52 protein-coding genes (2 of these 52 running past the window's edge) are annotated in these 56,883 nt (G+C 71.1%); 36 read left to right on the plus strand and 16 right to left on the minus strand.

Annotation, left to right across the window (positions count from 1 at the left end; genetic code table 11):
* The 3 genes in view from pgsB to PGH47_RS25560 are tightly spaced (at most 48 nt apart) and all read left to right on the plus strand, a layout consistent with a single transcriptional unit that may run on beyond the window.
* On the plus strand, window positions 1-108 hold the end of the coding sequence (gene pgsB, locus PGH47_RS25550; RefSeq protein ID WP_271665357.1) for a poly-gamma-glutamate synthase PgsB. 1,584 nt of this gene lie to the left of the window's left edge; only the last 108 of its 1,692 coding nucleotides appear in the window; its start codon lies beyond the left edge, outside the window; its stop codon occupies window positions 106-108.
* A gap of 48 nt (window positions 109-156) precedes the next feature.
* Window positions 157-639, plus strand: a complete 483-nt coding sequence (locus PGH47_RS25555; protein ID WP_030950648.1) for a poly-gamma-glutamate biosynthesis protein PgsC/CapC — start codon at window positions 157-159, stop codon at window positions 637-639.
* 17 nt (window positions 640-656) lie between these two features.
* A complete protein-coding gene (locus tag PGH47_RS25560) occupies window positions 657-1,730 on the plus strand; it encodes a C40 family peptidase (protein ID WP_271665358.1) in 1,074 nt (357 codons plus the stop codon).
* Between the two features lie 39 nt (window positions 1,731-1,769).
* Here PGH47_RS25560 and PGH47_RS25565 read toward each other — a convergent pair whose 3' ends face one another.
* A complete protein-coding gene (locus tag PGH47_RS25565) occupies window positions 1,770-2,654 on the minus strand; it encodes a hypothetical protein (protein WP_126903464.1) in 885 nt (294 codons plus the stop codon).
* Window positions 2,655-2,727: 73 nt separating this feature from the next.
* On the opposite strand from PGH47_RS25565, the gene PGH47_RS25570 reads away from it, so the two are divergent.
* The 4 genes from PGH47_RS25570 (at window position 2,728) to glmM (ending at window position 6,792) form a co-directional block, all read left to right on the plus strand.
* Window positions 2,728-3,984 carry a glycosyltransferase family 87 protein gene (locus PGH47_RS25570; RefSeq protein WP_271665359.1) on the plus strand — a complete coding sequence of 419 codons (1,257 nt, stop codon included), beginning with the start codon at window positions 2,728-2,730 and terminating at the stop codon, window positions 3,982-3,984.
* Window positions 3,985-4,190: 206 nt separating this feature from the next.
* Entirely contained in the window at window positions 4,191-4,634 is a 444-nt protein-coding gene (gene rplM / locus PGH47_RS25575; RefSeq protein ID WP_030950652.1) for a 50S ribosomal protein L13, read from the plus strand.
* Between the two features lie 42 nt (window positions 4,635-4,676).
* Window positions 4,677-5,198, plus strand: a complete 522-nt coding sequence (gene rpsI, locus PGH47_RS25580; protein ID WP_030950653.1) for a 30S ribosomal protein S9 — start codon at window positions 4,677-4,679, stop codon at window positions 5,196-5,198.
* 235 nt (window positions 5,199-5,433) lie between these two features.
* Entirely contained in the window at window positions 5,434-6,792 is a 1,359-nt protein-coding gene (gene glmM / locus PGH47_RS25585) for a phosphoglucosamine mutase (RefSeq protein WP_271665360.1), read from the plus strand.
* Window positions 6,793-6,892: 100 nt separating this feature from the next.
* Here glmM and PGH47_RS25590 read toward each other — a convergent pair whose 3' ends face one another.
* Together PGH47_RS25590 and coaA are read right to left on the minus strand one after the other, a co-directional pair.
* Window positions 6,893-7,831: a DUF389 domain-containing protein gene (locus tag PGH47_RS25590; protein WP_271665361.1), complete on the minus strand. Its 939-nt coding sequence runs from the start codon at window positions 7,829-7,831 to the stop codon at window positions 6,893-6,895.
* Between the two features lie 16 nt (window positions 7,832-7,847).
* Window positions 7,848-8,816, minus strand: a complete 969-nt coding sequence (gene coaA, locus PGH47_RS25595) for a type I pantothenate kinase (RefSeq protein WP_167537719.1) — start codon at window positions 8,814-8,816, stop codon at window positions 7,848-7,850.
* Between the two features lie 181 nt (window positions 8,817-8,997).
* Here coaA and PGH47_RS25600 point away from each other — a divergent pair, with 181 nt between their 5' ends.
* The 3 genes from PGH47_RS25600 (at window position 8,998) to glmS (ending at window position 12,872) form a co-directional block, all read left to right on the plus strand.
* Complete coding sequence (locus PGH47_RS25600) at window positions 8,998-10,077, plus strand: ATP-binding cassette domain-containing protein (protein WP_271665362.1); 1,080 nt, start codon at window positions 8,998-9,000, stop codon at window positions 10,075-10,077.
* Window positions 10,074-10,889, plus strand: a complete 816-nt coding sequence (locus PGH47_RS25605) for an ABC transporter permease (protein ID WP_271665363.1) — start codon at window positions 10,074-10,076, stop codon at window positions 10,887-10,889. Before PGH47_RS25600 ends, PGH47_RS25605 begins: the two co-directional genes overlap by 4 nt.
* 135 nt (window positions 10,890-11,024) lie before the next feature.
* Window positions 11,025-12,872 carry a glutamine--fructose-6-phosphate transaminase (isomerizing) gene (gene glmS / locus PGH47_RS25610; protein ID WP_271665364.1) on the plus strand — a complete coding sequence of 616 codons (1,848 nt, stop codon included), beginning with the start codon at window positions 11,025-11,027 and terminating at the stop codon, window positions 12,870-12,872.
* A 34-nt stretch (window positions 12,873-12,906) separates the two neighbouring features.
* Here the strand turns inward: glmS and PGH47_RS25615 are convergent, their stop codons facing one another.
* The 4 genes from PGH47_RS25615 to PGH47_RS25630 form a co-directional block, all read right to left on the minus strand.
* The gene (locus PGH47_RS25615; protein WP_271665365.1) at window positions 12,907-13,674 is read right to left on the minus strand and encodes a DUF6193 family natural product biosynthesis protein; all 768 of its coding nucleotides are present in this window, start codon (window positions 13,672-13,674) and stop codon (window positions 12,907-12,909) included.
* A gap of 9 nt (window positions 13,675-13,683) precedes the next feature.
* Window positions 13,684-14,880: an FAD-dependent monooxygenase gene (locus PGH47_RS25620; RefSeq protein ID WP_271665366.1), complete on the minus strand. Its 1,197-nt coding sequence runs from the start codon at window positions 14,878-14,880 to the stop codon at window positions 13,684-13,686.
* Window positions 14,881-15,077: 197 nt separating this feature from the next.
* Entirely contained in the window at window positions 15,078-16,514 is a 1,437-nt protein-coding gene (locus PGH47_RS25625; RefSeq protein ID WP_271665367.1) for an NAD(P)H-hydrate dehydratase, read from the minus strand.
* 411 nt (window positions 16,515-16,925) lie between these two features.
* Window positions 16,926-17,297 (minus strand): holo-ACP synthase, encoded by a 372-nt coding sequence (locus PGH47_RS25630; RefSeq protein ID WP_093748897.1) that lies wholly within the window; start codon window positions 17,295-17,297, stop codon window positions 16,926-16,928.
* A gap of 99 nt (window positions 17,298-17,396) precedes the next feature.
* On the opposite strand from PGH47_RS25630, the gene PGH47_RS25635 reads away from it, so the two are divergent.
* The 5 genes from PGH47_RS25635 to PGH47_RS25655 all read left to right on the plus strand — a co-directional run bounded on the left by PGH47_RS25635 (window position 17,397) and on the right by PGH47_RS25655 (window position 21,779).
* Window positions 17,397-18,308, plus strand: coding sequence for a L,D-transpeptidase family protein (locus tag PGH47_RS25635; RefSeq protein WP_271665368.1), 912 nt, complete (start codon window positions 17,397-17,399; stop codon window positions 18,306-18,308).
* 56 nt (window positions 18,309-18,364) lie between these two features.
* A complete protein-coding gene (gene alr, locus PGH47_RS25640) occupies window positions 18,365-19,531 on the plus strand; it encodes an alanine racemase (RefSeq protein ID WP_271665369.1) in 1,167 nt (388 codons plus the stop codon).
* Between the two features lie 163 nt (window positions 19,532-19,694).
* Window positions 19,695-20,936: an alpha/beta fold hydrolase gene (locus PGH47_RS25645; RefSeq protein WP_271665370.1), complete on the plus strand. Its 1,242-nt coding sequence runs from the start codon at window positions 19,695-19,697 to the stop codon at window positions 20,934-20,936.
* Window positions 20,902-21,414: a tRNA (adenosine(37)-N6)-threonylcarbamoyltransferase complex ATPase subunit type 1 TsaE gene (gene tsaE / locus PGH47_RS25650; RefSeq protein WP_271665371.1), complete on the plus strand. Its 513-nt coding sequence runs from the start codon at window positions 20,902-20,904 to the stop codon at window positions 21,412-21,414. Before PGH47_RS25645 ends, tsaE begins: the two co-directional genes overlap by 35 nt.
* Before the next feature lie 176 nt (window positions 21,415-21,590).
* Window positions 21,591-21,779, plus strand: a complete 189-nt coding sequence (locus PGH47_RS25655; protein ID WP_271665372.1) for a hypothetical protein — start codon at window positions 21,591-21,593, stop codon at window positions 21,777-21,779.
* Window positions 21,780-21,783: 4 nt separating this feature from the next.
* Here the strand turns inward: PGH47_RS25655 and PGH47_RS25660 are convergent, their stop codons facing one another.
* On the minus strand, window positions 21,784-22,338 hold the full coding sequence (locus PGH47_RS25660; protein ID WP_271665373.1) for a hypothetical protein: 555 nt from the start codon (window positions 22,336-22,338) through the stop codon (window positions 21,784-21,786).
* 217 nt (window positions 22,339-22,555) lie between these two features.
* Here PGH47_RS25660 and tsaB point away from each other — a divergent pair, with 217 nt between their 5' ends.
* From tsaB to PGH47_RS25680, 4 genes are read left to right on the plus strand one after another with little or no spacing between them, the layout of a single operon-like run.
* Window positions 22,556-23,212 (plus strand): tRNA (adenosine(37)-N6)-threonylcarbamoyltransferase complex dimerization subunit type 1 TsaB, encoded by a 657-nt coding sequence (gene tsaB, locus PGH47_RS25665; RefSeq protein ID WP_271665374.1) that lies wholly within the window; start codon window positions 22,556-22,558, stop codon window positions 23,210-23,212.
* Window positions 23,209-23,736, plus strand: coding sequence for a ribosomal protein S18-alanine N-acetyltransferase (rimI, locus tag PGH47_RS25670; RefSeq protein WP_371127627.1), 528 nt, complete (start codon window positions 23,209-23,211; stop codon window positions 23,734-23,736). The genes tsaB and rimI overlap by 4 nt, the downstream gene beginning before the upstream one ends.
* Complete coding sequence (gene tsaD, locus PGH47_RS25675; RefSeq protein WP_030952202.1) at window positions 23,729-24,859, plus strand: tRNA (adenosine(37)-N6)-threonylcarbamoyltransferase complex transferase subunit TsaD; 1,131 nt, start codon at window positions 23,729-23,731, stop codon at window positions 24,857-24,859. Before rimI ends, tsaD begins: the two co-directional genes overlap by 8 nt.
* On the plus strand, window positions 24,856-25,119 hold the full coding sequence (locus tag PGH47_RS25680; RefSeq protein WP_271665375.1) for a hypothetical protein: 264 nt from the start codon (window positions 24,856-24,858) through the stop codon (window positions 25,117-25,119). Before tsaD ends, PGH47_RS25680 begins: the two co-directional genes overlap by 4 nt.
* 36 nt (window positions 25,120-25,155) lie before the next feature.
* On the opposite strand, the gene PGH47_RS25685 is transcribed toward PGH47_RS25680, so the two are convergent.
* The gene (locus tag PGH47_RS25685; protein ID WP_271665376.1) at window positions 25,156-27,474 is read right to left on the minus strand and encodes a glycoside hydrolase family 3 N-terminal domain-containing protein; all 2,319 of its coding nucleotides are present in this window, start codon (window positions 27,472-27,474) and stop codon (window positions 25,156-25,158) included.
* A 121-nt stretch (window positions 27,475-27,595) separates the two neighbouring features.
* Here PGH47_RS25685 and PGH47_RS25690 point away from each other — a divergent pair, with 121 nt between their 5' ends.
* The 4 genes from PGH47_RS25690 to PGH47_RS25705 all read left to right on the plus strand — a co-directional run bounded on the left by PGH47_RS25690 (window position 27,596) and on the right by PGH47_RS25705 (window position 31,856).
* Window positions 27,596-28,714, plus strand: coding sequence for a LacI family DNA-binding transcriptional regulator (locus PGH47_RS25690; protein ID WP_271665377.1), 1,119 nt, complete (start codon window positions 27,596-27,598; stop codon window positions 28,712-28,714).
* Window positions 28,715-28,947: 233 nt separating this feature from the next.
* Window positions 28,948-30,012 carry an LCP family protein gene (locus PGH47_RS25695; protein ID WP_271665378.1) on the plus strand — a complete coding sequence of 355 codons (1,065 nt, stop codon included), beginning with the start codon at window positions 28,948-28,950 and terminating at the stop codon, window positions 30,010-30,012.
* 109 nt (window positions 30,013-30,121) lie between these two features.
* The gene (locus PGH47_RS25700; protein WP_030952213.1) at window positions 30,122-30,478 is read left to right on the plus strand and encodes a YciI family protein; all 357 of its coding nucleotides are present in this window, start codon (window positions 30,122-30,124) and stop codon (window positions 30,476-30,478) included.
* A gap of 46 nt (window positions 30,479-30,524) precedes the next feature.
* On the plus strand, window positions 30,525-31,856 hold the full coding sequence (locus PGH47_RS25705; protein WP_271665379.1) for an RNA polymerase sigma factor: 1,332 nt from the start codon (window positions 30,525-30,527) through the stop codon (window positions 31,854-31,856).
* Here the strand turns inward: PGH47_RS25705 and PGH47_RS25710 are convergent, their stop codons facing one another.
* A complete protein-coding gene (locus PGH47_RS25710) occupies window positions 31,857-33,029 on the minus strand; it encodes a class I SAM-dependent methyltransferase (protein ID WP_271665380.1) in 1,173 nt (390 codons plus the stop codon). It abuts the gene before it with no gap.
* A gap of 471 nt (window positions 33,030-33,500) precedes the next feature.
* Between PGH47_RS25710 and PGH47_RS25715 the strand changes: the two genes are divergently transcribed.
* From PGH47_RS25715 to groL, 4 genes are all read left to right on the plus strand, one after another.
* Entirely contained in the window at window positions 33,501-34,553 is a 1,053-nt protein-coding gene (locus PGH47_RS25715) for a polysaccharide deacetylase family protein (RefSeq protein ID WP_443048532.1), read from the plus strand.
* Window positions 34,550-35,380 carry a polysaccharide deacetylase family protein gene (locus PGH47_RS25720; RefSeq protein WP_271665382.1) on the plus strand — a complete coding sequence of 277 codons (831 nt, stop codon included), beginning with the start codon at window positions 34,550-34,552 and terminating at the stop codon, window positions 35,378-35,380. Before PGH47_RS25715 ends, PGH47_RS25720 begins: the two co-directional genes overlap by 4 nt.
* A gap of 206 nt (window positions 35,381-35,586) precedes the next feature.
* On the plus strand, window positions 35,587-35,895 hold the full coding sequence (gene groES / locus PGH47_RS25725; protein ID WP_003998759.1) for a co-chaperone GroES: 309 nt from the start codon (window positions 35,587-35,589) through the stop codon (window positions 35,893-35,895).
* A gap of 121 nt (window positions 35,896-36,016) precedes the next feature.
* Window positions 36,017-37,645 carry a chaperonin GroEL gene (gene groL / locus PGH47_RS25730; RefSeq protein ID WP_271665383.1) on the plus strand — a complete coding sequence of 543 codons (1,629 nt, stop codon included), beginning with the start codon at window positions 36,017-36,019 and terminating at the stop codon, window positions 37,643-37,645.
* 96 nt (window positions 37,646-37,741) lie between these two features.
* Here the strand turns inward: groL and PGH47_RS25735 are convergent, their stop codons facing one another.
* Window positions 37,742-38,434 carry an ester cyclase gene (locus PGH47_RS25735; RefSeq protein WP_271665384.1) on the minus strand — a complete coding sequence of 231 codons (693 nt, stop codon included), beginning with the start codon at window positions 38,432-38,434 and terminating at the stop codon, window positions 37,742-37,744.
* A 147-nt stretch (window positions 38,435-38,581) separates the two neighbouring features.
* Here PGH47_RS25735 and PGH47_RS25740 point away from each other — a divergent pair, with 147 nt between their 5' ends.
* The gene (locus tag PGH47_RS25740; protein ID WP_271665385.1) at window positions 38,582-41,953 is read left to right on the plus strand and encodes a hypothetical protein; all 3,372 of its coding nucleotides are present in this window, start codon (window positions 38,582-38,584) and stop codon (window positions 41,951-41,953) included.
* Window positions 41,954-41,981: 28 nt separating this feature from the next.
* Here PGH47_RS25740 and PGH47_RS25745 read toward each other — a convergent pair whose 3' ends face one another.
* Window positions 41,982-42,755, minus strand: a complete 774-nt coding sequence (locus tag PGH47_RS25745; protein ID WP_107904024.1) for an SDR family NAD(P)-dependent oxidoreductase — start codon at window positions 42,753-42,755, stop codon at window positions 41,982-41,984.
* Window positions 42,756-42,901: 146 nt separating this feature from the next.
* Window positions 42,902-43,570: an MOSC domain-containing protein gene (locus tag PGH47_RS25750; protein WP_271665386.1), complete on the minus strand. Its 669-nt coding sequence runs from the start codon at window positions 43,568-43,570 to the stop codon at window positions 42,902-42,904.
* A 79-nt stretch (window positions 43,571-43,649) separates the two neighbouring features.
* Between PGH47_RS25750 and PGH47_RS25755 the strand changes: the two genes are divergently transcribed.
* Window positions 43,650-44,546 (plus strand): LysR family transcriptional regulator, encoded by an 897-nt coding sequence (locus tag PGH47_RS25755; RefSeq protein WP_030946240.1) that lies wholly within the window; start codon window positions 43,650-43,652, stop codon window positions 44,544-44,546.
* A 71-nt stretch (window positions 44,547-44,617) separates the two neighbouring features.
* Here the strand turns inward: PGH47_RS25755 and PGH47_RS25760 are convergent, their stop codons facing one another.
* The gene (locus PGH47_RS25760; RefSeq protein WP_030946242.1) at window positions 44,618-44,947 is read right to left on the minus strand and encodes a WhiB family transcriptional regulator; all 330 of its coding nucleotides are present in this window, start codon (window positions 44,945-44,947) and stop codon (window positions 44,618-44,620) included.
* Window positions 44,948-45,327: 380 nt separating this feature from the next.
* On the opposite strand from PGH47_RS25760, the gene PGH47_RS25765 reads away from it, so the two are divergent.
* The 4 genes from PGH47_RS25765 (at window position 45,328) to PGH47_RS25780 (ending at window position 49,722) form a co-directional block, all read left to right on the plus strand.
* Window positions 45,328-45,939: a response regulator transcription factor gene (locus PGH47_RS25765; RefSeq protein ID WP_003948568.1), complete on the plus strand. Its 612-nt coding sequence runs from the start codon at window positions 45,328-45,330 to the stop codon at window positions 45,937-45,939.
* Between the two features lie 306 nt (window positions 45,940-46,245).
* The gene (locus tag PGH47_RS25770; protein ID WP_030946246.1) at window positions 46,246-46,833 is read left to right on the plus strand and encodes a sigma-70 family RNA polymerase sigma factor; all 588 of its coding nucleotides are present in this window, start codon (window positions 46,246-46,248) and stop codon (window positions 46,831-46,833) included.
* Window positions 46,834-46,987: 154 nt separating this feature from the next.
* Complete coding sequence (guaB, locus tag PGH47_RS25775; RefSeq protein ID WP_030946249.1) at window positions 46,988-48,493, plus strand: IMP dehydrogenase; 1,506 nt, start codon at window positions 46,988-46,990, stop codon at window positions 48,491-48,493.
* Between the two features lie 104 nt (window positions 48,494-48,597).
* Complete coding sequence (locus PGH47_RS25780) at window positions 48,598-49,722, plus strand: GuaB3 family IMP dehydrogenase-related protein (RefSeq protein ID WP_271665387.1); 1,125 nt, start codon at window positions 48,598-48,600, stop codon at window positions 49,720-49,722.
* Window positions 49,723-49,830: 108 nt separating this feature from the next.
* On the opposite strand, the gene PGH47_RS25785 is transcribed toward PGH47_RS25780, so the two are convergent.
* A complete protein-coding gene (locus PGH47_RS25785) occupies window positions 49,831-51,039 on the minus strand; it encodes a nucleotide sugar dehydrogenase (protein WP_271665388.1) in 1,209 nt (402 codons plus the stop codon).
* A gap of 263 nt (window positions 51,040-51,302) precedes the next feature.
* Here PGH47_RS25785 and PGH47_RS25790 point away from each other — a divergent pair, with 263 nt between their 5' ends.
* Window positions 51,303-53,009, plus strand: a complete 1,707-nt coding sequence (locus tag PGH47_RS25790) for a glycerol-3-phosphate dehydrogenase/oxidase (RefSeq protein WP_271665389.1) — start codon at window positions 51,303-51,305, stop codon at window positions 53,007-53,009.
* Between the two features lie 77 nt (window positions 53,010-53,086).
* Here the strand turns inward: PGH47_RS25790 and PGH47_RS25795 are convergent, their stop codons facing one another.
* Complete coding sequence (locus PGH47_RS25795) at window positions 53,087-54,172, minus strand: serine hydrolase domain-containing protein (RefSeq protein WP_271668147.1); 1,086 nt, start codon at window positions 54,170-54,172, stop codon at window positions 53,087-53,089.
* Between the two features lie 210 nt (window positions 54,173-54,382).
* On the opposite strand from PGH47_RS25795, the gene PGH47_RS25800 reads away from it, so the two are divergent.
* Window positions 54,383-56,560 carry a serine/threonine-protein kinase gene (locus PGH47_RS25800; RefSeq protein ID WP_271665390.1) on the plus strand — a complete coding sequence of 726 codons (2,178 nt, stop codon included), beginning with the start codon at window positions 54,383-54,385 and terminating at the stop codon, window positions 56,558-56,560.
* A gap of 185 nt (window positions 56,561-56,745) precedes the next feature.
* Window positions 56,746-56,883 carry the start of a protein kinase gene (locus PGH47_RS25805; protein WP_271665391.1) on the plus strand. It continues 2,868 nt past the right edge of the window, so only the first 138 of its 3,006 coding nucleotides appear in the window; the start codon lies at window positions 56,746-56,748; the stop codon falls past the right edge of the window.

Raw genomic sequence — 56,883 nt, forward strand, 5'->3', positions numbered from 1 at the left:
CAGTCGTACGGCACGGGGCAGGCACCGCAGCCGTACCCCGACGAGCACCACGACCGGCGACGCCGCCCGCCGGCCGGCGACGAGGGCGGACACGCCCCGCGTGCCTGACGCCCGCCCCGCCCCACGAACCCGCATCCCCTCGTCCGGAGAACCCCGTTGACCACCGCCGCCCTGACACCCGAGATGGCCGCCCTGGGCATCGCCATAGGCCTGTTCTTCTCGCTGCTGTGCTATCTGACGACCAACCTGTCGCCCGGCGGCATGATCACGCCCGGCTGGCTCGCGCTCACCCTCATCGAGGACCTCCAGCGCGCGGCGATGGTCGTGGGCGTCACGGCCCTCACCTACGGCGGCACCAAGATCATGCAGCGGCTGGTGATCCTCTACGGCAAGCGGCTGTTCGCCGCGGTGGTGCTGCTGGGTGTGCTGCTCCAGGCCACGGTGATGATCGTGCTCTCGCTGGAGTTCCCGCTGCTGTACGGCAACCAGACGCTCGGCTTCATCGTGCCGGGCCTGATCGCCTACCAGATGGTGCGCCAGCCCAAGGGGGCCACGCTGCTGGCCACCGGCACCGTCTCCCTCATGGCCTACATCGTCGTCGCCGCCGGCCTGCTGCTCGGCGTCATGCCGACCGTCTGAGAACCGAGGAGCAAACGATGGCAGGGAAGAAGAAGTCGAGGCCCGTCGTCACCGGCCTGGTGCTGCTGGCGCTCGTCGGTACCTCCGGCTACCTCACGCTGGAGCTGCGCAAGCAGGACGAACAGGGCGTCACCGAGGTGCGCAACGTCGGCGTCCTGGAGGGCGGCCGCAGCACCGCCGCCACGGAGAGCGGCAAGGAGACCTGGTCCCGGCTGGAGAACCCGGCGCGCTCCGTGCTGCGCGGCTCCGACGGCCAGATCAAGGCCGTCTTCACGGACGGCGCGCGCACCGCGACGCTGACCGGGCCGGCCCGCACCTTCCAGGAGCCGACCTCGACCGCGTCCAAGGTCAGCACGACCGACTGGGTGCGGCTGATGCCGGAGCGCTGGAAGAAGGGCGCGGAGTCGAAGAAGTGGTTCAAGGACTGGTACGCCGAGTACAAGGACAGCAAGGAGGACGACATCTTCGCGTTCGCCTTCCAGTACGTGGCGGGCGCACCGGTGAAGAAGGACGCGCAGGGCACCGTCTACGCCGGTGACGCGAACTTCGGTCCGCTGAACACGACCGGCGCCGAGGGCGGCGACCTGCGCCTTGAGCAGTCCGACTTCTACGACTACCTCGGTGTGCAGTACCCGTTCCGGGACGGCACCGTCGGGCAGCCGGAGAGCATGCGGGCCCGGTCGATCGACTGCTCGGGCTTCATACGCATGGTGCTGGGCTACCGGGCCCGCTACCCCCTGATGTCCTCGGACGCCTCGGGCGACGGACTGCCCCGTACCGCCAACGGCATGGCCCGCTCCAAGGCGGGCGTCGACATCCTGCCGCTGGCCGGCATCTCGGCGCAGGACCGCCCCTCCGCGATCGACCAGCTCCAGCCGGGCGACCTCGTCTTCTTCAAGCTCGACACCCGCACCGGCGATCGGCTCGACCACGTCGGGATGGTCCTCGGCCACGACACCGAAGGGCACCTGATCTTCGTGTCGAGCCGTGAGGAGGTCAACGGGCCCACCATCGGCGACGTCGGCGGTGTGTCCCGGCTCGACGGCAACGGCTACTACGCGAAGACGCTGCGCAGCGCGAAGCGCCTGTAGTCGCGGGCGGGCCCGGGGACACCGGGCCCGCTGCCGCCGCTACTCGTTGGCCGCCGCCGAGGCCTGTGCCTGGCCGCGCCTGAGGATCTGGTGGAAGGTGAACTCCTCCAGCTCGTCGCTGACCTGGAAGGCGGCGGTGTCCTTGTCCGTCATGTCCTTGCCGCTGGTGAAGCCCGTGATGGTGAAGTAGGCGTAGCGGCCGTAGGAGTTGGACGTCGACAGGCAGACCGACGAGGTGCAGAAGTCCTTGACGCCCTTGCCGGACAGCGACCGGATGATGTCCTTCTTGGTGTCCACCTGGCCCTTGACCTTGGTGGCCTGGGCCGCGGTGTCGAAGACCGCCACACCGACCGTCACCGCGATGCCGTCCTTCACGTACGAGACGCGCATGAAGCGGGTGCAGTCGCTGTTGGTGAGGATCTTCGGGAGCCCGCCCTTGGTGACCGCCGAGCAGCTCTTGGTGTCGTCCGTGGCGCCCTTCTTGTACACCTTGCCGCCGACCGTCAGCTGAGTGCCGGGGAAGAGGATCTGGGCGCCGAGCGGGGCGGTGTCCTTGCTCTTGCTGGAGATGAAGTCCTTCGGATCCAGCGGCGGCGGAGCGCTCGTCGGCGCGAACGACGGCGCGGCGCCCGACTCGCTGGGCAGGTCCGCGGTCCCCGGCAGCGAGGAGGACGGCTTGTTCGACGCGGAGTTGCTGCCGTTCGCGGACACCACCGCGACCGCCACGGCGGCACCGATCGCGACGGTGGCGAGTGCGCCACCGCCGATGAACAGCAGCCGACGCCGCTTGTTGCGGGTCTCCGAGGCCTCGGCGAGCGCGGCCCAGTCCGGAGTCTGATCTGCGCCGTCGTTCCACGGCTGCTGGGAATGCGGTTTCCAGGGATCCCACTGGGACTGGGGTCCCCCCTGCTGCCCATAGCTCATGGGCCGCATCTTAGACGGCCCCGAGGTGTGCCGGTCCGCCCCAAGAGGCGCACAGGCCCCTAGCGTTCAGTCGATGAGCGAGCGCAAAAGCGACATCTCCGGGTGGTTGGTACGACCGGCCTCGTGGCATCTGTGGGTGGTGCTCGGGGCGGTACTGGGGGCCGTCGTGGCGCGTACGGCCCGGCTGACCTCGGACGGAGGGATGGACAACGCGATCGTGGTGCGGGCGGCACGGGTGTGGCTGGCCGGCGGATCGCCGTATGACGACCCCCACTTCCTCTATCTGCCGAGCGCGGTCGTCGCGGCGGCTCCGTGGACGACGGTTCCGCGGGGTGTGCTGAGCGTGCTGGTGCCGGTGCTGGTGGCCGGATGTCTGGTGGGCGGCTGGGTCTGCGCGCTGCGGCTGCACGGGGTCGCGCCGCGCAGCCGTTTCGCGGCCCTCGGCCTGATCGGCCTGGCGGCCGGGTTCGCGCCGTTCGCGCATCTCGTGCTGCTGGGGAACTGGACGGCGACGGCGGCCCTCGCACTGCCGCTCGCGGTGCTGCTGGTGGGACGCGGGCGCTGGGTGGCCGCGGGGCTGGTGCTCGGCGCGGCGGTCGCGCTGAAGCCGCTGCTGGCGCCGATGGGGCTGCTGTTCGTGTTCGCGCGCCGGTGGCGGGCCCTGGCGTGGCTGGCCGGGGTGCCGGCGGCGGCCTCGGCCGGTGCGGCGCTGCTGCTGCCGGACCCGGCGGGTTTCCTCACCCGCACCCTCCCCTTCCTCCTGCGCGGCGACGACGGCTTCGTACGGCTCTATGAGGCGTCGCCCCTCGCGGTGCTGCCGCGGGTCGGGGTGCCGACGGCGTTCGCCGCGCTGCTCGCGTTCGGGACGGCCGCGGTGGGGGTGGGGTGCGCGTACCGCCGGTGGCGGGCCGGGGACGAGGGGCCGCTGCGGCCGGCCGAGACGGCGGCGCTGCTGATGCTCTCGGCGTTCCTGGTGTCCAGGCCGTCGTACGACCACTATCTGCTGGTCGTCGTGCCGCTGCTGCTGGCCGGGGCGCCGGCGGAGGGCTCGGTGGTCCGGGAGCCCTGGTTCTGGCTGGCGCTGGTGCCGCAGCTGCCGGGGGTGACCTGGCCGTATCTGGAGGCGGGGGAGCGGCGGGCCTTCCGGGACGCCGTGACGCTGTGCGTGCTGGCGGTGACGCTCGCCGCACACTGCCGCCGGACCGCGGGGCGCGGGAATGACCTCGGTCACTCGCCGGGGCCGGGGCGGAGGCTCGTGGCCGTGATGTCCGGGACGGGCGGATACGCTGGGGGGAGACAGCAGGGGGCGTCCCAGGGCAACCCGTTTTGACCCGGCCGTGGCGCCGCAGGTATCCTGCGTGTTCATTGTGTATTGGCTCGCTCATTCTCACGGGAGTGGCCTCTACCTAGGTTCCCTGGAGCAGTTACCAGTGGGCGGCATACGGGCAGCGTCCCCGGCATTGTCGTCCCCAGCTGCACGATCGCTTCAGTGATGCCATGTGTCAGCACCCATCCACTGAAGAAGAAGGCTGCGAAGTGCGTACGTACAGCCCTAAGCCCGGCGATGTGACTCGCCAGTGGCACGTCATTGACGCTCAGGACGTCGTCCTGGGCCGTCTCGCCACCACCGCCGCGTCCCTTCTCCGCGGCAAGCACAAGCCGATCTACGCGCCCCACGTCGACACCGGTGACTTCGTCATCATCATCAACGCCGACAAGGTGCACCTCTCCGGCAACAAGCGGACCCAGAAGATGGCGTACCGCCACTCCGGCTACCCGGGTGGTCTGCGCTCCGTCCGTTACGACGAGCTGCTCGACAAGAACCCCGAGAAGGCCATCGAGAAGGCCGTCAAGGGCATGCTCCCCAAGAACACGCTGGGCCGTCAGATGCTCTCGAAGCTGAAGGTCTACAAGGGTGACCAGCACCCGCACGGCGCGCAGCAGCCGCAGCCGTACGAGATCACCCAGGTCGCGCAGTAAGTCCGGCCACCCCCTAAGACTGAAGAGAATCTGAGGAGAATCGTGGCCGAGACCACCGTTGAGCAGCCGGTCGAAGAGACTGAGCTCGTCGACATCGACAGCTACACCACCGAGTCCGAGGTGCCCGTCGAGGGCGAGTACACCTCGGAGTCGCTCGCGTCCCGCTTCGGCGAGCCCCAGCCGGCCGCCGGCCTGGGCCGTCGCAAGAACGCCATCGCCCGCGTCCGGATCGTTCCGGGCACCGGCAAGTGGAAGATCAACGGTCGCACCCTTGAGGACTACTTCCCGAACAAGGTGCACCAGCAGGAAGTCAACGAGCCGTTCAAGGTTCTCGAGCTCGAGGGCCGTTACGACGTCATCGCCCGCATCGCCGGTGGCGGTGTCTCCGGCCAGGCCGGTGCGCTGCGTCTCGGTGTCGCCCGCGCCCTGAACGAGGCCGACGTCGACAACAACCGCGGCCCGCTGAAGAAGGCCGGCTTCCTCAAGCGCGACGACCGTGCGGTCGAGCGCAAGAAGGCCGGTCTCAAGAAGGCCCGCAAGGCCCCGCAGTACAGCAAGCGCTAAGCGCAAGCTGCCTCTGCTCGTACTCCGGTACTCCGAACGCCCCGGCGGCACGCCACAGTGCCGCCGGGGCGTTCGTCTTATCCCCGGGCTCGGGCGTATAACGGCACAAGACGTTCAAAGGCTTGTGTGATCCGATGCCCAGGCATGGAATGCCTGGAAGCGGGAGCCCCCGGTGGCACGTGGCACAGCGAGCGCCGGCTCCGCATCCGGAACTGATGTTTCCTCAGGAGGACAAGTGGGACGACTCTTCGGCACGGACGGCGTGCGTGGTGTCGCCAACGCGGATCTGACGGCCGAGATGGCTCTCGGTCTGTCCGTGGCGGCGGCGCACGTACTGGCCGAGGCGGGCACCTTCGAGGGCCACCGGCCGACTGCGGTGGTCGGACGGGACCCGCGCGCGTCCGGGGAGTTCCTGGAGGCCGCCGTGGTCGCGGGCCTCGCGAGCGCCGGTGTGGACGTCCTGCGGGTCGGCGTACTGCCGACGCCGGCGGTGGCGCACCTCACGGGCTCGCTCGGCGCCGACCTCGGCGTCATGCTCTCCGCCAGCCACAACGCCATGCCCGACAACGGCATCAAGTTCTTCGCCCGCGGCGGCCACAAGCTCGCCGACGACCTGGAGGACCGGATCGAGGCGGTGTACGAGTCGCACCGGCACGGCGAGCCGTGGGAGCGGCCGACGGGTTCCGGGGTCGGACGCGTGCGGTCCTACGACGCCGGGTTCGGCGAGTACGTCACCCACCTCCTGAACGTGCTGCCCAACCGGCTGGAGGGCCTGAAGGTCGTCCTCGACGAGGCGCACGGCGCCGCCGCGGGTGTCTCGCCGGAGGCGTTCACGCGGGCCGGGGCCGAGATCGTCACGATCGGGGCCGAGCCGGACGGGCTCAACATCAACGACGGCTGCGGATCCACCCACATGGAGAAGCTGAAGGCCGCCGTGATCGAGCACGGGGCCGACCTCGGCATCGCGCACGACGGTGACGCCGACCGCTGCCTCGCCGTGGACCACACCGGTGAGGAAGTGGACGGCGACCAGATCCTCGCCGTGCTCGCGCTCGCGATGCGGGAGCGGTCCGAGCTGCGGTCCGAGACCGTCGTCGCGACCGTGATGTCCAACCTCGGGTTCAAGCTCGCCATGGAGCGCGAGGGCATCGCGCTGGTGCAGACCGCCGTGGGTGACCGGTATGTGCTGGAGGAGATGAAGGAGCGCGGGTTCGCCCTCGGCGGCGAGCAGTCCGGGCACGTCATCATCCTCGACCACGCCACGACCGGTGACGGGACGCTGACCGGGCTGCTGCTGGCTGCGCGGGTCGCGCAGACCGGTCGTACGCTCAAGGACCTCGCGTCCGTCATGGAGCGGCTGCCGCAGGTGCTGATCAATGTGCCGGACGTGGACAGGTCGCGGGTGAAGACCTCGGGGGAGCTGGCGTCGGCGGTCACCGAGGCGGAGCGGGAACTGGGGGCGACCGGGCGGGTGTTGCTGCGGCCTTCGGGGACCGAGCCGTTGGTGCGGGTGATGGTGGAGGCCGCCGATATCGATCAGGCGCGGTCTGTCGCCGGGCGGTTGGCCGATGCGGTGAAGTCCGCGCTGGGGTAGTTGGTTGTGCCGGGTGGGGGCGGGGGTTTCTGTTCGTCGCGGGCTGACCGTCGTATGTGGTTGCTCGCGCAGTTCCCCGCGCCCCTGTCGGGGTGCTCCTCTAGGCGGCGCTGTTGTGTTGGCGTTGCTTCGACCACAGCCACTTCTGGGTGAGCAGGGTGAGGGTGCCTGCCAGGACGATGCCCAGGAGGTTGAGGAGCAGCTGCCCCGTCGAGAGCCAGGTCTGCTTGGCGTCGCCGTAGATCAGGGCCACCGACGCGTTGGCGGCGGCCGGGACCGTCGTCACCGAGATGGCGACGCCGACCAGGGCGCCGGACTTGGCGGATGTCAGGGAGAGGGTGCCGGCGGCTCCGGCGAGCACCGCCACCACGAACGAGAACCAGTCGGGGGCGTAGATGAACCCGGTGTTGGGTCGATCCGCCTCCAGTTTGGCCTCGGTGAACAGGCCGACGGCGTCCATGAAGTAGCTGAAGCCGACCGTCACCGCCATCGCCACCGCGAAGCCCACCAGCAGTGCGATCAGTGAGCGCAGCGCGAGGCGGGGCGCCCGCTGCACCACGGCCGTGCAGATGCCCGCGAGCGGGCCGAACTCCGGGCCGACCGCCATCGCTCCCACGATCAGGATCGCGTTGTCCAGCACGACACCGCAGGCCGCGATCATCGTCGCGAGGGTGATGAAGGCGAGATAGGTCACCGAGAGGGTCGACTCCTCGTGCGTCGCCTCCGTCAGGTGCTCCCACAGCACCGCGTCCGCGCCCTCGCCCGGTGCCTCCGCCTCCGCCTTGTCGGCGCGCTTGGACAGCGACAGGTCGATGTTCTCGACGGCGATGGACCCCTGCTTGTCGAGGTCCAACTCCTGGAGCCCGCTGAGGAGTTCGTCACCCGCCTCACGTGCCACGTCGCAGGTGACGACGTCCCCGGAAGGGTTGCGGGCGGCGCCCGACAGCACCACGAGGTGTGTGGCGCCGACGGTGTTCTCGATCAGGCGGACCACTTCGTCCGTCTTGTCGGACGGTGTGATCAGGCGCAGGTGCAGCATGGCGGCAGACTAGCCGTCACAGCTTTCGCAGGCTCAGCCGCTGCACCTTGTGGTCCGGTCCCTTGCGCACGACGAGGGTGGCCCGGCCGCGGGTGGGGGCGATGTTCTCCACCAGGTTGGGCTTGTTGATGGTTCGCCACATCGTGCGGGCGTAGTCGAGGGCCTCCTCCTCGGAGACCTGGGTGTACTTGCGGAAGTACGAGGACGGGTTCTGGAAGGCGGTCTCGCGCAGCCGCTTGAAGCGGTTGAGGTACCAGGTCTCGATGTCCTCGGTACGGGCGTCGACGTACACGCTGAAGTCGAAGTAATCGGCGAGGCCGACCCGGGTGCGGCCGTCCTTGCCGGGCAGGGCGGGCTGGAGGACGTTCAGGCCCTCGACGATCAGGATGTCCGGGCGGCGGACGGTGAGCCGCTGGTCCGGGACGATGTCGTAGATCAGGTGGGAGTAGACGGGTGCCGTGACCTCGTCCTTGCCCGCCTTGATGTCGGCCACGAAGCGGGTGAGGGCGCGGCGGTCGAAGGACTCGGGGAACCCCTTCCGCGACATCAGGCCGCGCGCCTGGAGCTCCTTGGTGGGCAGCAGGAAGCCGTCGGTGGTGACCAGCTCGACGCGCGGGTGCTCGGGCCAGCGGGAGAGCAGGGCCTGGAGGAGCCGGGCGACCGTGGACTTGCCGACGGCGACCGAGCCGGCGACCCCTATGACGAACGGGGTGCCGGACTGCGAGCCCTGTTCGCCGAGGAAGGTGTTCAGGGCACCGCGCAGGCCGTCGGTGGCGCCGACGTAGAGATTGAGCAGGCGGGAGAGCGGCAGGTAGATGTCACGTACCTCGTCGAGGTCGATGACATCGCCGAGACCGCGCAGCTTCTCGACCTCCTCCGCCGTGAGCGGCAGCGGGGTCTTGTCACGCAGCGCGCTCCACTCCGAGCGGGTGAGGTCGACGTAGGGAGTCGCCTCCGGCCGTTGCCGGTGGGCGCTCCGGGGCATCGAGGAGACCGGAGAGATCACAGTCCATTGTTACGGGAGTACGAACGGACGGCGGGGTGGGATCCGTCACTCGGCGGCTTCTGGGGGAAATCCGGACAAGGCGCGGAATGTCAGTGGCGTGCGTCACAGTTGTGGAAGAGGTGGGCCCGGGCCGGGGTCCACCGACCCCGAGGGGTGACCCATGACGACGTATGCGATAGAGGCGGAAGGCCTGGTCAAGCGGTTCAAGGAGACCGAGGCGCTGGCCGGGGTCGACCTGGGAGCCCGCCGGGGCTCGGTGCTCGGGCTGCTGGGCCCCAACGGCGCGGGGAAGACCACCGCGGTACGGATCTTCGCGACGCTGCTGCGGCCCGACGGGGGCAGGGCCCGGGTGGCCGGTCACGACGTGGTCCGGGAGGCCGGGGTCGTACGCGCCATGGTGGGGCTGACCGGGCAGTACGCCGCGGTCGACGAGAACCTGACCGGCACGGAGAACCTGCTGCTCATCGGACGTCTGCTGGGGCTGCCGCGCAGGGAGGCGCGGGCGCGGGCCGCCGAGCTGCTGGAGCGGTTCCAGCTGGCGGACGCGGCCGGACGGGCCACGAAGACGTACTCCGGGGGCATGCGCAGACGGCTGGACCTGGCGGCCAGCCTGGTGGGCCGGCCCAGCATCCTCTTCCTCGACGAGCCGACCACCGGCCTCGACCCCCACAGCCGCGGTGAGCTGTGGGACCTGCTGCGGGGGCTGGTCGCGGACGGTGCGACGGCCCTGCTGACCACGCAGTACCTGAACGAGGCAGATGTGCTCGCCGACGACATCGTGGTGATCGACAAGGGCCGGGTGATCGCCGAGGGCACGCCGGACCAGCTGAAGTCGCAGGTCGGCGGGCAGGTGCTGGAGCTGCGGCCGGTGCTGGCGGACGACCTCGCGCGGGTGCACGCGCTGGTCGCCGAGGCGGCGGGACCGCAGACCCAGATCGAGGGCGAGACGATCACCGCGCCGGTGAAGGATCCCCAGCTGATGCCGGCCGTCGTGCGCACGCTGGACCGTGAGGGGATAGCGGTGGGCGAGCTGGCGCTGCGGCGCTCCTCGCTGGACGAGGTGTTCCTGGCGCTGACCGGGCACCGCGCCGAGCCGGGCGGGCCGGAGGGCGACGGGGACGCGGACGGGGGCGGGGAGGCCGACGGGGACGGGGGTCGCGGGGCGGCCGACGGCGGGAGCCGCGGGGCGGCCGTCCCGGGCGGTGAGGGCGAGTGGGAGAAGGCGGTGAGCCGGTCATGACCGCCGCCGCCACGACCGTCACTGCGCCGATCACCAAGTCGGGCCGGGTGCGCCCGCTGGACGGGCTGCGGCAGACCTTCACGATGGCCTGGCGCAGTCTGGTCGCGGTCAAGCACAACCCGCTGGAGCTGGTCGACTACAGCATCACGCCGATCATGTTCGTGTTCCTCTTCACGTATGTGCTGGGCGGGCAGATGGCCGGGTCGCCGGAGGCGTATCTGAAGTACGCGCTGCCGGGGATCATCGTCCAGAACACGCTGTTCATGACGATGTACACGGCGATGGCCCTGAACACCGACCTCACCAAGGGTGTCTTCGACCGGCTGCGCAGCCTGCCGATCGCCCGTTCCGCCCCGCTCATCGGCCGTATCACCGCCGACCTCGCCAAGCACCTGTGGGCGCTGCTGCTGATGATCGGCCTCGGCCTGCTGCTCGGCTTCCGGGTCACCGGGGGAGTGGGCGGGTTCCTGCTCGGGACGCTGCTGGTGATCGTGTTCGCGGCGGCGGTGTCCTGGAGCGCGGTGCTGATCGGGATGCTCGCCGGCGACGCGGAGAAGGTGCAGGCGTTCGCCTTCACGATCATCTTCCCGATCACCTTCACCAGCAGCGCGTTCGTCATGGTGGACACCATGCCGGGGTGGCTCCAGGCGTGGAGCGACGTGAATCCGGTGACGCATCTGTCGGACGCTTTCCGGGGGTTGCTGCTGGGCGGGCCGGTGGCCGAGCCGGTGCTGTGGTCGCTGGTGTGGGCCGCGGGGATCGCCGTGGTGTTCTATCCGCTCGCCATGCGGGCGTATCGGGCGAAGACCTGAGGGTGCGTCGGCCGGGTGTGCGGGCGGTGCGGTTCCGGACGGTGTCGTTCCGGGTGTTCGTACCACCGTAGGAATTTCCGAAATCGGGCACGCTACGGCCTTTTCTGACCGGAGTTCGGCCGTAGGCTGCCGCGCATGTGCGGAATTGTGGGTTACGTGGGGTCGCAGTCGGCGCTGGACATCGTGGTGGCCGGGCTCAAGCGACTGGAGTACCGGGGCTACGACTCGGCGGGTGTCGCCGTGCTCGCGGACGGCGGGCTGGCCGGGGCCAAGAAGGCCGGGAAGCTCGCGAATCTGGAGAAGGAGCTGGCCGAGCGGCCGTTGCCGAGCGGGACCACGGGGATCGGGCACACGCGCTGGGCCACGCACGGCGGGCCGACCGACGGCAACGCCCATCCGCATCTCGACAACGCCGGGCGCGTGGCCGTGGTGCACAACGGGATCATCGAGAACTTCGCCTGTCTGCGGGCCGAGTTGGCCGAGCGTGGGCACGAGCTGGCGTCCGAGACGGACACCGAGGTCGTCGCGCATCTGCTGGCCGAGGAGTTCTCCGCCGGCGCCGATCTCGCCGAGGCCATGCGGCTCGTGTGCCGGCGGCTGGAGGGGGCGTTCACGCTGGTCGCGGTGCACGCCGACGAGCCCGACGTGGTGGTCGGGGCACGCCGGAACTCGCCGCTCGTGGTGGGCGTCGGGGAGGGCGAGGCCTTTCTCGCCTCGGACGTCACCGCGTTCATCGATCACACCCGCTCGGCGGTCGAGCTGGGGCAGGACCAGGTCGTGGAGCTGCGCCGGGACGGGGTGACCGTCACCGGGTTCGACGGACGGCCGGCGGACGTGCGGTCGTACCACGTCGACTGGGACGCCTCGGCCGCGGAGAAGGGCGGCTACGACTACTTCATGCTCAAGGAGATCGCCGAGCAGCCCAAGGCGGTCGCCGACACCCTGCTGGGGCGCATCGACGCGGCCGGCTCGCTGACGCTCGACGAGGTGCGGATCAGCGCCTCCGAACTACGCGAGGTCGACAAGGTCGTCATCGTCGCGTGCGGTACGGCCTTCCACGCCGGGCTGATCGCCAAGTACGCCATCGAGCACTGGACCCGGATCCCGTGCGAGGTGGAGCTGGCCAGCGAGTTCCGGTACCGGGATCCGATCCTCGACCAGCAGACCCTCGTCATCGCCATCTCCCAGTCCGGCGAGACCATGGACACACTCATGGCGCTGCGGCACGCCCGTGAGCAGGGCGCGAAGGTGCTGGCGATCTGCAACACCAACGGGTCGACGATTCCTCGTGAGTCGGACGCGGTGCTGTACACGCACGCCGGGCCGGAGGTCGCGGTCGCCTCGACGAAGGCGTTCCTGACGCAGCTGGTGGCCTGCTATCTGGTCGCCCTGTATCTCGGGCAGGTCCGCGGCACCAAGTGGGGCGACGAGATCCACGCCGTCATCCGGGACCTGGCGCAGATCGGCCGGCAGGTCGAACGGGTCCTTCAGACCATGGAGCCGGTACGGGAGCTGGCGCGGTCGCTCGCCCACAAGAACACGGTGCTCTTCCTCGGCCGGCACGTGGGCTACCCCGTCGCCCTCGAAGGCGCGCTGAAGCTGAAGGAACTCGCCTATATGCACGCCGAGGGCTTCGCGGCGGGGGAGTTGAAGCACGGGCCCATCGCCCTCATCGAGGACGATCTGCCGGTCGTCGTGGTCGTGCCCTCACCCCGTGGGCGCTCCGTTCTGCACGACAAGATCGTCTCCAACATGCAGGAGATCCGGGCGCGGGGTGCGCGGACCATCGTGATCGCGGAGGAGGGCGACGAGGCGGTCGTGCCGTACGCGGACCACCTGATCCGGATCCCGGCGACTCCGACCCTGCTCCAGCCCATGGTGGCCGCGGTGCCGTTGCAGGTCTTCGCGTGCGAGTTGGCGACCGCGCGGGGGAACGAGGTTGATCAGCCCCGGAACCTGGCCAAGTCGGTGACCGTGGAGTGAGCGGCAGTCCGGGGCGAGTACGCGCGGTGTGAGCTCACTGCGGCGCGGTCCGCCCGGTCTCCTCGTCGAACGCTCCCGAGGCGACCGGGCCCAGGCCGGCGGGGAGATGGCGTACTGCGGCCGCCGCCGCCTCCCGTGCCGTGGTGGTCCGGGCGAGCGGGTCCGCGCCGGTGAAGCCCTTGCTGACCAGGTACTCCTCGGGGCCCAGCGCGAGCAGGCACGGTCCCGTGATGGTCAGGTCGGGGCGCGTTGTGGCCGAGAAGCGCAGCGTCCAGTGGCTGGTGAACGGGTAGAGGGCCCGCAGCGCCGGCTCGGCGTACGCCGCCTCGACGAGCGCCCGATAGGCGGGCCAGTCCTGTTCGCCCGCCTCCGTGCGCATGTGCTGCCACTCGGATTCGGCAAGGCGTACCGGGTCGTGGTCGGGCACCTCGAAGCGGCCGGTGAGACGCACGAACGGCGCGGCAGCGCGGATGTCGCCCAGGGCCGCCCCGTTGTGCCAGGCGTGCGCGGCGCGGGCGACCTGCGCCAGATCGTCGGTGTCACCCTGGACGAGTGCCAGACCCTGGGCGGTCTCCTCGCCACGGACCGACCACCGCCGCTTGTGCACCCAGGAATTGACGAGCAGCCGCTTGCGATGCGGCAACCTGCTCTCCGTGACGGCGTAGGTCTGCGCACCGGGATCCTCGGCCGTGAAAGGGACGGACAGGCCGCCCTCGTCGGCCAGGGCCTGGAGCGCCGCCCGGAGGCTGCCTCGGGCCGCGACGTCGGGATACAGGACTTCGGGAGCAGGGTGCTTGGCCACGGTGTTCGATTATGCGCCGCGCGCGGGTCCCGGTGGGCGGTCGTCCCGTACATCCACCCTCCACGCCGGCGCCTGCGGCATGAACCTGTGCTCCGCCGCGTGCGCCGCCATACGGGCATTGCGTGCCTCGGCCTCCGGCCCGTCGGGCAGGTGGAAGTCCCTGCCCGCCCGGGCGGAGCGGGACTGCATGCCGGTGGCTGCCGGGACGCGGCGCCGGACGTAGCGGTCGAGGGCTGCGGGTACGTCGGCCGGGGTCGCGTCCGTCAGTTCGTCGCCCAGTACCGCCGCGTCCAGGATCGCCTGGGCCGCGCCCTGGGCCTGGAAGGGGACCATCGCGTGCGCGCTGTCGCCGAGCAGGGTCACGCGTCCGGCGTTCCAGCCGGTGAGGGGCGTGCGGGTGTGGATGCCGTAGCGGTACACCTGGCCCGCGCGTTCGAGGACCGTGCGGACGCGGGGGTCCCAGTCGGTGAAGGCGCGCAGCGGTTCGCCGGGTTCCGCCTTCGCCGTCCAGGACTCCTGGGTCGCAGCCCTGGTGGTGAACACGGCCACCACGTTGAGCAGTTCGCCGCGCCGCACCCAGTAGTGGACGAAGTGGCGGTCCGGGCCGAGCCAGGCGGCCAGCGGCGGGAGGCCCAGGCCGGCGACCTCGCCGGCGGGGAGCAGGGCCCGGTAGGCGGCCGTTCCCGAGAACACCGCCGCGTCCTCGCCGAAGAGCCACTGGCGGGCCGCGGAGCGGATGCCGTCCGCCGCCACCACGAGGTCCGCCTCCAGCCGCTCACCCGTCGCGGTCGTCACCCGGGCGGCCCGGTCGTCCTGGTCGATCGCGACGACCGTCGTGTCCAGCCGTACGGCCGCCGGTGGCACCGCGGCGGCCAGCGCGCCGTGCAGATCCGCCCGGTGCACCACCAGGTACGGCGCCCCGAACTCCTCCTCGGCCTCCCGGCCCAGCGCGTAACGGCAGATCTCCGAACCGTCCGACCAGGTGAGGAAGCTGATGTGCGGCGGGTGGGCGGCCGGCGCGGCGACCGCGTCCAGCACACCGAGCCGGCGTAACTCCCGTGTGGCGTTGGGCGCGAGCTGGATTCCGGCGCCGACCTCCGAGAAGCGCCGCGCCTGTTCGACCAGTGTCACGTCGACGCCCGCGCGGCGCAGGCTCAGTGCCGCCGTCAGTCCCCCGATGCCCGCGCCCACGACGATCGCCCGCATCCCACGACCTCACTCCGCCGGACCTGCCCGCCCGTGCCATGGTGCTGACGGCCAACCTCGTGGAGGGACGAGCGCGGGTCAAGGGGAGAGCGGTGGCGGCGCGTACCCGTCCGCGGGTGGGCGGGGGACGGTCGCGCAGTTCCCCGCGCCCTGGGGGGTGCAGCCCGACCCGGTCGACCAGCCCTCCGAACCTCTCCTCACCCCCGCACATCCCGCCAAGCCTCCGGAATCCCCTCCGCCACGTCATGCGCCCCCAACGGCGCCCCGTCCGCCGCGAATCTCGCCGAGAGGCCGTGGAGGTACGCCGCCACGCTCGCGGCGTCCACCGCCGGGAGGCCCGCCGCGAGCAGAGATCCGCCCAGGCCCGACAGCACGTCCCCGCTGCCGGCCGTGGCCAGCCATCCCGTGCCCGTCGGGTTCACCCGCACCGCGCCGGCGCCGCCCGCCCGGGCCACCAGCGTGGTCGAGCCCTTCAGCAGTACGGTCGCCGCATACCGCCGCGCCAACTCCCGTACCGCGGACAGCCGGGCCCCCTCGACCTCCTCGCGGGAGACCCCGAGCAGCGCCGCCGCCTCCCCGGCGTGCGGGGTCATCAGGGTCGGCGCCCCGCGGTCCCGTACCGTCCCGGCGTCCGCCAGCCGCAGCCCGTCCGCGTCCAGCAGCACCGGTACGTCGGTCGCGAGCACCTCCGCCACCGTCGCCGCGTCGTCCCCGGCGCCCGGCCCGACGACCCAGGCCTGTACGCGCCCGGCCTTCTTCGGTCCCCGGTCCGACACCAGCGTCTCGGGGAACCGCGCGATCACCGCGTCCGCCGCCGGACCGACGTACCGCACGGCCCCGGCCCCGCCCCGCAGCGCGCCCGCCACCGCCAGCACGGCCGCGCCCGGATACCTCGACGATCCCGCCGCGATGCCCACGACCCCGCGCCGGTACTTGTCGGTCGCCGCTCCCGGCAGCGGCAACAGTCGGGCCACATCGGCGTGTTGGAGCGCCTCCAGCTCCGCCGCGTCGGCCGGCAGCGCCAGTCCGATGTCCACGAGCCGCACCACACCGGCGTACTCCCGCGCCGGGTCGATCAGCAGGCCCGGCTTGTGCGTGCCGAAGGTGACGGTGAGGTCGGCGCGGATCGCCGTGCCCCGCACCTCGCCCGTGTCGGCGTCCACGCCGCTCGGCAGGTCGACGGCGACCACCGCGGCCCCGGACCTGGCCGCCGCGTCGGCCAGCGGTGCCGCGTCCGGCCGCAGCCCGCCCTTGCCGCCGATGCCGACGATGCCGTCCACGACCAGGTCCGCGCGCTCGATCAACTCCTCGGCGGCATCGAGGCCGACGGGCCGCCCGCCCGCCCGCCGCAGCGCCGCGAGGCCCCCGGCGTGCGCGCGATCCGGCGCCGGCAGCACCGCCGTCACGCCCGCTCCGCGCCGGGCCAGCCGGGCACCGGCGTACAGGGCGTCGCCGCCGTTGTCGCCGCTGCCGACCAGCAGCACGACCCGGCTGCCGTACACCCGGCCCAGCAGATCCGCGCAGGCCGCGGCCAGTCCGGCCGCCGCCCGCTGCATCAGCGCCCCGTCCGGGAGCCGCGCCATCAGCTCCCGTTCGGCCGCCCTTACCGTCTCCACGCCGTACGCAGTCCGCATACGACCGAGTCTCCCGTACGGGGCGAGGGGCGTCGCGTCCAGCGACGTAGGGCCGTGTTGCGCTCAGCTCACCGCCGTGACCGCGGTCTTCACGTGCCGTGGGCGATCCGCATGTGATCGGTCCCCCGTGCGGGGCGTGGGGCGTCGCGCCCAGCGACGTAGAGCGGTGTTGCGCTCAGCTCACCGCCGTGACCGCGGTCTTCACGTGCCGTGGGCGATCCGCATGCGATCGGTCCCCCGCGCGGGCGTGGGGCGTCGCGTCCAGCGACGTAGAGCGGTGTTGCGCTCAGCTCACCGCCGTGACCGTGGTCTTCACGTGCCGTGGGCGATCCGCATGTGATCGGTCCCCCGCGCGGGGCGTGGGGCGGCGCGTCCGACGGTGTCGTGCCGTGCCTCGCGCGGCAGGCCCGCTCAGCCCTCCGCGATCACCACGGCCGATGCCACCCCGGCGTCATGGCTCAGCGACACATGCCAGGACCGGACGCCGAGTTCGGCCGCCCGGGCCGCCACCGTGCCCGTCACCCGCAGCCGGGGCTGCCCGCTGTCCTCGACGCAGACCTCGGCGTCGGTCCAGAGCAGACCCGCCGGCGCGCCCAGCGCCTTCGCCAGGGCCTCCTTCGCGGCGAAGCGGGCGGCGAGCGAGGCGATGCCCCGGCGGCCGCCGCTCGGCAGCAGCAACTCCCGCTCCAGGAAGAGCCGTTCGGCCAACCCGGGGGTGCGCTCCAGCGCCGCCTCGAATCTGTCGATCTCGGCCACGTCGATGCCGACCCCGATGATGCTCATGCCGAGCACCCTATGGGTCCTTGCGAGATGGTCCTCGAAAGAGTGACCCAGCCGCGCGGCGCCTCCGCGCGGGCGGGGCCATCACGCTTCCCTGTGCGCATGATGAGCAGACGTATCGCACGCCGGAGTGTCGCCGTGCTTCTCGCCGGGGCGGTCATCATGCCCGTCGGCGGCGCCTCGGCGGACCCGGCGGACTCCTCGGACCCGGTGCCCCCGACGTCCGGACCGCAGGCCGCCGATCTCGTGCCCGGCATCCCCCTGACCCTGCTTCCGCTCTCGGAGATGGACACACCCGACCAGGCACTGCCGCCGAAGGTGTACAAGCCCACCCGCGCGGAGGAGGCCGTCGAGCCCAAGGACGCCCCGGAGGAGGCGTACGACCGCGTGGAGTACGTCGACCCCATGGACTCCTTCGGGGACGTGACGTGCAGCGAGGAGACGGGCCTGCGGCAGCGGGAGGTCGAGCGGTGGCTGAAGCGGCCGGTCGACGGCGAGCAGTCGAAGGGTGACTGCAAGGCCATCCGCGTCTTCCAGAAGAAGTACCGCATCAAGCCCGCCATCGGGTACGCCGGACCGGTGACCTGGGCCACCATGCAGCTGGTCGGCGCCCGCAAGAACCCCAACGCGGCCAAGAAGTGCCCGGTGCGGGCGTACCGGGTGGCCTGTGTCGACCTCGACCGGCAGATCGCCTGGGTGCAGCACGGCAAGGGCGGCGTCGTGTTCGGACCCGTGCCCATCCGCAGCGGACGTACGGGATACGGGACGCGCAACGGCTGGCACGCGGTCTACTGGCGGCACAAGAACCATGTGTCGACGCTCTACAAGAGCCCCATGCCCTACTCCCAGTTCTTCAGCGGGGGCCAGGCGTTCCACGGCGTCTACGGCAGCCTCTACACCCCCGTCGGCTCGCGGGGCTGCGTCAACATGACGCTGAAGGACTCGCGGAAGCTGTGGGGGCTGCTGAAGAAGGGCGACCGGGTCTACGTGTGGGGGCACAGGCAGGAGCAGTAGGCCATGGCTCCCGGCGCGGCGGCGATGTCGGACCCCTCTGAGACACTGGGGGCGCGATGACAGAGACAACAGCCCTGCGGACCGCGCCCCTGCGAGCCCGCGCCGAGATCGACCTGGCCGCCCTGCGGTCCAACGTGCTGAGCCTGCGCGCCCACGCACCGGGCGCGGCCCTGATGGCCGTCGTGAAATCGGACGCGTACGGCCACGGGGCCGTCCGGTGCGCCCGCGCCGCCGTCGACGCGGGCGCCACCTGGCTGGGTACGGCGACCCCCGAGGAGGCCCTCGTGCTGCGGGCCGCCGGGCTGCGCGGCATGCGGATGATGTGCTGGCTGTGGACGCCGGGCGGCCCCTGGCGGGAGGCCGTCGAGGCCGACGTCGACGTCTCCGTCAGCGGAATGTGGGCCCTTCGGGAGGTCACCGAGGCCGCCCGGCAGGCCGGCGCCCCCGCCCGTGTGCACCTCAAGGCCGACACCGGGCTCGGGCGCGGCGGCTGCCAGCCGGGCGACGACTGGGCCGAGCTGGTCCGCGAGGCCCTGCGGGCCGAGGCCGAAGGGCTCCTGAGCGTCACCGGGCTGTGGTCGCACTTCGCCTGCGCCGACGAGCCCGGGCATCCCTCGATCGCCGCCCAGCTCACCCGCTTCCGGGAGATGGTGGCGTACGCCGAGGGGCAGGGCGCGCGGCCGGAGGTGCGGCACATCGCGAACTCGCCCGCCACGCTCACCCTCCCGGACAGCCACTTCGACCTGGTGCGCACCGGCATCGCGACCTACGGCATCTCGCCCAGCCCCGAGCTGGGCAGCCCCGCCGACTTCGGGCTGCGGCCCGTGATGACGCTGTCGGCGTCCCTGGCGCTGGTCAAGCACGTGCCGGGCGGCCACGGCGTCTCCTACGGCCATCGCTACGTCACCCCCGGCGAGACCACCCTCGGCCTCGTCCCCCTGGGCTACGCCGACGGCGTCCCGCGGCACGCCTCCGGCGCCGGGCCGGTGCTGGTCGGCGGCAAGTGGCGGACGGTCGCGGGGCGGATCGCCATGGACCAGTTCGTCGTCGACCTGGGCGGGGACGAGCCCGAGCCGGGTGCGCAGGCCGTGCTGTTCGGGCCAGGTGACGGCGGTGAGCCCACCGCCGAGGACTGGGCGCAGGCGGCGGGGACCATCGCGTACGAAATCGTCACCCGGATCGGAACGCGCGTTCCGCGCGTCTATAGGAATGCGTCCATGTGATGCGGCGCTGTGATCCGGGCTATGTGATGCGTCCATCTGTGTGCGGCTAAGTGAATGAGGAACGAGACGGGTAACCCGTAGCGGGACGCATGATCGAAACACCGGCACCATCGACCACCCACGTCACAGCGGCACCACCAGACCCATCGAAGAGGAGCGGTACGTGAGCGAGAGCAGTGCGGAGGCCGTCGCGGCCGTCGCCTCCGCCACGGGGGCGGCCGCGAACTGGCGCAGGGCCACCGGCATCGCCGGTGCGGCGATAGGCGTGATCGCGGCGGGCGCCGCCGCCGGCGTCGCCATAGAGCGCATGACAGTGGGCCGCGGCATGCGGCAGAAGGCCAGACTCGCCCTCGACTCGGCGGGACCGTACGGCTCGCTGCGCGGCACACCCGGCAAGGCCTACTCCGACGACGGCACCGAGCTGTACTACGAGGTCGACGACATCGACCCCGAGGCCGCTCCCGCCCTGAGCCCGCGCCGGCGACGGCTCTTCGGGCGCAAGGCACCGGCCCCCGTCACCGTCGTCTTCAGCCACGGCTACTGCCTCAACCAGGACTCCTGGCACTTCCAGCGGGCCGCGCTGCGGGGCGTCGTGCGCACCGTGCACTGGGACCAGCGCAGCCACGGCCGTTCGGGGCGCGGCGTCGCCCAGACGCAGGAGGGCAGGCACGTCGACATCGAGCAGCTCGGGCGCGACCTGAAGGCCGTCATCGACGCGGCCGCGCCGGAAGGGCCGCTCGTGCTGGTCGGGCACTCCATGGGCGGGATGACCGTCATGGCGCTGGCCGATCAGTTCCCGGACCTGATCCGCGACCGGGTCGTCGCCACCGCGCTCGTCGGTACGTCGTCCGGGAAGCTCGGCGAGGTCAACTTCGGACTGCCCGTCGCAGGGGTGAACGCGGTGCGGCGAGTGCTGCCGGGCGTGCTCAAGGCGCTGGGGCAGCGGGCCGAGCTGGTGGAGCGCGGGCGGCGGGCCACCGCCGACCTGTTCGCCGGGATCATCAAGCGGTACTCGTTCTCGTCCCGGGACGTCGACCCGGCCGTCGCCCGGTTCGCCGAGCGGATGATCGAGGGGACGCCGATCGACGTGGTCGCGGAGTTCTACCCGGCCTTCACCGACCACGACAAGACCGAGGCGCTCGCCCTGTTCACGGACATGCCGGTGCTCGTCCTGGCCGGCGTGGGCGACCTCGTCACGCCCAGCGAGCACAGCGAGGCCATCGCCGACCATCTGCCGGAGGCCGAACTGGTGCTCGTGCCGGACGCCGGGCACCTGGTCATGCTGGAGCACCCGGAAGCGGTCACCGACCGTCTGGCCGACCTGCTCACCCGGGCGGGTGCGGTGCCGGCAGGAGCTACCGTTAGTGGCTATGGAAGCACCAGCAGCACCGCACAACGCGGGTGACCTTCAGCTGACCGTCACCGCCCCCGACCAGATGCGGGAGCTGGGCCGCCGCCTCGCCAAGCTGCTGCGCGCCGGCGACCTGGTGATGCTCAGCGGGGAGCTCGGCGCGGGCAAGACGACGCTGACGCGCGGGCTCGGCGAGGGGATGGGGGTCCGGGGAGCGGTCACGTCCCCGACCTTCGTGATCGCCCGTGTGCACCCGTCCCTCGGGGACGGTCCGCCGCTCGTCCACGTCGACGCCTACCGGCTGTCCGGCGGCCTCGACGAGATGGAGGACCTCGACCTCGACGTCTCCCTGCCCGACTCGGTGATCGTCGTGGAGTGGGGCGAGGGCAAGGTCGAGGAGCTGACCGAGGAGCGCCTCCAGGTCGTGATCCACCGGACCGTCGGCGACACGACCGACGAGGTGCGGCACGTGACCGTGACCGGGCTCGGGGAGCGTTGGGCGACGGCGGACCTGAGCGTGCTGTCGGCCTGAGCCCGCTGTCGGCGGTCTGCGCCTGCCGCCGCGGTCTGCGCCTGCTGTCGGCGATGAACATTCCGACAAGACGTCGGCAAAATATTGCGTTCGCGGTCTTGTGCGTGGTCACATGGTACCCAGTCCGTAGTTAGGTGTGCCTAACTACGTCTGCCCCCGGCCCCCAGGAGGCGTCCATGCCGGCATCGGAGAACACGGCCCAGCAGCGGCCCGAGGTGACCGCCGGGGTGTCCATGCGTGATCTGCTCGCGGCCGGCGCCGCGGCGAGACTGATCTCCACTCCGCCGCGAGAGCCCGAGGCCGGGCTGCCGCAGCAGCACGGGCGGCCGGAGCACCCGCCGCGCAGGCACCGCGAAGCGGCCTAGGGGCCTAGCGGATCACCACGACCGCGCGGCCGATCGTCGCGAAGTCCCACATCGCGTCGCCGTCCGCCCGCGACTCGCGGATACCGCCCGTCTCCAGGGCCGGGTCGGGATGCGTCGACGGGCTCCTGACGGTCGTACTGAAGCCGATGGTCACGGTGTCCACGCTGGCGAAGCGGATGACGTGCTCGATGGCGGCGCCGTCCGTGCCGGTGGCCGCGTTGGAGCGGGAGGTGACCGCGTACACGCCCGTCGGGGGGTCGACCGATCCGGGGTACACGCGGAACGTGCGCTTGACCTTGCCGCCCGCCGCGACCAGCCACACCCGGTCGTCGTCCACCGAGTACACGACCCGCTGCCCCGTACCGGATCCGTCGGGCAGCGCGTCGGGGTCCTCGCGGTCACGCGGCACCTTGGAGGCGCTCACCCCCCGCACGTCGCCGCCGCGCGGCCCCGCCAGGTCGGCCGGGACGGTGGCCGAGGCCCGGAACGCGAGGAAGCCGACCGTCGCCAGGGCAGCCGCGGTCAGCCCCGCCACGATTGAGGAGCTGCTGCCTGCCACCCTCGCTCACCTCAGCGTTCGCGTCATATGTCGTGATCCAGCCCGACCGTAGCAGCCGTCAAGCGCCCGCCCCGCGAGTGAGCCGAAGGGGCGCGCCGGTGTCGAACACGCGCTGAGCAGGCTCACGTCCGCCGGACCGGCCGAGGGCACCCCGCGGGCGAACGGGCCGGGCAACGCGGCGGCGCCCGACGGGGCGCGGGCGCCGTAGGCTGTTTGCGTGCTCTTGCTCGCTCTGGATACCGCCACCCCCGCCGTCACCGTCGCGCTGCACGACGGCACGGACGTCATCGCCTCCTCTAGCCAGGTGGACGCGCGCCGGCACGGCGAGTTGCTGCTGCCGGCCGTCGACCGGGTCCTCGCCGAGGCCGGCAAACGGCTCGACGCCGTCACCGGCATCGTCGTAGGCATCGGACCCGGCCCCTACACCGGGCTGCGCGTCGGCCTGATGACCGCCGACACCTTCGGGCTCGCCCTCGGCGTCCCCGTGCACGGCCTGTGCACACTGGACGGCCTCGCCTACGCGGCCGACATCGAGAAGGGCCCGTTCGTCGTCGCGACGGACGCCCGGCGCAAGGAGGTCTACTGGGCGCGGTACGCCGACTCCCGCACCCGGCTGACCGACCCGGCCGTCGACCGGCCCGCCGACATCGCCGACGAGATCGCCGGGCTGCCTGCCGTCGGCGCGGGCGCGCTGCTGTACCCCGACACCTTCCCCCGCGCCCACGAGCCCGAGCACGTGTCGGCGGCGGCGCTCGCCGCGCTGGCCGCCGAGAAGCTGGCGGCGGGCGAGGAACTCCCCGCGCCGCGGCCGCTGTATCTGCGCCGGCCCGACGCCCAGGTCCCCAAGAACTACAAGGTGGTCACCCCCAAGTGACCGAACCCGTGACTCCCGCCGCCGCTGCCTCCGGTCCTCCGCTGCGCGAGATGCGCTGGTGGGACATCGACCGCGTGCTGGAGCTGGAGAAGGACCTGTTCCCCGAGGACGCCTGGTCCCGGGGCATGTTCTGGTCCGAGCTGGCGCACTCGCGCGGGCCCGAGGCGACCCGGCGCTATGTCGTCGCCGAGGGACCCGACAGGGTCGTGGGCTACGCCGGTCTCGCCTCCGCCGGGGACCTCGCCGACATCCAGACCATCGCCGTCGCCCGTGACCACTGGGGCACCGGCCTCGGCGGCCGGCTCCTCACCGAACTGCTGCGCGCCGCGGGCGACTTCGAGTGCGCCGAAGTGATGCTGGAGTGCCGTGTGGACAACGTCCGCGCGCAGAAGCTCTACGAGCGCTTCGGCTTCGAGGCCATCGGCTTCCGACGCGGCTACTACCAGCCGGGGAACGTGGACGCCCTGGTGATGCGACTGACCGCCCCCGAAAACTCCGTACAAGGAACCGAGATCAATGGCTGACTCGCGCGACGTTCCCCTCGTCCTCGGCATCGAGACCTCCTGTGACGAGACCGGCGTCGGCATCGTCCGCGGCACCACCCTGCTCGCCGACGCCGTCGCCTCCAGCGTCGACGAGCACGCCCGCTTCGGCGGCGTCGTGCCGGAGGTCGCCTCACGGGCGCACCTGGAGGCGATGGTGCCGACCATCGACCGTGCGCTGAAGGAGGCCGGGGTGAGCGCCCGCGACCTCGACGGCATCGCGGTGACCGCCGGTCCGGGCCTGGCGGGCGCGCTGCTCGTCGGTGTCTCGGCGGCGAAGGCGTACGCCTACGCGCTGGGCAAGCCGCTCTACGGCGTCAACCACCTGGCCTCCCACATCTGCGTGGACCAGCTCGAACACGGCGCGCTTCCGGAGCCGACGATGGCGCTGCTGGTGTCCGGCGGCCACTCCTCGCTGCTGCTCTCGACCGACATCACCTCGGACGTACGGCCGCTGGGCGCGACCATCGACGACGCGGCCGGCGAGGCCTTCGACAAGATCGCGCGCGTGCTGAACCTCGGCTTCCCCGGCGGGCCGGTCATCGACCGCTACGCCCGCGAGGGCGACCCGAACGCGATCGCCTTCCCGCGCGGACTGACGGGCCCGCGCGACCCGGCGTACGACTTCTCGTTCTCGGGCCTGAAGACGGCGGTCGCCCGCTGGATCGAGGCCAAGCGGGCGGCGGGGGAGGAGGTGCCGGTGCGTGACGTCTCGGCGTCCTTCCAGGAGGCGGTCGTCGACGTGCTGACCCGAAAGGCCGTACGGGCCTGCAAGGACGAGGGCGTCGACCACCTGATGATCGGCGGTGGCGTGGCCGCCAACTCCCGGCTGCGGGCGTTGGCGCAGGAGCGGTGCGAGGCGGCCGGCATCCGGCTCCGGGTGCCGCGGCCGAAGCTGTGCACCGACAACGGCGCGATGGTGGCGGCACTGGGCGCGGAGATGGTGGCCCGCAACCGGTCGGCGTCGAGCTGGGACCTGTCGGCGGACTCCTCCCTGCCGGTGACGGACCCGCACGTGCCGGGAAACTTCACGGACGAGGCCCACGGCCACACCCATGACCACGACCACGTGCACGAGGTCAGCAAGGAGAACCTGTACTCGTGACGGTCGCGCTGATGTGGGAGGCACGAGCGGTCCCCGGCCGGGGCGCGGAACTGCTCGGGTGGGCCCGGGGGCAGGAGCTGGCCGTACGCCCCCTGCGCCGGGAGACCTTCCAGGCTCCCGGGGACCGCGTCCTCGTCATCACCTGGTGGGATGCCTCCCTCGACACGGACCTGCCCGAACTTCCCGAGCCGGAGGGGGAGTTGGTGACTCGGGCGGTGCATCGGTGGAGGTTCGAGTCGGTGGGGATCGAGGGCCCCTGACCGGAGCCAAGGCGCGGCCCCGCTCCGGCGTCCCCGTCAAGCCGGCGCCGACACCTCCGCCTCGCACCGCAACCGCCGGTCCAACCCCAACTCCCGTACAGGGCCGGTCAGTTGGAGTCGCGCCGTATACCGTACGTCCGCGCTCGACGCCCCCACCCGCAGCTCCAGCTCCCCCGGTTCGACCACCCTGCGTCCCGAGCGGTCGGTGAAGGACGACAGGTCGGTGTGGAAGTGGAACGTGACTCGGCGGGACTCGCCCGGCTCCAGGTTCACCCGCTGGTATCCGATCAGTCGGACATCCGGGCGGGTGACCGAGGCCACCGGGTCGTGCAGGTAGAGCTGGATGACGTCCGCGCCCGCTCGGGCTCCCGTGTTGCGGACCGTGAGTGAGAGGTCGTACGTGCCGTCCGTGGGGACCTCCGGGGGGGTGCCCTGGAAGTCGTCCCAGGTGAACGTCGTGTACGAGTGGCCGTGGCCGAAGGCGTGCAGTGGTGTCGGGTCCAGGTTGCTGACCTCTCCCGCCAGGCCCAGCGGGGGCTGGAGGTACGTCCACGGCTGGCCCCCGGGGTCCCGTGGCACGCTCACCGGCAGTCGGCCCGAAGGGTTCACGCGGCCCGACAGGGCTCCTGCCACTGCCGGGCCGCCCTCCTCCCCGGGGAAGAAGGCCTGCACGACCGCTCCCAGTCGGCCCGCCCAGCGGCCCAGGGCGTAGGGCCGGCCGGTCAGCAGGACCAGGACCACCGGGACGCCGGTCGCCACCAGCGCGTCCAGCAACTCGGCCTGCACGCCGGGCAGTCGTAGGTCCGTGACGTCGCAGCCCTCGCCCGAGGTGCCGCGCCCGAACAGGCCCGCCCGGTCGCCCAGCACCGCCAGGCACACGTCCGCCTCCGACGCCCGTGCGACCGCCTCCTCGAAGCCGGCCGTGTCCGGGTCGGTGACCCCGCAGCCCTCCGCGAACGTCACCTTGGCGTGGGGGAGTTCGGTGCGCAGGGCCTCCAGGAGCGTCGGGATCTCGATGCCCATCGGCACCTCGGGGTGGTGCGTGAGGACGTGGGACGGGAAGGAGTAGCAGCCGAGCATGGCCAGGGCGTCCGCCGCGCGCGGGCCCACCACCGCCACGCGGGCGTCCGGCGGCAGCGGCAGCACGCCGTCCGGGTTGTCCAGGAGCACCACCGACTCCTCGGCCACCCGGCGGGCCAACGCCCGGTTGCCGGGGGAGTCCAGGTCGAGGCGCGACGAAGCCGGCTCCGGCGTCCAGTCCTCGTCCAGCAGTCCCAGCTCGCACTTCTGGAGCAGCACCCGCCGTGCCGCCCGGTCCACGAGTTCCTCCGGGACCTCGCCGGCCAGGACGGCTTCGACGAGCGGCTGTCCGTAGCACTTCACCGTCGGGAGTTCCACGTCGATGCCCGCCGCCAGCGCCGCGTGCGCCGCCCGGGCCGGGCTGCCCGCCACCCGGTGCAGCGTCTGAAGGAAGCCGATGCCGAAGTAGTCGGCGACCACCGTGCCCGTGAAGCCCCATTCCGAGCGCAGGAGTTCGGTCAGCAGCCCCGGGTCCGCCGACGCCGGCACCCCGTCCGTCTCGTTGTACGCCGCCATCACCGACCGCGCCCCGCCCTCCCGCAGTGCCATCTCGAACGGAGGGAGGGTGACGTCGGCGAGTTCGCGCACGCCCGCCCGCACCGGGGCGAGATTGCGCGCGCCCGCCGACGACGCGTACCCGGCGAAGTGCTTGAGCGTCGCGATGACGCCGGCCGACTCCAGACCCCGGACATAGGCCGTGCCGATCGTGCCGGTCAGATACGGGTCCTCGCCGATGGTCTCCTCGACCCGGCCCCAGCGCGGATCGCGTACGACGTCCAGGACCGGCGCCAGGCCCTGGTGGACACCGGCCGAGCGCAGGTCATGGCCGATGCGCCGGGCCATCTCCTCGACGAGCGGGGGGTCGAAGGTGGCTCCCCAGGCGAGCGGGACCGGGTACGCCGTGGCCCGCCAGGCCGTGAAGCCGGCCAGGCACTCCTCGTGCGCCACCGCGGGAATGCCGAAGCGGCCCGCGCCGGCGATACGGCGCTGGGCGCGGGCCAGTGCCTGCGCGCCGAGCGCCGGGCCCACGGGCGCGGTGCCGAAGGAGCGGGTGAGCTGGCCGAGGCCGTGCGTGATCAGCTCGTCCCATTCGTCGGCGGTGCGGTCGGTGGCCATGTCGTGCTGGTGCGGGGCGACACCGTCGCCGTCCGTGGCGGCGCCCACCCAGACGCCGTAGAGCTGGGCGGTCTTCTCCTGAAGGGTCATCCGGGAGAGGAGATCGTCGACGCGGGCGGCGGCGGACAGGGCGGGGTCGCGCCAGGGGGCGGTGGTCATGAAACTCCTGTCGGGGCGATGGCCCACTCGCGAATGTTTCGTTATTCACCTCGAATGTTCCGGAACCTAGGTGCGGCGAGAAGGGTTCGTCAAGAGGTCGCGCAGGGATACGATCGCCGCCATGACAGCCCGTGAGCCCGCTGAAACCCGGACGACAGAGTCGGAAAGCCGGTCGACAACGTCCAAAACCCGGACGACCACGACGACGGCACCGACCGCCGGCCGGTCCGCGCAGACCGCGACGCTCGCCGAGATCGCCCGCGAGGCAGGCGTGTCCGCGCCGACTGTTTCGAAGGTCCTCAACGGACGCGCCGACGTCGCCCCGGCCACCCGAACCCGCGTCGAGGAGCTGCTGCGCGCCCACGGCTACCGGCGCCGGCGGGCCGAGGCCAGCCGCTCGCCGCTGATCGACCTGGTCTTCCACGAGCTGGAGAGCGCGTGGGCGATGGAGGTCATCCGGGGCGTGGAGAACGTCGCCCGCGACGCCGGGCTGAGCGTGGTGCTGAGCGAGAGCGCCGGGCGGCTGACGCCGGGCCGGACCTGGGCCGACCAGGTCGCCGCACGGCGCCCGCACGGCGTGATCCTCGTGCTGTCCGGCCTCGACGAGTCCCAGCGCGCCCTGCTCACCAGCCGCTCGATCCCGTTCGTGGTGATGGACCCGGCGGGCGACCCCGGGGCCGACGTGCCGTCCATCGGTGCCACCAACTGGCAGGGCGGGCTCGCCGCCACCCGGCACCTCGTCGACCTCGGCCACCGCAGGATCGGCGCGATCACCGGGCCGTCCCGGATGATGTGCAGCCGCGCCCGTCTCGACGGCTACCGCGCCGCCCTGGAGACGGCCGGGCTGCCGGTCGAGCAGGACCTGATCCGGCCCGGCGACTTCCACCACGAGACCGGCTACCGGCAGGGCCTTGAGCTGCTGCGCCGCCCGGACCGGCCGACCGCCGTCTTCGCCGGCAACGACCTCCAGGCGCTCGGACTGTACGAGGCCGCGCGCGAGCTGGGGCTGCGCATCCCGGAGGACCTCAGCGTCGTCGGCTTCGACGATCTGCCGGTCGCCCGCTGGGTCGGGCCGCCGCTGACGACCGTACGGCAGCCGCTGACGGAGATGGCCGAGGCGGCGGCGAAGCTGGTGCTCGACCTCGCGCGCGAGGAGGGGGCGCCGGCGACGCGGGTGGAGCTGGCGACCAGCCTGGTGGTGCGCAGCAGTACGGGGGAGCCGCCCGCGGGCCGGCAGTAGCGGCCTGTTGCCGCGTCGACGGTTGTTCCGCGGTGCCTCGTCCGCGACCCCGAAGTCAGTCGGTCGTGTGGACGAAACTTTCGACAACGGGCCGGTTTCCGGCGGTGGTTCAGAGGCGTTCGGTGTCAACGGGTCCTGGGTCGGGGCCGGTTCGGCCGGGAAGTCTGAGAATTTCCGAAGAAAAGGCGGTCTGGCATCCCTGCCCGTAATAATTCGGACGTACGTTCCTGCCTATGACGGGACTTGGCGCGAACGGACGGGAAGCGGACGAGGACGACGGCAGACACCCGGGCCGGCGGTCGACAGCACTCAAGACCGTCGGCCTCCTCCTCGCCGGCATCCTGACCCTGGGCGTCGCCGCGGCGGGCTGGGTCTACTGGCACCTCAACGACAACATCAAGAGCGTCGACATCGACAGCGCGCTCGGCGACAACCGCCCGCCCAGGGCGATGACGACGCCGGCGCCCTCCGCCTCCGAGTCCCCGCTGCCCACGGGTTCGCTGAACATCCTGGTCCTCGGCTCGGACTCGCGCAGCGGCGCGGAGAACCGGGAACTCGGCGGCGGCAGCAGCACCGGCGCCCGCTCCGACACCGCGATGGTCGTGCACATCGACGCCGGCCGCACGGAGGCGACGGTCGTCTCCATTCCGCGCGACACCCTGGTCACCCGGCCGTCCTGCCCGCTGCCGTCGGGTGGGTCGACCGAGGTGTCGTACAACTCCATGTTCAACAGCGCGTATTCGATCGGCGGCCCCGTCTGCGCGGTCAAGACCGTCGAGTCGCTCACGGGCATCCGCATGGACCACTACATCGAGATCGACTTCTCCGGCTTCGCGAAGCTGGTGGACGCGCTGGGCGGCGTCACCGTCACGACGGACGAGGACATCGACGACGAGGACAGCCATCTGACCCTGGCGGCGGGCACGCACCACCTGGACGGCGAGCAGGCGCTGGCCCTCGCCCGCACCCGGCACGGCATAGGCGACGGCAGCGACCTCGGCCGCATCGGCCTCCAGCAGACGCTGGTGAAGGCACTCCTGGACCAGATGTCCGCGACGTCCCTGCTCACCGACCCCACCAGGCTCTACCGGGTCGCCGACGCGGTGACGGCCGGCCTGACCACCGACACCGGCCTGGACTCCCTGACCGAGCTGGTGAGCCTCGGCCGCAGCCTGAGCGGCCTGACGTCGGACGCGGTGCGGACCGTCATGATGCCGGTCGTACCGGCGCCGTCGGACCGCAACCGGGTGGTGGCCGAGGAGCCGGAGGCGGGCGAACTGTGGGAGTCCCTGAGGTGAGAAAAAAATCTTCGAGGAAATCCGGGGAGCGTGTCGATCGAGCGGTCCGCCGTTCGACGAAGGTGTGAGAGGCCGGGAGGAACCCGGTCCCCGCACACGAGGAGCCACCATGCCCCGCTACCTGTCGCTCGTGAAGATCGACGAGTCCACCGCCCCCGCCGAGGGCCCGAGCCCCGAGCTGATGCAGCGGATGGGCGAGCTGATGGAAGAGATCACCAAGGCCGGCGTCATGCTCGACACGGCCGGACTGACGCCGTCCGCGCAGGGCAGCCGCGTGCACTGGGAGGGCGGCAGCATCTCCGTCACCGACGGGCCCTTCACCGAGTCCAAGGAGGTCATCGGCGGCTACGCGCTCATGCAGTGCAAGGACATGGCCGAGGCCCTGGAGTGGACCAAGCGGTTCGTCAAGGTGCACGGCGAGGAGTGGACGGTGACCTGCGAGGTGCGGGAGATCGCCGAGGGCTGATCCGGTTCCTTGGCTCCGTGGCCGTACGGGTGTCTGATGGTGGGCTGTGGAACCACAGCCCCAGCCCACCGCGGACACCGGCGGCGCCGCCGCGGACAGCGATCGCGGCACCGCCGGTACCGGCACTGCCGCCGCCGACACGGCCGCGACCGTCGAGACCGTCTTCCGTATCGAGTCCCCGCGGGTCATCGCGGCCGTCACCCGGCTGGTCCGCGACGTCGGCATCGCCGAGGAGCTCGCGCAGGACGCGCTGGTCGCCGCGCTGGAGCAGTGGCCGCGCGACGGCGTCCCGGACAACCCCGGCGCCTGGCTCATGGCCGCCGCCAGGCACCGCGCCGTCGACCTGATCCGCCGCCGCGAGAACTACGCCCGCAAGCTCGCCGAGATCGGCCGCGACCTGGAGACGACGGCACCCCCCGAGGAGCCGTCCGACCCCGAGGACATCGACGACGATCTGCTGCGCCTGGTCTTCACCACCTGCCACCCGGTGCTGTCGCCGGAGTCCCGCATCGCCCTCACCCTCCGCCTCCTCGGCGGTCTGACCACCCCGGAGATCGCCCGGGCCTTCCTGGTCCCGGAGCCGACGGTCGCCCAGCGCATCGTCCGCGCCAAGCGCACGCTCGCCACGAAGAACGTCGCCTTCGAGGTCCCCTACGGCCCCGACCGCGAGGCCCGTCTCGGCTCGGTCCTCGACGTCATCTACCTGATCTTCAACGAGGGGTACGCCGCCACGGCCGGCGACGACTGGCTGCGCCCGGGCCTGTGCGAGGACGCGCTGCGGCTGGCCCGCGTGCTGTCGGGGCTGATGCCGAAGGAGCCGGAGGTGCACGCGCTGACGTCCCTGCTGGAGTTCCAGGCGTCCCGCGCGGCGGCCCGCACCGGCCCGTCCGGCGAGCCGATCCTGCTGAAGGACCAGAGCCGCGGCCGCTGGAACCGCATGCTGATCGCCCGCGGCATCCAGGCCCTGTCCCGCGCCGACGCCACGGCCACCGGCGCCCCCGGCCCGTACGCCCTCCAGGCGGCCATCGCCGCGTGCCACGCGCACGCGTACACCTACGACGAGACCGACTGGAAGACCATCGCCACCCTCTACGGCCTCCTCGCCGCCCGAGTGCCCTCCCCGGTCATCGAGTTGAACCGCGCGGTCGCCGTGTCGATGGCCGAGGGCCCGCGGCCCGCCCTGGAGATCGTCGACGCCATCGCCGCCGAACCGGCGCTGCGGGACTACCACTTGCTGCCGAGCGTCCGCGGCGACCTGCTCCAGCGCCTGGGCCGTACGGCGGAGGCACGGGCGGAGTTCGAGCGGGCGGCGACGCTGACCCGGAACGCGCCCGAGCGGGAGATGCTGCTCAGGCGGGCGGCGGACACCGGCGCGTGACTACGCGGGCCGCCCCACCAGCATCGTCGGCGCCCCCGCCACGCGGGTCAGGAACACCGTCGCCGCGTTCGGTCCCTGCGGCTTGACCTTCTTGCGCAGTTCCTCCGGCTCGACGGCGGAGCCGCGCTTCTTGACGGTCAGGACACCCACCTCGCGCTCCCGCAGCAGCGCCTTCAACTTCTTGACGTTGAAGGGGAGCCGGTCGGTGATCTCGTACGCCGTCGCGTACGGCGTCGGCCGCAGCTCGTCGGCCGTGATGTACGCGATGGTCGCGTCGACCAGCCCGCCGTCCAGGTCGTCGGCGACCTCGGCGACCAGATGGGCGCGGATGACGGCGCCGTCGGGCTCGTACAAGTACCGGCCGACGGGCCGGACTTCGGGGTCGGGCAGGCCGCGGGAGAGCAGCGAGCGCGGACCGGGCAGCAGGGTGGCGCGGATCGCCCCGGGGGCGCTGCCGAACCACAGCACCGCCTCCTTCACGTCCCCGCCGTCCGAGATCCACTCGGCCTCGGCGTCGTCGGGGATCGCCTCGTGGGGGATGCCGGGCGCGATCTTCAGGGCGGCGTGCGGTGCCTTGCGTGCCGCCTCGACGGCCCAGGACAGCGGCGGCGAATAAGCCTCGGGATCGAAGATCCGCCCGCGTCCGCCGCGCCGGGCCGGGTCGACGAACACGGCGTCGTAGCCGCTGGTGTCCACCTCGGTGACGTCCGCCTCCCGCACCTCGACCAGGTCGGCGAGTCCGAGGGCCTCGGCGTTCGCCCGCGCCGCCGCCGCCGTCGCCGGATCCCGGTCCACCGCCAGCACCCGGATCCCGGCCCGCGCCAGCGCGACGGCGTCGCCGCCGATCCCGCAGCACAGGTCGGCGACAGAGCCGATGCCCAGCTCCCGCATCCGCCGCGCCCGGTACGTCGCCACGCTCGCCCGCGTCGACTGCTCGACCCCGTTCGGCGTGAAGAACATCCGCCCCGCGTCCGCCGCCCCGAACTTCGCCACCGCCCGCTGCCGCAGCCGCGCCTGACCGAGGGCCGCCGACACCAGCTCGGCGGGGTGCTCGCGGCGCAGCCGGGTGGCGACGGCGAGTTCGTCGGCGGGGTCGGTGTCGCGGACGACGTCGAGGAGGGCGCGGCCCTCGGGGGTGAGGAGCAGGGAGAGGGAGGCGAGGTGGTCGTTCACCGGGACATTGTCGGCCAGGTGCGGCGCGGACGGCGTACGGCCCGGTCGTGGGGTGCCGCCCGGCGCCTGCCGCCCGGACCGTGTCCCGTCCGCTGCCTGCTGCCGGCCGTCGCGGACCGCCCGCCGCCCGCTGCCGGCCGTCGCGGACCGCCCGCCGCCCGCTGCCGGCCGCCGCGGACCGCCCGCCGCCCGCTGCCGGCCGCCGCGGACCGCCTGCCGCCCGGACCGTCTGCCGCCCGGACCGCCTGCCGCCCGCCGCGTGCTACCGTCCGCCGCCCGCCGCGGACCGCCCGCCGCCCGCTGCCGCCCGCCGCGGACCGCCTGCCGCCCGGACCGCCCGCCGCCCGGATCCTCTGCCGCCCGTCGGCCACGTGTCGCGCCGCCCGCGCTGTGGGCCAGTCGGTGGATGGTCCGTCGACTGCCGCGGTGTCGGGCCGGGTTCGGGGCGGGAGCCTGCCAGGATCCGGCTCCATGCGACTAGTAGTACAAAATGACAAAAGCCTCGGAAATGGGGCGGTACCCGTAGGACGCCGTCAGCGGACGGCCCGGCGTGCGCGCGTCCACGGCGTCATGGCCGTGCTGGTCGTGGCCGCCATCGCCTCCGGCTGCGCGCAGCCCGGCGGATCCGCGGCCGGAGCCCCGCCCTGGGCAGGACGCGCGTCGGGGACGACGGGCGTACCCGGTCCGGGAGGCGGATCCGAGGCCGCGGGCTCCCCGCCGAGCCGGCAGCCGCTCGAGGCGTCGTCGCCGATCGCCACCGCGAACTCACAGGCCAAGAAGTTCCAGTCGGCCCAGGAGGCCCGCACCGCCCGGATCGCCGCCGCCCGGCGCTGGCGCCTGGACGGCGTCCCGCTCACGCCCCCGCCGCCCCCGGCGAAGAAGCCGGAGATCACCACCCGCGACGGCTTCGAGGTCGACGGACACGAGGAACTCGGGCTCCCGCCGGTCTTCACGACCGTCCCGACCGAGCAGCGGGTCGTCTTCCTCACCATCGACGACGGCGCCGAGAAGGACCCGACCTTCCTGCGGATGATGGACGACCTCCAGGTGCCGTACACCGCCTTCCTCAGCAACTACCTGATCAAGGAGGACTACGGCTACTTCCGGCGGATGCAGCGCAGCGGCGTGGTCCTGAACAACCACACCCTGCACCACCCCTACCTCCCGGCCCTGTCCTACCGCCGCCAGCAGCACGAGATCTGCGGCATGCAGCAGGTGATCGAGGAGCGCTACGGCAAGCGCCCGCTGCTCTTCCGCCCGCCCTTCGGCAACTACAACCGCAACAGCCTGCGGGCCGCCAAGTCCTGCGGCATCGAGTACGTCCCGCTGTGGAACGAGGAGGTCTTCGTCGACCACTGGGACTACCGCGAGTGGGACCGGAAGATCCGACCGGGTGACATCGTGCTCAGTCATTTCCGGGGCCGGGAGGACTGGAAGGGCACAATGCCCGACATGATCCGCCGGTTCCTGAACAAGGTGACGGCCGAGGGGTACGCGGTGGCACGGCTGGAGGACTACCTGTGAGATCGGCGCGGACGCCGGGGTCGCGGGCCCTCGCGGCAGTGGTCCTGGCGTCCGCCCTGCTCGCGGGCTGTGCTCGGCCGACGGGTCCGGCCGACCCCCGCGGCGGGCCGGCCGAGCGGTCGGCGCGCTCGGCGAAGAACCCCACGCACACCCAACAGCCGTACCGTCGCTGGGGCCTGAGCGACCCGCTGCCCGCGCCGCCGTCCCCGCCCGCCCGCAGGACACCGCACCCGGCCGGCGACCGGCTGCCCGTCGTGCACCGTGTCCCCACCCGCGACCGGGTCGTCTTCCTCAGCTACGACGACGGCGCCGAGAAGGACCCCCGCTTCGTTGACATGGTCCGCGAGCTGCGGCTGCCCGTCAGCATGTTCCTCACGGACAGCGTGGTCGGCCCGGGCTACGGCCACTTCGCCCGGCTGCGCTCGGTGGGCGCGTCGATCCAGAACCACACCCTCGACCACGCCGCCCTGCGCGGTCTGCCGTACGCGGGGCAGCGCGCCGAGATCTGCGGCCAGCAGAACAAGCTCCGCGCCCGCTTCGGCATCCGCCCCCGCCTGTTCCGCCCGCCCTACGGCACCTACGACGCCACCACGCTGCGCGCCGCCGCGCACTGCGGTGTCACGGCGGTCGTGCTCTGGCGGGCGGCGATGGAGGGCGACGGCGGACTGACGTACGCCGGGGGGCCCGCCCGGCTGCGCGCCGGGGACATCGTGTCCGTCCCTTCGGGTGAGCCCGCCGGGCTGGGTCTGCGGGAGCGGACGACCCGGCTGCTGCGGGAGATCCAGCGGCGGGGACTCACGGTGGGGCGCCTGGAGGACTACCTGTAGCGAGGCCGCCGGGATGCGCCGCGCCGTCGTGAATTAGCAGTCCGCTTGACCGAGTGCTAATCACGGTCATAGTCTCGGGTCTGGCACTCCCCACTGGAGAGTGCCAACTACGCGACGGGCAGGTCCGGCACCCGCGACGACGGATCCACCTGGTCGCCACCTCAGACAGTTAACCCCGTGAGATCTCCGAAGGGGGAGGTCGGATCGTGACGACCACCAGCTCCAAGGTTGCCATCAAGCCGCTCGAGGACCGCATCGTGGTCCAGCCGCTCGACGCCGAGCAGACCACCGCCTCTGGCCTGGTCATCCCGGACACCGCCAAGGAGAAGCCCCAGGAGGGCGTCGTCCTGGCCGTGGGCCCGGGCCGCTTCGAGAACGGCGAGCGCCTGCCGCTCGACGTCAAGACCGGCGACATCGTGCTGTACAGCAAGTACGGCGGCACCGAGGTGAAGTACAACGGCGAGGAGTACCTCGTCCTCTCGGCTCGCGACGTGCTCGCGATCATCGAGAAGTAAGCACCACCTCAGAGTTTTTCCAGCTGCGCCCCTGGCCCCCCGCGACCACTTAAAGAAGCCGGGCGCCCGGGGCGCAGTGTCTTTTTTGAGAACCCACAGATCCGAGAGGGCTCCCGCTGTCATGGCGAAGATCCTGAAGTTCGACGAGGACGCCCGTCGCGCCCTCGAGCGCGGCGTCAACAAGCTGGCCGACACGGTCAAGGTGACGATCGGCCCCAAGGGCCGCAACGTCGTCATCGACAAGAAGTTCGGCGCGCCCACCATCACCAACGACGGTGTCACGATCGCCCGTGAGGTCGAGATCGAGGACCCGTACGAGAACCTCGGCGCCCAGCTGGTGAAGGAGGTGGCGACCAAGACCAACGACATCGCTGGTGACGGCACCACCACCGCCACCGTGCTGGCCCAGGCGCTGGTCCGCGAGGGCCTGAAGAACGTCGCCGCGGGTGCCTCCCCGGCCGCGCTCAAGAAGGGCATCGACGCGGCCGTGGCCGCCGTCTCCGAGGACCTCCTCGCCTCGGCCCGCCCGATCGACGAGAAGTCCGACATCGCCGCGGTCGCCGCGCTGTCCGCCCAGGACCAGCAGGTCGGCGAGCTCATCGCCGAGGCGATGGACAAGGTCGGCAAGGACGGTGTCATCACCGTCGAGGAGTCCAACACCTTCGGTCTGGAGCTGGACTTCACCGAGGGCATGGCCTTCGACAAGGGCTACCTGTCGCCGTACTTCGTGACGGACCAGGAGCGCATGGAGGCCGTCCTGGAGGATCCCTACATCCTCATCAACCAGGGCAAGATCTCCTCCATCCAGGACCTGCTGCCGCTGCTGGAGAAGGTCATCCAGTCGGGTGGCTCCAAGCCGCTGCTGATCATCGCCGAGGACGTCGACGGCGAGGCCCTGTCGACCCTGGTCGTCAACAAGATCCGCGGCACCTTCAACGCGGTCGCGGTCAAGGCCCCCGGCTTCGGTGACCGCCGCAAGGCGATGCTCCAGGACCTGGCCGTCCTCACCGGCGCCACGGTCATCTCCGAGGAGGTCGGTCTCAAGCTCGACCAGGCCGACCTGGACGTGCTCGGCAGCGCCCGCCGCGTCACCGTCACCAAGGACGACACCACGGTCGTCGACGGCGCCGGCGACTCCGCGGACGTCACGGGCCGCGTCGCCCAGATCAAGGCCGAGATCGAGAACACCGACTCCGACTGGGACCGCGAGAAGCTCCAGGAGCGCCTCGCGAAGCTGGCCGGCGGCGTGTGCGTGATCAAGGTCGGCGCCGCCACCGAGGTGGAGCTGAAGGAGAAGAAGCACCGTCTGGAGGACGCCATCTCCGCGACCCGCGCCGCGGTCGAGGAGGGCATCGTCTCCGGTGGTGGCTCCGCGCTGGTCCACGCCGTCAAGGTCCTCGAGGGCAACCTCGACAAGACCGGCGACGAGGCCACCGGTGTCTCCGTGGTCCGCAAGGCCGCCGTCGAGCCGCTGCGCTGGATCGCCGAGAACGCCGGCCTCGAGGGCTACGTCATCGTCTCCAAGGTGGCCGAGCTCGAGAAGGGCAACGGCTACAACGCCGCGACCGGCGAGTACGGCGACCTGGTCAAGGCCGGCGTCATCGACCCGGTCAAGGTGACCCGCTCCGCTCTGGAGAACGCCGCCTCCATCGCCTCCCTGCTCCTCACGACCGAGACCCTGGTCGTCGAGAAGAAGGAAGAGGAGGAGCCGGCGGCGGCCGGTGGCCACGGCCACGGGCACTCCCACTGAGCCCAGCCGCTCGTAGAGAGCCCCGGTCCCGCGCGCAGGCGCGGAACCGGGGCTTTCCCCTTCGCGGGCTCTTGGGTCCTGTTCGCGGGCCGGGGCCTACCGGCCGAGTACCCCCAGCTGCTCCAGCAGCCCGGCCCGGTCGTACATCCAGTGGCTCTCGCAGATCCTGCCGTCCCGGAACCGCTGCCAGGTCATGCCCCGCATGGTCACGTCCTGACCGGTCGCCGCGATCCCCAGGAACTCGCCGTTGTGCCGGGCGCTCCAGGTCCAGCGTGTGCACACCTGGTCGTCCTGGGCCATCTGGTCGTCGATCCGGAAGGCGAAGTCGAAGGCGGCACTCCATCCCGCGTACTGCTCCCGGATCCCCTCCACACCGCGCACCGGCTCCGGATACGACGGGTCGTCGTCCACGTAGTCGTCGGTGAGATGGTCCCCGATGTCCTCCGGCGCCATCCTCCCCATGTCCTCGAAGAAACCCCGCGCGGCCAGGCAATTCAGCTGCTCGTCCCGCACGACGTCGAGATCCGTGAACGTCGGCGTCTCGTCGCAGAGCGCGACCATCTCCTGGAAGATCCGGTCGGTCTCGGGGAGATTCGAGTTCCGCATCGCGTCCTCGTACGAGGCGAACTCCACGATCTCGACGAAGTGCCCCGAGTCGGAGCGGTCCTTCCCGATGATGTCGTGCGTCGCCGTCCGCTTCCCCTCGGTCTGCTCGACCCATCTGTCCATCAGCCGGTTCATCTCGTCGAACCGACTGGTCCTGCAATCGATCAACTGCACGAAGGTCATGACGTCGTCGCCTCCCGGTGGGGCTGGGCGGGGCTGGACGTCTCCATTGTCCTCGCGGATGGGGGGCTGTGCCTGTCGGCGTTTTGACATCATGGCGGGATGCGTGCGCGGGGGAGACAGTCCGTCTCGGCGGGCGGAGACGTAGGTGTGGCCGTCACGGGCGACCACAACCAGATCGTGATCGCCCCCGCTGTGCGTTCGGCGTACTGGGAGCAGGTGCGCCGCATCGTCCCGGCCGAACTCGTGGACCGGCAGGCTGAGTTGAGCGACCTTGCCGAGTTCTGCACACGTGACTCCGGTCCGACGTACGCCTGGTGGCGGGCGGAGGCATGGGCAGGTAAGACCGCATTGATGTCGTGGTTCGCGCTGAATCCACCTCCGGGCGTACGGATCGTGCCTTTCTTCGTCACTGCTCAGCTGCGTTCGCAGAACGACGCGGTGGCCTATGGCGATGTAGTGCTCGAGCAGTTGGCGGAGCTGGCCGGGGACAGCCTGCCTGCGCATCTGACGGAAGCGACCCGGGACGGGCACTTGCTGCGGCTCTACAGCCAGGCGGCCCGCATCTGTCTTGAGCGAGGCGAACGGCTGGTGCTGCTGGTCGATGGTCTGGACGAAGACCGTGGGGTGACAATGGGGCCAGACGCCCATAGCATCGCGAGCCTTTTGCCGCGTTTCCTGGAATTCGGCACCCGGGTCATCGTCTCAGGTCGCCTCAATCCTCCTCTCCCCAGTGATGTGCCACACGATCATCCATTACGGGATTCGCAGCACATGCGCAGTTTGCGGCCGTCGCCTCATGCTCAGGCGATTCGTGCCGAAGCAGAGCGAGAGTTGAAACGATTTCTGGCCGAGGGGCATCTGTGCCGTGATCTGCTCGGATTCGTTGTGGCGGCCGAGGGCGGCTTGACGGCATCCGACCTGGGCTGGCTGACCGGGCAGCGGCAGTACGAAATTGAGGATCTTCTCCGGAATCGGGCTGGACGCACCTTTGTGAAGCGTGAGGCTTCGTCACTGGGCTCTTCGAGGGCGGGGCTCTACCTCCTGGCACACGAGGAGCTCAAGGAGCGAGCGGAGGAGATGCTCGGTGCGGGCGATGTCGATCGGTATCGTCAGCACCTGCACGCCTGGTGCGACGAGTACCGGGAGCAACGCTGGCCACCTGAAACTCCTCACTACTTGCTGCGTGGCTATTTCCAGATGGTGCACGCGCAGGGCGACATCGATCGCGTCATCCTCTGTGCCGTTGACCCCCACCGGCACGAGCGACTTCTTCACGCTTCCGGCCACGATGCTTCCGCCCTGGCCGAGATCGGCATTGCGGGCGAGATGATCATCGAGGAAGGCGGAGGGCGACTGCACGACATGTTGCGCTTGTCGATACGCCGGAATGCTCTTGAAGAGCGGATCTCCAAAGTGCCCCCTGCCATAGCGGCGGCGTGGGGCCATTTAGGTGAAGGGAGCAGGGGGGAGATGCTGGCCCGAGGCTTCCCGGACAGGACCGAGCGGGCAGTTGCACTGGCAGAGGTCGGCGAGGTTCTTGGCGGGCTCGAAGCGGTACGACTGCTTGGGGAGGCCGAGCAACTGGCCCGTCAGGCAGGCGACGAGGTCAGTCGGGACGCCATCTTGGTGCGTATCGTGCTGGCGCTGGTGAAAACGCGGCACTTTGCGCGGGCTGAGAGGCTGGCAGCGGACCTGACCCCTGAACGCGTGAGTAGGGCTTCGGCGCGAGGGATCATTGTCGGCCTTGCGGAAGCAGGCGCGACAGACCTTGTCGAGAGGATGGCGCCGGCTCTGGGAATCTCTGATGAGGCTCCCGTCCACTTGGCTGTTGCGCTGGCGGCAGGCGGCAGCTACTCCAAAGCAGAGGTTGTCGCCCGCGGCGCCCATACCCCGACATCGAGGAAGGTGGCGCTTGCTCGGCTGGCCTCTGTCCGACGTCGTTGGGCAGACGGCGGCGGCGACCTGATCGAAGAGGTGTTATCGGGCAGCGCGCCCCTCTCGGTGGAGGAGCTGGCGCCGGCCCTGGCGTCGGCAGGGGAATTGGAAGCCGCGCTTGCCCTCGTGAAGGAAGTCACCTTGGACGAATGGCGCTTCGAATTGATCTCAAAAATGGTCGGAGAAAGCGCTTGGTTCGGGTATATGGATCATGCCAAGACGCTCCTCCGGCTGTTACCCGACGGGGACCATCTCTCGGCCGGTGCGGCTTCCGCCGTCTTGGCCTTATGTCGTGACGGCGATCTCGATCAGGCATTCAGCATGGCTCGACTCATCACGACGGACGTGATTCTTTCTGAGGCTCTTCTTGTCATCTCCCTGGCCATGATTCGTGCAGGACAAACGGAGGAAGCTCTGAGAATCGGGCGCATCCTTGTCACGGACAGTGGATCCATCGACCCTCTGATTCGCATTTCGGTAGAACTGGCGGCGAGCGGTTCGGTCGAGCGAGCGCGCGAGGTCCTGCTGAACGCCGAAGAACTGGCTCGCCGCTCGATGAGCGCCCCGGCGAAGCTTCGTAATACGGCCGCGGTTGCTCAGGCGTTGGCCAGGGCGGGGTTCGTTGACGCAGCACAATCTCTCCTGGCGCGTACGGAGCATGACCTCGCCGCACTGATGGACCAGACGGCTCTCGATACGACGTGGCTCGAGGAACTGGTGGTTTGCCTGGCCAAGGCGATGGCATGGGCAGGCCTCTCGTCCCGGGCAGAAGAGTTGGCGAAGCGGTTGCATAACGCTCAGTGCCAGGAACGCATCTGGGCAGAGATCGCGAAGGCGATGTCCAGTCTCGGTAGATTTGAGGAAGCGGAAGGGGCGGCCCGAACGCCCTTGAAGCTCGGCCGCAGCCGGCTTCCCGGCCTGGTGGCAGTTGCACTGGCTGCGGATGGGGAGTTCGAGAGGGCCGTTGGCCTCGCGCGGGGCCATGCCGACGTGCATCACGATGCATGGGTACTGGCGGAGATCGCGGGTGCGTTGCACGCCGCGGGGCGGCACCAGGAAGCTAAGGCTTACATCGCCGAGGCCGAGGAGATCGCCAGGGGCGCGCCAGCAGCCCGAACCGCCGCGAGCCTCGTCCGCGTCCTCGTTTTGACCGACGGAGTGACGGCGGCGCGATCCCAGCTGGGGCAAGCGGAAGCTGCTTTCGGCCGGAGTCGGGTCGCCGGTTCGGACGATGTCAGTCATATGGCCTGCGCCATGGCCGCCGTCGGAGACTTCGACCGCGCCGAAGCCCTGATCGACAGGGCTCTTGGACCATCGGCCCAAGCGGTGGCGCAGGCCCGACTGGTGGAGGCCTACGTATTGCAGGGCGAGTACCAGCGGGCCGAAGCCATGGCCGGGCGAATCAGGATCGGCAGAGAGGCGGCTGGGGCGTACCTGGCCATCGCACGCAGCACGACCCCTGAGCGTTCCCGGATCTGTGCGGCTCTGGCTCTCCACCGCGGCTGGTGGCCTCTCTGCCTACCTGAGCTGCTGAACCTCGAGCCGACGACTGCGGACATCGCCGTCGAAGCGATCGAGGGCTGACGAAGACGCAATTTCGCCCGCAAGGCTTCTACTGCGGCCCGTACTTCCGCCCGGTCCGAGAGCTGATCCCGCCCAACATCCCCCGAGGCACCAATTTCGCCGCCCCCATCAACGCCTTGTACCGAGGGTCCGGAATGGAGACCGACTTCCCCCGCGCCAGATCCGCGAGCCCCGCCGCCACCAGTTTGTCCGCGTCCAGCCACATCCACCCCGGAATGTTGTCCGTTCCCATTCCGGCCCGCTCGTGGAATTCCGTGCGTACGAATCCGGGGCACAGCGCCATCAGCCGTACCCCGCTCCCGGCCAGATCCCGCGCCGCTCCCTGCGTGAACTGAACGACCCACGCCTTGGACGCGCCGTACGTCCCGCGCGGTACGAAGGCGGCGACCGACGCGACGTTGACGACGCCGCCGCGCCCGCGCTCCCGCATCGCCTCCGTCGCCGCCGACGTCAGGCGCAGCACCGCCTCGCAGTGGACCTTGAGCATCTTCAGCTCGTCGGCCATGGAGACGTCGAGGTAGCGGCCCTTGTTGCCGAAGCCGGCGTTGTTGATCAGCAGGTCGACGGGGTTCCTGCGGTCGCCGAGGCGGGCGGCGACCGCCTCGATGCCGGTGTCCTCGGCGAGGTCGGCGGTCAGCACCTCGGCCTCGATGCCGTGCCGGTCGTGCAGCTCGGTGGCCTGCTCGCGCAGCCGCTTGGTGTCCCGGGCCACCAGGACGAGGTCGTGCCCGTCGGAGGCCAGCCGCCGCGCGAACGCGGCGCCGATACCCGCGGTCGATCCCGTAATCAATGCCGTTGTCATGGCGCAAGATTAGTGACCCGGACCACGTGCATCCGTTCTCTGCACAGGGCCTCCCGATCGGTGAAGCCCGGGCGGAGACGGCCGTCGGGAGGGCTGGTCAGCGGGCGTGCGGGCGCGAGTTCGCGGGCCCTTCCGATGACGGTGCGTCAAGCTCCTTGCTGTGCCACGTACTTGTGCGCCGCCTCCAGCGACTCCGGGTGCAGCGCCTCGCCGGCGGCCAGCAGTCGCGGCAGCAGCTTCCGGTCCGTCGTCACCGCGCGGAACTGCAATGCCACCGTCACGTCATGGTCCGGACGGTGAATGATCTCCACGGAGTCGCCCGCCCGGATCTCACCCGGCGCGATCACCCGCAGATAGGCGCCCGGCGCACCCTTCGTCATGAACCGCTTCACCCACTGCTTCTCACCCAGATGGCCCTGGAAGGTGCGACAGGGAATCCGGCCGCTCGTGACCTCCAGCACCAGCTCGGAACCGATCCGCCAGCGCTCGCCGATCAGCGCCCCGGACACGTCAAGGCCCGAGGTCGTGAGGTTCTCGCCGAAGACGCCGTTCGCCAGCGGGCGCCCCAGCTCGCGCTCCCAGTCGTCGAGGTCCTCGCGCGCGACCGCGTACACGGCCTGGTCGTCGCCGCCGTGATGACGCAGGCTGCAGATCTGGTCCCCGGCCACACCGCTGCCGCCGGTCCCCTTGGGCCCGGGCGCCGCCACCCGCACCGGCCCCTCCACCGGCTGCTTGTCGATCCCGGTCACACCTTCGGGGTGATCGGTGTAGGGCACGGACTTCCGGTGGCCCAGGTTCACAGACAGAAGCTTCATAACGGCACGGTAGGCGACGGCGGTCAAAGCGTCCACGCATTATTCGGCGCCGTACCCAAGGTTCGCTTATGCTCAAGGGGTGATCGAGGCCCGTCATCTCCGTGTGCTGCGCGCCGTCGCCGCCACCGGCTCCTTCTCCGCGGCGGGGCGCGAGCTCGGCTGCACCCAGCCCGCCGTCAGCCAGCAGATGAAGGCCCTGGAATCGTCCGTCGGCACCCCGCTGCTGGTCCGCAGCGGGCGCGAGATGCGGCTGACCCAGGCCGGTGAGGCGCTGGTGCGGCATGCCGCCGGGATCCTCTCGGGGCTCACCGCCGCCGAGGAGGAGGTCGCCGCGATCGCCGGCCTGCGCGCCGGACGCGTACGACTCGTCTCCTTCCCCAGCGGCAGCTCCACCCTCGTCCCGACCGCACTGGCCGCCCTGCGCGCCGCGCACCCCGGCACCCGTGTCTCCCTGGAGGAGGCCGAGCCCCCGAAGTCGGTCGAGCTGCTGCGTGAGGGCGACTGCGACGTGGCACTCGCGTTCCGCTACGAGGGCGCACCCCAGGAAGGGGAGTGGGACGACCTCGTCGTACGTCCTCTGCTGACGGACCGCCTCGTCGGCCTCGTACCGGAACGGCACCGGCTGGCACGCGCGCAGTCCGTCTCCATCGGCGAGCTCGCGGCCGAGCCGTGGATCGCCGGGTGCCCGCGCTGCCGGGGGCAGCTGGTCGAGGTGTGCGAGAGCGCCGGCTTCACGCCCCGCATCGACTTCGCCACCGACGACTATCCGGCGGTCGTCGGCCTGGTGGGCGCCGGCCTCGGCGTGGCCGTCCTGCCGCAGCTGGCCGTGGAGTCCGTACGGCCGCGGGGAGCGCGCATGCTGACGCTGGAACCGGCCGTGCGGCGGGAGATCGTCGCGCTCACGCTGAGTGATCTGGCACAGGTGCCGGCCGTCGCGGCGACGCTGGAGCAACTGGCGCGCGCCGCGGCCCGCTAGTCAGGGGCGGCGGTTCAGCAGGCAGAAGGAAGGGCACGCACACGCGCGCCCTGGTTTGCAGAAACGTTCCTTCAAGTGTTCGGACCGGCGTCACCGCTGGTCGTCGATGCCGACACCAGCCGGTTGCGGGCCCGCCCCATGAGTTCCTCGCGCTCGTCCTCGGTCAAGCCGCCCCATACGCCGTACGGTTCGCGAACCGCCAGCGCATGCGCCGCGCACTGCGCGCGTACCGGGCACCTCATGCAGACCTCCTTGGCCGAGTTCTCTCGAGCGCTCCGGGCCGCGCCGCGCTCGCCTTCCGGATGAAAGAAGAGCGAGCTGTCCACCCCGCGACATGCAGCCAGCAGCTGCCAGTCCCACAGGTCCGCGTTCGGTCCGGGAAGGCGGGAGAAATCTGCCATTACGTGACCCCTTGTAGCCGTTCTGGGCGGATCCGGTGTCTACGACCGTACATCTACGATCTAAGGAGATGAAAATATGACTCATTGCGAATCTAGCTCCAAACGCCAAGAAACGGGAAGAAAAAGGGCTGAATGGGGCATGGGATGTGATGAAACAGGGAGGGTCCGCCCTGCATGTCTGCCCCGTGTCCGTCTCCTCACGTAGAGTGCCGAAGGCGGCGCATGCCCCCGTAACTCTTTCGAGTGACCGTCGTTGAGAGGGCGGAGGCGGTTGAAGCAACAAGCGCTCGGGCAGACGTCCGGGACGGTCGACCGCACAGGTGACATTTCGTACCAGCCTGGAGGCTCAAGGTGACGTGCATCAGCTGCGGAGGGCGGCCATGACATCCGTCCTCGTCTGCGACGACTCCCCGCTTGCCCGAGAGGCGCTCCGCCGCGCGGTCGCGACCGTGCCCGGCGTCGAGCGCGTCACGACCGCGGCCAACGGCGAGGAAGTCCTCCGCCGCTGGGGCGCGGACCGTTCGGATCTGATCCTGATGGACGTACGCATGCCCGGTCTGGGCGGCGTAGAGACCGTTCGGCGGCTGCTGTCCGCCGACCCCGGCGCGCGCATCATCATGCTCACCGTCGCCGAGGACCTGGACGGCGTGGCCCTCGCGGTCGCCGCCGGGGCGCGCGGCTATCTGCACAAGGACGCCTCGCGCGCCGAGTTGCGGGCCACGGTGACGCAGGCGCTGGCCGACCCGACCTGGCGTCTCGCACCGCGCCGGCTGCGCTCCGCCGAGATGGGGGCCGCGCCGACGCTCACGGCGCGTGAGATCCAGGTCCTCGAAGGCATGAGCCACGGTCGGTCCAACGCGGAGATCGGCCGCGAGCTGTTCCTCTCCGAGGACACCGTGAAGACGCATGCCCGCCGGCTGTTCAAGAAGCTCGGTGCGTCGGACCGGGCACACGCGGTGGCACTCGGGTTCCGCTGGGGCCTGGTTCGTTAATCGCGTCACTGCGGGCCGCCGGGTCGCGCCGTCCGGCGACCGCGGGCCCGTCGTGGCTGGTCGCGCAGTTTCCCGCGCCCCTCTGGGGGCGCGGGCGCCAGGTCGGCCAAGGAGCTCTGTCGGTGGCCGCTGCTCGTTTCGCCGCGGATGCCGCATCCTTGAGGTGTGGAGTCTCTCGGGGACGAGTCGGTCGAGCGGAAGGGGAGGGCGCAAGGGATGAGTTCCGGCGCACCTGCTCATAACGCTTCGGTGCACAACATCGAGCGCGATGCCACGGCGCATACGGCCGCAGGGCACCATGGACCGATGCGCGACGACGAGGCGGCCAAAGCCGCAGGGGCGATCGGTGCACTCGTCCATCGCGCCGTGGACGGGGACGAGCAGGCCACGCACGATCTGCTCGCGCATGTGCATCCCTTGGCCCTGCGCTACTGCCGGACCAGGCTGTCCCGCCTTCCGGGCGACGCCCGGCACTTCGTCGAGGACCTCGCCCAGGAGGTCTGCGTAGCCGTCCTCCTCGCCCTGCCGCGCTACAAGGACACCGGCCGGCCCTTCGAGGCGTTCGTCTTCGCCATCGCCGCGCACAAGGTCGCCGACCTCCAGCGGGCGGCGATGCGGCACCCCGGTTCCACCGCGGTCCCCTCGGACGAGATGCCCGAGCGACCGGACGACTCCCTCGGCCCGGAGGAGCGGGCGCTGCTCAGCAGCGACGCCGAGTGGGCCAAGAAACTGCTGGCCAACCTGCCCGAGAACCAGCGCGAGCTGCTGCTGCTGAGGATCGCCGTGGGGTTGACCGCGGAGGAGACCGGACAGATGTTGGGAATGTCACCCGGAGCGGTCCGGGTGGCGCAGCACAGGGCGCTGAGCCGGCTGCGCGCACTCGCCGAGCAGTAGTGCTCCCTTGGGCGCGCCCCGAATTGAACAGGCCCGGCTTCGATTCCGTACGAACATACGAAGCCTGGAGCCATACAGAACCGTGGAATTTGCTAGCCGCGCTTCCCGTTAGCATGGACATCCGCACCGATCAAGGCCATTTGGGGAAGGTGTCATGACTGCCAACGTCGACGGAGTGCCCGGCAAATTCGCGACTCTCGGGCTGACCTACGACGACGTGCTGCTGCTGCCGGGCTCGTCGGACATGGCACCCGACGAGATCGACACCGCCTCGTACGTCTCGAAGAACGTGCGGGTGAACATCCCGCTCCTGTCCGCCGCCATGGACAAGGTCACCGAGTCGCGCATGGCGATCGCGATGGCCCGTCAGGGCGGCGTCGGCGTTCTGCACCGCAACCTCTCCATCGAGGACCAGGCCAACCAGGTCGACCTGGTGAAGCGCTCCGAGTCCGGCATGGTGGCCAACCCGATCACCATCCACCCGGACGCCACGCTCGCCGAGGCCGACGCGATGTGCGCCAAGTTCCGCATCAGCGGCATCCCGGTCACCGACCCGGCCGGCAAGCTGCTGGGCATCGTCACCAACCGTGACATGGCGTTCGAGAGCGACCGTACGCGCCGGGTGCGCGAGGTCATGACGCCGATGCCGCTGGTCACCGGCAAGGTCGGCATCTCCGGCGTCGAGGCCATCGAGCTGCTGCGGAAGCACAAGATCGAGAAGCTGCCGCTGGTCGACGACCACGGCATCCTCAAGGGCCTGATCACCGTCAAGGACTTCGTCAAGGCGGAGAAGTACCCGAACGCCTCGAAGGACTCGAAGGGCCGCCTCATCGTCGGCGCCGCGGTCGGCGTCGCCGGTGACTCCTTCGAGCGCGCCCAGGCGCTGATCGAGGCAGGCGTCGACTTCATCGTCGTCGACACCGCGCACGGCCACTCCCGCCTGGTCGGCGACATGGTCGCCAAGATCAAGTCGAACTCCGCCGGCGTCGACGTCATCGGCGGCAACATCGCCACCAAGGACGGCGCCCAGGCGCTCATCGACTCCGGCGTGGACGGCATCAAGGTCGGCGTCGGCCCCGGCTCCATCTGTACGACCCGAGTGGTCGCCGGCATCGGCGTCCCGCAGGTCACCGCCATCTACGAGGCCTCGCTCGCCGCCAAGGCGGCCGGCGTCCCCGTCATCGGCGACGGCGGTCTGCAGTACTCCGGCGACATCGCCAAGGCCCTGGTCGCGGGCGCCGACACCGTGATGCTCGGCTCGCTGCTCGCGGGCTGCGAGGAGTCCCCGGGCGAGCTGCTGTTCATCAACGGCAAGCAGTTCAAGTCGTACCGCGGCATGGGCTCGCTCGGCGCCATGCAGACCCGCGGCGACCGCAAGTCGTTCTCCAAGGACCGCTACTTCCAGGAGGGCGTCGCCTCCGACGAGCAGCTGATCCCCGAGGGCATCGAGGGCCAGGTGCCCTACCGCGGCCCGCTGTCCTCCGTCGTCCACCAGCTGGTCGGCGGTCTGCGCCAGTCGATGTTCTACGTCGGTGGCAGCACGGTTCCCGAGCTCCAGGACAAGGGCCGGTTCGTGCGGATCACGTCGGCGGGTCTGAAGGAGAGCCACCCGCACGACATCCAGATGACGGTCGAGGCGCCGAACTACAGCCGTAAGTAGGCAGCACGCCTGAGAGGGCGGCCCCGGAAGCATCCGGGGCCGCCCTCGTCGTGCCCGTCGGCGATACTGGAAGACGCTGAACGCATCAGGGAAAGGCCACAGACGTGACTGAGATCGAGATCGGGCGCGGCAAGCGCGGCCGCCGGGCGTACGCCTTCGACGACATCGCCGTCGTCCCCAGCCGCCGTACGCGGGACCCGAAGGAGGTCTCGATCGCCTGGCAGATCGACGCCTACCGTTTCGAGCTGCCCTTCCTGGCCGCCCCCATGGACTCGGTCGTCTCCCCGGCCACCGCGATCCGCATCGGCGAGCTCGGCGGCCTCGGCGTGCTGAACCTCGAGGGCCTGTGGACGCGGTACGAGGACCCGCAGCCGCTCCTCGACGAGATCGCCGGGATGCCCACCGAGGCCGCCACGCGCCGCCTCCAGGAGGTCTACGCCGCTCCCATCAAGGAGGAGCTGATCGGGCAGCGCATCAAGGAGGTGCGCGACTCGGGTGTCGTCACCGCCGCCGCGCTCTCCCCGCAGCGCACGGCCCAGTTCTCCAAGGCGGTCGTCGACGCCGGCGTCGACATCTTCGTCATCCGCGGCACCACGGTCTCCGCGGAGCACGTCTCCTCCTCGCACGAGCCGCTGAACCTGAAGCAGTTCATCTACGAGCTCGACGTCCCGGTGATCGTCGGCGGCTGCGCCACCTACACCGCCGCCCTGCACCTGATGCGCACCGGCGCGGCGGGCGTCCTGGTCGGCTTCGGCGGCGGCGCCGCGCACACCACCCGCAACGTCCTCGGCATCCGTGTCCCGATGGCCACGGCGGTCGCCGACGTGGCCGCGGCCCGCCGCGACTACATGGACGAGTCCGGCGGCCGGTACGTCCACGTGATCGCCGACGGCGGTGTGGGCTGGTCCGGCGACCTTCCCAAGGCCATCGCCTGCGGCGCCGACGCCGTGATGATGGGCTCCCCGCTGGCCCGCGCCACGGACGCGCCCGGCAAGGGCCACCACTGGGGCATGGAGGCCGTGAACGAGGAGCTGCCGCGCGGCCAGAAGGTCGACCTGGGCACGGTCGGCACCATCGAGGAGGTGCTGACGGGCCCGTCGCACACCCCCGACGGTTCCATGAACTTCTTCGGTGCCCTGCGCCGGGCCATGGCCACGACCGGCTACAGCGAGCTCAAGGAGTTCCAGCGGGTCGAGGTGACGGTCGCGGACTCGCAGCACACGCGCTAGTCCGTACGACGTCTTCGTCAGGGAAGGGCCGGTCACCCCGGGGTGGGGTGACCGGCCCTTCTTCGTCAGGAGCGGCTCACGCGCGTGTGGCGGCCGGGAGCGTCCGCGTCACAACCGGTGTGCCGCCCCGGTGGGCGCGGCCCCGCGCGTGTCCAGCAGGAGCTGGGCCTTCACCGACAGACCTTGCAGGTCGTACGTCCGGTGCTGCTGGAGCAGGATCGTCAGGTCGGCGTCCGCGACGGCCTCGTACAGGGCGTCCGCGCGCGGCACCGGGCGGTCCAGGACGCTCCAGGAGGCGATGTAGGGGTCGTGGTAGCTGATGGACGCGCCCAGCTCCAGCAGCCGGGTGGCGACCTCCTGAGCGGGTGTGGACTGCTGGTCGGCGAGGTCGGGCTTGTAGGTGACGCCGAGCAGGAGGATGCGGGCGCCGCGGGCGGACTTGCCGTGCTCGTTGAGGAGGGCGGCGGCGCGCTGGACGACGTAGCGGGGCATCTGGCTGTTGACCTGCTGGGCCAGTTCGACCATGCGCAGGGTGCGGCCGGCGGGGCCGGCGAGGTCCTGCGGGACGGCGTGGCCGCCGACGCCGGGGCCGGGGCGGAACGCCTGGAAGCCGAACGGCTTGGTCTCCGCGCAGCGGATGACGTCCCACAGGTCGACGCCCAAGTCGTGGCAGAGGACGGCCATTTCGTTGACGAGGGCGATGTTGACGTGCCGGAAGTTGGTCTCCAGGACCTGCACGGTCTCCGCCTCGCGCGGGCCACGCGCGCGTACCACCTTGTCGGTGAGACGGCCGTAGAAGGCGGCCGCCGACTCGGTGCAGGCGGGGGTGAGCCCGCCGATCACCTGGGGAGTGTTGGCGGGCGTGAAGTGGCGGTTTCCGGGGTCGACGCGGCTGGGGGAGTACGCCAGGTGGAAATCACGGCCGGCGCGCATCCCGGAACCCTCTTCCAGGATGGGACGCAGCACGTTCTCGGTGGTGCCCGGCGGCACCGGTGACTCCAGGATGACGGTGGTGTGCGGGCGCAGCTGTCCCGCCAGGGTGCGGGCGGCCGCCTCCACCTGGCTCAGGTCGAGGGAGCCGTCGGCGCCGCGCGGGGTCGGGGGGCAGATGACGGCGGTGCGGACCCGGCCGAGCTCGGCGGGGTTCGTGGCGTGCCGGAAGCCCCCCGAGAGCATCCGGCGCAGTTCGGCGGGACTGAGGGAGCCGGAATCGGGCCCGGTCCGGTAACCGAGCGTGGGGATGCCGACGGCGACGGCAGCCTTGGCCAGCGGCAGGCCGTACGGGCCTAGTCCGATGACGGCGAGATCTGCGGGCATGGCGTGGGCCGTCCTTCCCAGTAACCGAAGCGGGGCGGTCGCGCAACCCCTGTGGACAGGACGAGGGAGCGCAATGTCAGACTAGGAGTAAATATGACCGATTTGCGGCATTGAATGATCGCGTTTCCGTGAGTGTTGTCCACAGGCTGGGGGCGAGTGGTGGCTGAAGTCGGGCAACCCGGTCAGAATTTTGGGCATAGGGGGTAGGAACCGGGCTTCGCCCGACGGGTGCGGCCCACGCGACCGATGAGCGGGAGGCAGCGGTGAGGACAGCGACACTGGGGCCGGCCGAGCGCGCCGAGTCACTGGCGGCAATGGCCGAGCGCGAGCTGGACCTACTGGTCGTCGGCGGTGGCGTCGTGGGCGCGGGCACAGCGCTCGACGCGGTGACCCGCGGACTGTCGACCGGACTGGTCGAGGCCCGGGACTGGGCCTCGGGCACCTCCAGCAGGTCGAGCAAGCTCATTCACGGCGGCCTGCGCTATCTGGAGATGCTCGACTTCGTCCTCGTACGGGAAGCCCTCAAGGAACGCGGGCTGCTGCTGGAGCGGCTCGCCCCGCACCTGGTGAAGCCGGTGCCGTTCCTGTACCCGCTCCAGCACAAGGGCTGGGAGCGGCTGTACGCGGGCTCGGGCGTCGCGCTCTACGACGCCATGTCGATGGCCCGCGGGCACGGGCGCGGCCTGCCCCTGCACCGCCATCTGAGCCGCCGGCACGCCCTTCGAGTGGCCCCGGCGCTGCGCAAGGACGCACTGGTCGGCGCCCTGCAGTACTACGACGCGCAGATGGACGACGCCCGCTATGTGGCCACCCTCGTGCGCACGGCCGCGGCCTACGGCGCGAAGGTCGCCAACCGCGCGCGCGTGACCGCGTTCCTGCGGGAGGGCGAACGGGTCGTCGGGGCCCGGGTGCAGGACGTCGAGGGCGGCGGGGAGTACGAGGTCCGCGCCAAGCAGATCGTCAACGCCACCGGTGTGTGGACCGACGACACCCAGTCGATGGTGGGCGAGCGCGGGCAGTTCCACGTCCGCGCCTCCAAGGGCATCCACCTGGTCGTGCCCAAGGACCGCATCCACTCCTCCACCGGGCTCATCCTGCGCACCGAGAAGTCCGTGCTGTTCGTCATCCCCTGGGGCAGGCACTGGATCGTCGGCACCACCGACACCGACTGGGACCTCGACAAGGCCCACCCGGCCGCGTCCAGCGCTGACATCGACTACCTGCTGGAACACGTGAACTCGGTGCTCGCGGTGCCCCTGACCCGCGACGACGTCGAAGGCGTGTACGCCGGGCTGCGGCCGCTGCTCGCGGGGGAGTCGGACGCCACCAGCAAGCTGTCCCGCGAACACACCGTGGCGCATCCCGTCCCCGGACTCGTCGTCGTGGCCGGCGGCAAATACACGACGTACCGCGTGATGGCCAAGGACGCGGTCGACGCCGCGGTCCACGGGCTCGACATGCGGGTCGCCGAGTGCGTCACGGAGGACATTCCGCTGCTGGGCGCGGAGGGGTACCGCGCGCTGTGGAACGCCCGCGCGCGCATCGCGGCGCGGACGGGCCTTCATGTGGTGCGCGTGGAACACCTGTTGAACCGGTACGGGTCGCTCGCCGAGGAGGTGCTCGAACTCATCACCGCGAACCCGGCGCTGGGCGAGCCCCTCGCGTCCGGCGACGACTATCTGCGCGCCGAGATCGTGTACGCCGCCTCGCACGAGGGGGCGCGCCATCTGGACGACGCCCTGACGCGGCGCACCCGCATCTCCATCGAGACCTTCGACCGTGGCACCCGGTGCGCGCGCGAGGCCGCCGAGCTGATGGCGCCGGTGCTGGGCTGGGACAAGGACCACATCGAGCGCGAGGTCGAGCACTACCAGAAGCGCGTGGAGGCCGAGCGGGAGTCGCAGCGCCAGCCGGACGACCTGACGGCGGACGCGGCGCGGCTGGGGGCGCCGGACATCGTCCCGCTGTGACCGTGCCGGCGTAGTCGTCGAGAACGTCACCCGAACGGGTGGCCGGAGACGGGATCTCCGCTCGAACCTCGGCCGTTCTAACCGGTGCGAGGGCAGAACTCGGCGGCGAGCAGCCGGAGTTCGAGGCCGGGATCTGCGATCGCCGTCGTGTTCACCCGGAAAGTCATGACACGACGCCCGTCGACGGTGGCCGCGGAGCGCACGTAGCTGCCGGATATGCGCCCGCTGTGCCCCCATACGACGGTGCCGCAGCGCAGTTTCACGGGAAAGAGACCCATGCCGTACGAGCCGTGTGCGGCACGGGTGTCGAGCATCTCGCGCAGCCAGCGCGGGGGCAGCAGGCGGCCGCCGAGCAGCGCGGCGTAGAAGCGGTCGAGGTCGGCGAGCGTGGTCACCAGCTCACCGGCTGCGCCCGCCACCCGGGGATCGAGTTCGGTGACATCGGTCCCGTCGGTGGCGTAGGCACGGCCGTACGGGGAGGGCAGCGAGGTGCGGGAACCGGGGAAGGAGGTGCCGGTCAGACCCAGCGGGGCGATGACGCGCCGTTCGGTCTCGGCGGCGTAGGAGCGGCCGGTGACCTGCTCGACGACCAGGCCGAGCAACACGTAGTTGGTGTTCGAGTAGGAGAAGCCGCCGCGGGCGGCAGGGGGGTGGGTGAGCGCTATTCGGACAGCCTGAAGCGACGTCACGGGGAGAGCGCCTTTGGTCGCCGCGGTGAAGTCGTACAGGCCGCTGGTGTGGGTCAGCAGGGCACGAAGGGTCAGCGCGCGCCCGTCGTTGCCCGCCCCGCGCACCAGGCCCGGCAGGTACCGCTCCACCGTGTCGGACAGGGACAGCTGTCCCTCGGCTGCCAGTTGCAGGACGACGGTCGCGATGAAGGTCTTCGTCACGCTGCCGGCGCGGAAGTGGTCGGTGCGGGCGATGCCCTGGCCGGCTCGGGTGTAGCGGGTGCCGGTCTCCTCGCGGGCCAGCAGGGCCGCCGCGGGGGCCTTTCCCCGGGTCACGAGCCGTGCGAGGAGGGCGTCGGTCGCCGGGGCCCCGGACGTCGAGGAGGCGGTGAGAGCCGGCCGGCCGGCGGGGGACAGGCCGAGGAGCGACGGGGACACGAGGCCGAGAAGCGTCAGGAGCACAGGGAAGGCAAGTAGTGTCCGAAGCAGTGGCATCACCGGTCGCGCCATGCGGGTTCCCTCCCTTCGACGCGGCTCATCATGCCGGGGAGTGTTACGCGCGGTACACGGGGCCCCGGGTGAGAGCGGGCCCGGGTGCCGGCGCCGTGCGGGCGGGTGGCCGTATGAGAGGCACCCTGGGCGTTGGGCACTTGTCGGGTGAGAGACAATGGAGGCTCTGTCAGGGCGGGTTGTATGAGGGGACGCATGTCGGAGGCGGAGCGGGCGGGGACATCTCGTCAGGAGACTCGTCAGGACGACCGTGAGCGTCTCCTCGCGGGGCGATACAGGCTGGGCGGTGTGCTCGGCAGGGGCGGCATGGGCACGGTGTGGCGTGCCGTCGACGAGACACTGGGGCGCACTGTCGCCGTCAAGGAGCTGCGGTTCCCCTCGAACATCGACGAGGAGGAGAAGCGACGCCTGATCACCCGCACCCTGCGTGAGGCCAAGGCGATCGCCCGGATCCGCAACAACAGCGCGGTCACGGTGTTCGACGTGGTCGAAGAGGACGACCGGCCCTGGATCGTGATGGAGCTCGTCGAGGGCAAGTCGCTCGCCGAGGTCATCCGGGAGGACGGCCTGCTGGAGCCCAAGCGGGCGGCCGAGGTGGGCCTGGCCGTGCTCGACGTGCTGCGGTCCGCACACCGCGAGGGCATCCTGCACCGCGACGTGAAGCCGTCGAACGTCCTGCTGGAGTCCGACACCGACCGGGTCGTGCTCACCGACTTCGGCATCGCCCAGGTCGAGGGCGACCCGTCCATCACCTCGACCGGCATGCTCGTCGGCGCGCCCTCCTACATCTCCCCGGAGCGGGCCCGCGGCCACAAGCCGGGCCCCGCGGCCGACCTGTGGTCGCTGGGCGGCCTGTTGTACGCGTCGGTCGAGGGTGTGCCGCCGTACGACAAGGGCTCCGCGATCGCCACGCTCACCGCGGTGATGACCGAGCCGATGGAGGAGCCGAAGAACGCGGGTCCGCTGCGGGACGTCATCTACGGCCTGCTCAACAAGGACCCCGAGCAGCGGCTCGACGACGCCGGTGCGCGGAAGATGCTCAACGCCGTCATCCACGCGCCCGAGCGCAAGTCCGAGCCGGAGCCGGCGGACGCGACGAAGGTCGTGCCGCTGCCGCCGCAGCCCGGCGCGCCGGAGGGCAAGGGGCGTTCGGGTGCCGGGTCCGTGGGCAAGCGGGGCGAGGAGGCCGGGGAGCGGTTGCGCGGGGCGCTGCGTTCCGTGCGCAAGGCCGCTGTGGGCGCGGGGGCGGCTGCCGGGGCTGCCACGCGTGGCAAGTCCGCAAGTGAGAAGGCCGAGTCCGGTTCGGTCGCGGGCGGTGGAGCGGCCGGCGGGTCGGCTGCTCGGACGTCCGGCGGGTCGGCCGGCGGGTCGTCCACGGCGGGAAGCGCGGCTGGGCCTTCGGCGGACGCCGGGAGTTCCGGTCGGGGTTCCGGTTCCGAGGGTGGTGTGGCCGGTGGGTCCGCCGCCGGTGCCGGGGCCAAGGGCGGTGCGGGTGCCGGTGAGCGCGATGCCACGAGTGGGAACGGGCAGAGCGGGGGCCGGAGTTCGGGGTGGCCCGTCATGCCACCGCCGGATCTGCCGGAGCGGACCGTGCCGAGGGCGCCGCTCACCGATGTGGTGCCCAGGCGCACGCTGGTGATCATCGCGGTGGTCGTGGCGCTCGCCGTCCTCGGTGTGGTGCTGGCCGTGGTGCTGAACGGCGGCGACGACTCGACCGGGGCCGCGGGCGACGGCGGGGCCAAGTCCTCCACCAAGGCGAGCGCGAGCTCCGACACCAAGCGGGACGACGAGGGGACCCGTACGGACGGCGACAAGTCCTCCTCGGGGGAGAAGGGTTCCGGTTCGGGTTCCGGTTCCGGGTCCGAGGACGGGAAGACGCCGAGCGCCGAGGCGAGCGCCACCGGGGGGAGCGGCGCCGAGGCCGGGTCCGGCGGCGGCAACGGAGCCGTCTCGACCCACAAGGGGAACCAGGGGTACTCGATCGGGCTTCCCAAGGGCTGGAAGTACGAGACCACGGGCTCCTCGGGGGACCGGTTCACCGGTCCCGACGGGCAGAAGCTGCTCGTCGCCTGGACGTCCACGCCGCAGGACGACCCGGTGGCGGACTGGGAGGACCAGGAGCAGTACATGCAGCGCTCCCAGTACGACCGGATCCGCATAGAGAAGGTGGACTATCGCGGCTGGAACACGGCCGACTGGGAGTTCACCTACGTCGACGGCGGGACGAAGTACCGGACGATCGACCGTGGGTTCGTCGTGGACAGCCGTCGCGGCTATGCGCTGATGTACACGGCGAAGGCCGCCGATTGGGACAGCGATCTCCGCAAGGACACCTGGAAGACACTGACCGGTTCGTTCCAGCCGAAGTCATGAGGTGAGCCGATCTCCGCAAGTGCTCGCGACGGCCGGGTTTGAACCGTGAGATACGGCAACCCCTCTTTGTGGGTTGCCTCCGGCACGTATCGTGAATGCTTGCGGACCGTGCGCATCCAGTCGCGTGCCCGGAAAGCGACACAAGGCGAACGGAATTGACCAACCGGGCGGCCGGGGGAGGCAACGTGGACGACTATGCGGGTCGGGTGCTCGCCGACCGCTACCGCCTGCCACTGCCGCCCTCCGACGAGTACGAACTCACCGAGGCCCGTGCCTTCGACACCTACAGCGGACAGGAAGTCCTGGTCCGGCAGGTGCCGTTG

It is taken from the genome of Streptomyces sp. HUAS 31 (assembly GCF_028198125.1).
Classification (GTDB): Bacteria; Actinomycetota; Actinomycetes; order Streptomycetales; family Streptomycetaceae; genus Streptomyces; species Streptomyces chartreusis.

Coding starts and splice junctions, on each gene's coding strand:
- PGH47_RS25750 (WP_271665386.1), bottom strand. CDS start 43,570: ATGAAGCTTCTGTCTGTGAACCTGGGCCACCGGAAGTCCGTGCCCTAC.
- PGH47_RS25655 (WP_271665372.1), top strand. CDS start 21,591: ATGCCGGCATCGGAGAACACGGCCCAGCAGCGGCCCGAGGTGACCGCC.
- PGH47_RS25560 (WP_271665358.1), top strand. CDS start 657: ATGGCAGGGAAGAAGAAGTCGAGGCCCGTCGTCACCGGCCTGGTGCTG.
- PGH47_RS25735 (WP_271665384.1), bottom strand. CDS start 38,434: ATGACCTTCGTGCAGTTGATCGATTGCAGGACCAGTCGGTTCGACGAG.
- PGH47_RS25785 (WP_271665388.1), bottom strand. CDS start 51,039: ATGCCCGCAGATCTCGCCGTCATCGGACTAGGCCCGTACGGCCTGCCG.
- PGH47_RS25605 (WP_271665363.1), top strand. CDS start 10,074: ATGACCGCCGCCGCCACGACCGTCACTGCGCCGATCACCAAGTCGGGC.
- PGH47_RS25745 (WP_107904024.1), bottom strand. CDS start 42,755: ATGACAACGGCATTGATTACGGGATCGACCGCGGGTATCGGCGCCGCG.
- PGH47_RS25630 (WP_093748897.1), bottom strand. CDS start 17,297: ATGAGCATCATCGGGGTCGGCATCGACGTGGCCGAGATCGACAGATTC.
- PGH47_RS25700 (WP_030952213.1), top strand. CDS start 30,122: ATGCCCCGCTACCTGTCGCTCGTGAAGATCGACGAGTCCACCGCCCCC.
- PGH47_RS25760 (WP_030946242.1), bottom strand. CDS start 44,947: ATGGCAGATTTCTCCCGCCTTCCCGGACCGAACGCGGACCTGTGGGAC.
- PGH47_RS25635 (WP_271665368.1), top strand. CDS start 17,397: ATGATGAGCAGACGTATCGCACGCCGGAGTGTCGCCGTGCTTCTCGCC.
- PGH47_RS25625 (WP_271665367.1), bottom strand. CDS start 16,514: ATGCGGACTGCGTACGGCGTGGAGACGGTAAGGGCGGCCGAACGGGAG.
- PGH47_RS25800 (WP_271665390.1), top strand. CDS start 54,383: ATGTCGGAGGCGGAGCGGGCGGGGACATCTCGTCAGGAGACTCGTCAG.
- tsaD (WP_030952202.1), top strand. CDS start 23,729: ATGGCTGACTCGCGCGACGTTCCCCTCGTCCTCGGCATCGAGACCTCC.
- PGH47_RS25765 (WP_003948568.1), top strand. CDS start 45,328: ATGACATCCGTCCTCGTCTGCGACGACTCCCCGCTTGCCCGAGAGGCG.
- PGH47_RS25795 (WP_271668147.1), bottom strand. CDS start 54,172: ATGCCACTGCTTCGGACACTACTTGCCTTCCCTGTGCTCCTGACGCTT.
- PGH47_RS25715 (WP_443048532.1), top strand. CDS start 33,501: ATGCGACTAGTAGTACAAAATGACAAAAGCCTCGGAAATGGGGCGGTA.
- PGH47_RS25770 (WP_030946246.1), top strand. CDS start 46,246: ATGCGCGACGACGAGGCGGCCAAAGCCGCAGGGGCGATCGGTGCACTC.
- PGH47_RS25685 (WP_271665376.1), bottom strand. CDS start 27,474: ATGACCACCGCCCCCTGGCGCGACCCCGCCCTGTCCGCCGCCGCCCGC.
- PGH47_RS25570 (WP_271665359.1), top strand. CDS start 2,728: ATGAGCGAGCGCAAAAGCGACATCTCCGGGTGGTTGGTACGACCGGCC.
- PGH47_RS25690 (WP_271665377.1), top strand. CDS start 27,596: ATGACAGCCCGTGAGCCCGCTGAAACCCGGACGACAGAGTCGGAAAGC.
- PGH47_RS25590 (WP_271665361.1), bottom strand. CDS start 7,831: ATGCTGCACCTGCGCCTGATCACACCGTCCGACAAGACGGACGAAGTG.
- PGH47_RS25695 (WP_271665378.1), top strand. CDS start 28,948: ATGACGGGACTTGGCGCGAACGGACGGGAAGCGGACGAGGACGACGGC.
- glmS (WP_271665364.1), top strand. CDS start 11,025: ATGTGCGGAATTGTGGGTTACGTGGGGTCGCAGTCGGCGCTGGACATC.
- coaA (WP_167537719.1), bottom strand. CDS start 8,816: ATGCCCCGGAGCGCCCACCGGCAACGGCCGGAGGCGACTCCCTACGTC.
- PGH47_RS25620 (WP_271665366.1), bottom strand. CDS start 14,880: ATGCGGGCGATCGTCGTGGGCGCGGGCATCGGGGGACTGACGGCGGCA.
- PGH47_RS25565 (WP_126903464.1), bottom strand. CDS start 2,654: ATGAGCTATGGGCAGCAGGGGGGACCCCAGTCCCAGTGGGATCCCTGG.
- groL (WP_271665383.1), top strand. CDS start 36,017: ATGGCGAAGATCCTGAAGTTCGACGAGGACGCCCGTCGCGCCCTCGAG.
- PGH47_RS25600 (WP_271665362.1), top strand. CDS start 8,998: ATGACGACGTATGCGATAGAGGCGGAAGGCCTGGTCAAGCGGTTCAAG.
- alr (WP_271665369.1), top strand. CDS start 18,365: ATGACAGAGACAACAGCCCTGCGGACCGCGCCCCTGCGAGCCCGCGCC.
- guaB (WP_030946249.1), top strand. CDS start 46,988: ATGACTGCCAACGTCGACGGAGTGCCCGGCAAATTCGCGACTCTCGGG.
- tsaE (WP_271665371.1), top strand. CDS start 20,902: ATGGAAGCACCAGCAGCACCGCACAACGCGGGTGACCTTCAGCTGACC.